The sequence below is a fragment of the Bacillus sp. MYb56 genome (genome assembly GCF_002976445.1).
GTDB classification, from domain to species: domain Bacteria; phylum Bacillota; class Bacilli; order Bacillales; family Bacillaceae_G; genus Bacillus_A; species Bacillus_A mycoides.
On record NZ_PCOH01000018.1, the window covers coordinates 1 to 57671 of the forward strand.

Sequence of the window (57671 nt, forward strand, 5' to 3'; positions counted from 1 at the left end):
TCAAACTCTCCAATAAAGTTAGTTTGTCTAGCATCTAAAAATAAAAATTGACGTTCACGTTGTTTGTTTCGTTCAGTTTTCAAAGAACTTGTCTGCCGCTTCAAAAGCGACTTCATCATATTAACATCTTCATTTTTCGATGTCAACTATGTTTTTAAATTTCTTTTTTGTCGTTTTCTGCGTTTCCGCATCAGCGACGTTTATTAATATACCATCATGGTTTTTAAATAACAAGTATTTTTTATAAAAAAATACAAAAAGTTATCTATCCTACTTTCTTCTATAGAAAGAACCCTTATCCTTTCTACTAAAAACATTCATTTTGATTGTATACAAGTTACTATACACTATCATCAACCAGGCAGTATTTCACAATAACTTCCTAACCTTTAGTCTTCTCCTTTTTTAATTTTATAATTACCATAGTTCTACTTAAGAAGGACAAATAATTATTTAAATGTAGAGTAACAAAAAACGTGGCCACTATACTAGAGCAAAACTTTAATTCCTGATTTTTCTCTCCAATCAGGAATTTTGCTTCCACAAATAACAAACTTCCCCTCGAAATATTAATTTAAGATTATTGTTAGAATTTTTTTTACATTTAATTAATGAAAGATATCCATTTTTTGTTATATAGTAAGAAAGTGCCCACAAAACTATAAATAAACTAATGGAGGAATTATTTTATGGATAGGTTAACAAAATTTTCATTAAAAAACCGAGCCGCTATTATTATCATGGTTTTTCTCATTTCCATACTCGGTGTTTATTCCGGCTCTAAATTACCTATGGAATTTTTACCAAGCATCGATAACCCTGCAATAACTGTTACGACATTATCTCAAGGGCTCGATGCTGAAACGATGACCAAGGACGTAACTGATCCCCTTGAAAAACAATTTCGTAATTTAGAACATATCGATGGCATCACTTCTTCCACACATGAGGGATTATCACGCATCGACATTGCATATACATCCAAGGCAAATATGAAAGACGCGGCACGCGAAGTCGAAAAAACAATTAATACGATTAAATTACCTAAAGATGTAACTAAACCTGTTGTTAGCCAATTAAACACTTCTATGATTCCACTCGCTCAAATTACCATCCAGAAGCAAAACGGATTTTCAAAAGCTGACGAAAAACAAATTGAGAAAGAAATCGTACCACAACTCGAAAGCATTGATGGTGTTGCCAATGTTATGTTTTTCGGAAAATCAACTTCCGAATTATCCATCGTACTTGATCCTAACCAACTAAAAGATAAAAACGTAACATCACAGCAAGTATTAACAGTTTTACAAGGAAAAGAAACTTCCACTCCAGCCGGAGCAATTACCGTTAATAAGGCAGAATACAATCTTCGTGTCATCGGGGATATAAAAAATGTAAATGACATAAAAAACATCACCGTTACACCTCAAGTAAAATTACAAGATGTTGCTCAAATTGAATTAAAACAACATTACGATACAATCTCGCACATAAACGGGGAAGAAGGAACAGGATTAATCATCATGAAAGAGCCGAGTAAAAATGCGGTTGCAATCGGAAAAGAGATTGATAAAAAGATTAAAGATATAAGCAAGCAATATAAAGATCAATTCTCTATTAAACTTTTAGCTTCAACTCATGAGCAAGTTGAAAATGCTGTTACTAGTATGGGAAAAGAAGTAATCCTTGGGGCAATTGCTGCAACTCTCATTATCTTAATCTTTTTACGCAGCTTCCGAACAACACTCATCGCTGTCGTTAGTATTCCATTATCTATTTTATTAACACTATTTTTACTCCATCAATCTAACATCACACTTAACATTCTAACTCTTGGTGGCTTAGCCGTTGCAGTTGGACGTCTCGTCGATGATAGTATCGTTGTCATCGAGAATATTTTCCGTCGTTTACAAAAAGAATCTTTCTCTAAAGATATTATTCTCGATGCAACAAAAGAGGTCGCCGTCGCAATTACCTCTTCTACTTTAACAACAGTCGCCGTTTTTTTACCTATCGGTCTCGTATCGGGAGTAATCGGAAAACTAATGTTACCTATGGTGTTAGCAGTTGTATATTCTATACTTTCTTCCTTAATTGTGGCATTAACAGTCGTTCCACTTATGGCTTTTTTACTGCTCAAAAAAACAAAACGTCGCAATTCACATTCTTCACCGCGATATGTCGCTACATTAAAGTGGGCTCTTTCTCATAAGTTTATCATTCTACTCACTTCTTTTTTATTATTTGCAGGATCAATCGCAGCCTACATACTACTTCCGAAAGCGAACATAAAGTCTGAGGATGATACAATGCTTTCCGTTAACATGACATTTCCAGCTGGTTATGATTCTGAAGCTAAAAAACAAAAAGCATTTGATTTCGAAAAGAAACTCCTCTCTAATTCTGATGTAACAGATGTTATTTTGCGAATGGGATCTAGCGCAGAAGATGCACAATGGGGACAGACAACTCAAAACAATCTTGCAACTATATTTGTAGTCTTTAAAAAAGGATCTGACATCGACCAATATATTAAAGAATTAAAAAAGGATCATACAGCTTTCGAACCAGCTGAACTTGATTATATAAAAACAAGTTACTCTGACTCTGGAGGCGGAAACAACTTACAATTTAATGTAACAGCTACTAACGAAACAAATTTACAAAAGGCTGCTAACATCGTCGAAACAAAACTAAAAAGCATGGATTCTCTTTCCAAAGTAAAAACAAATATAGAAGAATCTAAAAAAGAATGGCAAATTCATATCGATCAAACAAAGGCTGAGCAACTAGGTTTAACACCAGAATTAGCAGCACAACAAGTATCATTCCTTATGAAGAAATCTCCTATTGGGGAAATCTCAATCAATAATGAAAAAACAACTATTATGATAGAACATAAAAAGGCATCCGTTAACAAACAAGAAGATATTTTAAACACAAACATACTATCACCTATTAACGGACCAATTCCTTTAAAAGACATTGCAACTATTTCAGAAAAACAACTTCAAACGGAAATCTTCCATAAAGATGGGAAAGAAACGATTCAAATTACTGCAGAAGCTTCAAGTGAAGATTTAAGTAAAGTAAGCGCAGAAGTAAACAAAGCGATAGCCGACTTAGATTTACCTAACGGGGCAAAAGTAAATATCGCAGGTGCTACTGAATCTATGCAAGAGAACTTCACTGATTTATTTAAAATTATGGGGATTGCAATCGGGATTGTATATTTAATTATGGTTATCACATTCGGGCAGGCGCGCGCTCCTTTTGCAATTTTGTTCTCCTTGCCATTAGCTGCTGTCGGAGGTATTTTAGGATTAATCATTTCCAGAACACCTGTTGATGTAAATTCCTTGATTGGCGCATTAATGTTAATCGGGATTGTCGTTACAAATGCTATTGTATTAATAGAAAGAGTGCAACAAAATCGGGAAAACGGTATGGAAACAAGAGAAGCCTTACTAGAAGCAGGATCTACTAGATTACGCCCAATTATTATGACAGCTATAACAACAATCGTCGCTATGCTACCACTCCTATTCGGTCAATCTCAAGCTGGAAGTATGGTATCCAAAAGTCTGGCCGTCGTTGTAATTGGTGGCTTAGCCGTTTCAACCGTTCTTACATTAGTAGTTGTTCCTGTTATGTATGAACTATTAGATAAAATTGGGAGAAAAAGACGCTCCCGCAGAAAAATAAGTACGTCTACAGAAACACCTGATATTTAAACTAAAAGGCGTTATCTTCATAATTGAAGATAACGCCTTTTAGAATTCCCTACCTATCGATATAATCCAGCACTTTTTTCGTATATCGCTCTAGTGGCTTACCAGAATCTACAAGAAGATATTCATCATTTAAAAGCCTTTTACTGCCATCTAGCCACTTTTTTCAAACGCTACTCCTGATTCTACTGACTTATCTTATGTTCACGTGTTTGTAACCTACGATTAATTTCTTCTATATTATTAAGATAACATTCAATATATTTATATGTAGCCCCATACTTCCGACATAAACCTATTCCTTTTCAAGCATCCCCTCATAGAGACATGGGCTATCTAATATAACACTATGTTCTTGTTCCAATAAAAAACCTATCAGTTTCCACTCAATATCATAGGAGACTCCCCCAACAACTGTCGATTCACTCCCTCTTACCGTTAATGATTTTAATAAATGTCCGTAAAAAAACTCCCTGTTTATAAACAGAGAGTTCTTTTACGGACATTTATGCCGCTTTTACCTTCTTCGTCGTTTTACGACTTTTTTTCGCTCCTGTAAAACGCTTGTGTAATACAGATGCTACGAAACGAGAAATGATATTAAAGAGTAATACCATAATAATTAATACAGCTGCAGATTTTGTTGCAATTAACTTCGCATCTGGGATAATCCCTTCAGAGTTTAATTTCCAAATGTGAACAGCTAACGTTTCAGCTGGTCTAAATGGATTTAAAGGATGCGAGGGGCTCGAGAAGTCCGCTGCTGAATTTAAAATAGGTGATGTTAAACCCGCTGTATAAATTAACGCCGCAGCTTCACCGAATATACGGCCTGCCGCTAAAATAATACCTGTAATGATTTGTGGTAACGAAGACGGGATAATGATGCGGGCAATTGTTTGCCATTTCGTTGCACCTAGTCCAAGACTCGCCTCTTTTACATTATGAGGAACTTCAGAAATCGCATTTTCACAAACACGTGTTAAACCAGGTAAATTCAAAATAGTTAAAGCAAGAGCTCCACCCATTACTGTATATCCCCAGCCTGTCATGGTAACAAATACTAATAAGCCAAATAGTCCAACAACAATAGAAGGTAAAGACGCCATTGTTTCAATACATAAACGAACAAAACTTAAAAAACGACCTTGTTTTGCATACTCCGCTAAATATATTCCAGCCCCTAGTCCAAGAGGAATAGATATAATAAGTGTTATAACAAGCATGTAGAAAGAATTGAATAACTGTGGACCAATTCCCCCACCAGCTCTTGTATTGCTTGGTTCTCCGAATAAGAAACTAGGATCCCAAAATCCCCATCCCTTTTGCAGAATTTCGTACATTAAAAAAGCCAGCAAAGCTACAACTAAAGCTGCAACCCCATAAAAGATACCTGTCCAAACTTTATTTACCGTTCTTGCATTCATTATTATCGCTCACCTCTTTGACCAATCGCTCGAATTACTAAAATAAACAGGAATGAAATAACAAGTAAAATCATTGCTAACGTCCATAGCGCATTGTTCCAAGCTGTTCCGTTCAATGTATTCGTCATATCCATTGTCAGAATACCTGTTAACGTTGCTGTTGGACTATATATTCCTTCCGGTAATTTAATCGTGTTCCCGATTACCATTTGAACCGCTAACGCTTCACCAAAAGCACGCGCTAACCCTAAAACTATACCTGTTAAAATTCCTTGTTTTGCAGCAGGAACAATAACTCGGCTAATCGCTTGCCATTTCGTCGATCCTAGACCGTAAGAAGCTTCCAAGTAATCAAACGGAACAGAGCGTATTGCATCAGAGGCAATACTAGCAATAGTAGGTAAAATCATAATACTCAGGACAATAATACCCGCAATTAAACTAAATCCCACTCCACCGAACGAATCCCGTAATAGAGGAACCAAGATCGTAACCCCTAATAATCCGTATACAACTGATGGAATACCAACTAATAATTCTAAAACAGGCTTTAATACTTTATTCCCAAACTTCGGCGAAATTAAATTCATGAATATAGCAAGAGCTATAGCAATTGGTGCACTAATGACAACAGCACCTAACGACACAAGCGTCGAACCGACAATAAAGATGACAGCACCATACGTACCTTGATCAGCATTTGGATTCCATTTTGTTGAAGTTAACACCTCAGAAAATGAGATACCACTTTGCGTGAAAGATTGAATTCCTTTGCCGCAAATAAACGCAATAATAGCTAATGTAATAAAAACAATAAAGATACCGCAAAACGTAACAAGTGATCTACCTATATATTCACTCTTTACGTAATTAATTTGTTTTTTCCCCTTCATCACAGGACAGACCCCACTTCATAGATTGCATTGAACAGGACTGGCCTTGCAGCCAGCCCCATAAAATTTTATTACTTATCTAATTTAGACATTGGGATGTAACCCATATCTTCTACTTGTTTTTCGAAATCTTTACCTTTTACATAATCAATGTAAGCTTTTGTCGCTTCTTTTGCCTCACCTTTAGTTACCATGTACTCGTAAGACCAGAATGGATATTTACCAGCAGAGATGTTTTCAATTTTCGGTTCAGCACCATCAATTTTCACAGTTTGCAATGCACCTTTTTTATCGCCAACCATGTAAGACATTGCTAAATAGCTGATTGAACCTGGAGTAGAGTTAATCGCTTGCTCTACTGCACCGTTAGAATCTTGTGTTGTACCAGTTCCATCATTAATTTTAGCTTCTTTCATAACTGTTTTTTCAAATGTAGCACGTGTACCAGATGAAGCTGGACGATTAATTACATTGATTTTTTCATCTTTTCCGCCTAACTCTTTCCAGTTCGTCACTTTTCCAGTGAAGATATCTTGCACTTGTTTTGCTGTTAAGTTATCAACTTTTACATCTTTATTTACGACAAGCGCGAATGCAATACCCGCTACCTTGTTATCTACTAATTCTTTTGCTTTTTCAGCATCTTTTATTTTATCTGAAGCCGGAACATCCGAATTACCAATTTGTACTGCACCAGATGCTACTTGGTTAATCCCAGTTCCACTACCGCCACCTTGAACTTGAATAGAAACTTTTGAATTTTTCTCCATGAATTTCTTTCCAGCTTCCTCCGCAAGAGGTTGAAGAGCTGTAGAGCCAGCCGCTGCAATCGTACCTGATAATTCTTGTTTTGCATCGCTACCTTTAGCAGCTTCCTTATTATCCGTACTTTCTGCTTTTCCACATCCAACTAATGCACCTGCAACAACTAAAGCCGCTAAAGAAAATTTAATACCCTTTTTCATAACCATGTCTTGTACCCCCATTTGGATTATCACTTTTCGAATTCATCTTCTTTCGAACACAAATTCATTGTAGGACAACAATATTATGTGAGTGTTAAGCAATTTTTAAGTTTAAGTAAATAGAGATAACATCCCCTAAAAGCTAGACATTCCAACATTTACAGTTGAAAAAGCCAACAAAACCCACACTAAACACGTAGTATTGTAAATTTAATCTTAACAATGTAAATTCAATGTAAATGATTTTCTGTATTTTTCCCTTTAGGTTAAAACTACATTTACAATTCCCCTATATTTTTAAGCTTTTACACTCTTACTTTAAGAAGAATTCCAGTAATATTTTTCGGTACAACTAAATAAATTGGAACAATTCTAAAAATATTTGAATATTTTTAAAGTACTAATTGACAGCATCATTAAATGTAGTCTACTATATTAGTATCAAAAAGTTTACCTAAGGAAACTTTTTGAACTAAAACTAAAAATATAGAGATGAGGTAACTTTTATGGTATCGGCTAATACTAAACCCCTTTCCGAATTCAGAACAGGGGAATTTGTACAAATTGAGAAGATACAATTAGAAGGAACTATGAAACGACGTTTATTAGATTTAGGCTTTTTTCCTGGAGCGACAATTAAAGTATTACAACGCAGCCCACTTGGAGACCCAGTCGCTTATCAAGTAAGCAACACAACTATTGCACTGCGTAGTGAAGAAAGCTCCCTTATTTTCGGGGTATTAATAGGAGATGATTTCAGATGAGTAACCATCGCATTGCGTTAGCTGGTAACCCGAATACCGGGAAAAGTACATTATTTAATACTTTAACAGGCTTAAAACAACATACTGGAAACTGGACGGGGAAAACTGTTTTAAAGGCTGAAGGGGAATATAAGCATGGCGGAAATATATATACAATAATAGATTTACCTGGAACTTACTCACTGTATTCAAATTCGGCAGATGAAGAAGTAGCACGAGATTATATTATATTTGAAAAACCAGAAGTAACTGTAGTTGTTATAGATGCAACTGCAATGGAGAGAAATTTAAATTTAGCACTCCAAGTGATGGAAATGACAAACGATGTGGTCATTTGTATTAACTTAATTGATGAAGCGGAGAAAAAAGGAATCATTATTGACGAAAAGAAATTAGCAAAATCACTCGGTGTACCTGTAGTGAAGATTTCTGCTCGCAACCGAGTAGGCATTGGTCATTTGCTAAATGTCATCGCTAAAGTAGCAAATAAAAAACTAATTCCAACACCAATTAAAATTACTTATAACGATAAAATCGAAAATATGATTCAGGAATTAGAACCACAAATTTATAAAGTATTCGGTGATACGTATCCAGCACGTTGGATTGCATTACGTATATTAGATGGAGATAAGAATTTCTTAACTACACTTCAAAAACACCATAACGAACCACTTGTAAGGGAGGTTATAATCAATGGAATCTCACTCAGCCAGTAAAGCTCTTCCACTGGACTATATTGTTCAACATGCACAAACACTTTCAAAAGAAGATATACGAGATGATATTGTCGGAGATATTTATCGAACCTCCGCAAGTATATGTAAAGAAGCTGTTCAATATACAAATACCGATAAATTGTATCGTTCTGAAAAACTAGATAAAATTTTCACATCTCCAATCTGGGGATTCCCAATTATGCTCGGTATTTTATCTATTATTTTTTATCTTACAATTGCAGGCGCTAACGTACCTTCTGATATGATCGCTAAGTTCTTTGGCTGGGTAGAAGGATATTTAACATCTTGGTTCCAAGCAATGCATGCACCAGAATGGCTACATGGCATTTTAATACTTGGTTTATTCCGCGGTATCGGTGCTGTTATTAGCGTTATGTTACCACCTATGGCAATCTTTTTCCCTATGTTCGCGCTATTAGAAAACTACGGATATTTACCACGTGTCGCATTTAACATGGACCGCTTATTCAAACGATCTGGTGCACATGGCAAGCAATCTTTAACAATGGCAATGGGATTCGGTTGTAATGCAGCTGCCATCATGTCAACACGTATTATTGAATCACCACGTGAACGTATGCTTGCAATCTTAACAAACAACTTCGTTCCTTGTAACGGTCGCTGGCCTATGTTAATTTTAATGGCTTCATTATTTATGGCTGCTGGTTATACAGGTAGTATGCAAACACTTGTTACTGCTGGCGTTGTAGTTGGAATGGTTGTAATTGGTGTCATTATGACATTAACCGTTTCTTGGGTACTATCAAAAACAGCTTTAAAAGGTGTTCCGACTCACTACACACTTGAGTTACCACCGTACCGTAAGCCAAAAGTTTGGAATACAATTGTACGCGCAACACTCGATAAATCAATATATGTTTTAAAACGAGCTGTAGTTGTAGCTGCCCCTGCAGCTGCATTAACTTGGTTACTTGCTAATATTTTCATCGGTGACACAAGCTTACTTATGTATTTTGTAAACTTCCTAGATCCATTTGCTAAAATGTTAGGACTTGACGGATTTATTCTAGCAGCGTTTATTCTTGGACTACCAGCTAATGAAATTGTTATTCCGATTTTATTAATGTCTTACTTATCAACTGGTGCTTTAACTGAAATAGATGATTTTAATCAAATTAAAAATCTATTCTTAGAACACGGTTGGACTTGGTTAACCGCGTTAAACACAATGTTGTTCTCTCTTCTTCATTTCCCATGTGGAACAACACTAGTTAACATATATAAAGAAACAAAAAGTGCAAAATGGACATTCTTATCGTTCGCAATCCCTACTGTTATTGCCATTGTTGTTACATTCCTCTCTACACAATTGGTACATTGGTTAGGACTTGTATAAAAAACAAAGCATACATAGAAGGTATCCCCCTTCACATATGCTTTGCGCAAAAGAAACCTGAAATTATTCAGGTTTCTTTTTTTCTTTCCACGGCTGCGCTCCATACGTTGTAATTTTTTTATGAATGAAGTATATGGCTCCCGGAAGAACCGCCATTAATATCGTGCAACTAATTCCCAATCCAGTAAACAACTTACATCACCTTATTTCACTCTCTTCGGTAAAGCTGAACCTGAATGTGCAATCGTTGGATGAACATGAACAGTAATTTCAGCATTACTAAAGTATTTTTCACCTTGATCCCAATTCTTATCTATCTTCTTCCATTCTTTATAATTATGCCGCTTATATACTTCTCCTAACGCTAATACATCTACCTTATATTTTTTTTGAACAAGCTTAATCGATTTTTGGATACGCTTCTCCATTTCCTCCGCAATGGTTTTCTTTAATCGCTTTTCATTCATAATTTGTTTATGATCACTAAAATGCAACTCTGCTAAGGTCCCTTCCAAAGATAAATGGATATCAAACTTCGGTTTTGTAGCATTTTCCGTAGATACTTTAATCTTTCGGTGCATCTTATGAATTTCGTATGTAACAAGCTGACCTTGTTTACGGATAGTATAGAACCCTCCAATTTTTTTACCTATTACATAATTCATCCCTAATGTTTCTTCTCCATTCAAACTGCCTACACACTTATTATCTTTTCCACGAAACAACGCTGCCCCGTTCATTTGTACCCCCTGCTTTGTTAGTTCGAGAATAGGTAATACGAAACTTTGGTTAGCAATCATTTTTTGCTGTACCTCACCAATTCTTGCAGCTTCAATCATTTGAGCATTTTTCGGAGGATGCTCAGCTAACATATCAATATACTGCGCTGGCAAATTTTCAGGCTTGGCACTCTGCTTTAAAATAGCTTCTGCATTTTTCTTAGAAACGAACAAACGAATATTTCTTCTCATTTCATGATCGCGAATATATACATCTAACGTATTTTGTAAAACATATGGATTCGCTAGTAAATCTTTAGAAAAAATTATCACTTGTATATGCGGAAAGAATAATGAGCGACTAATTTTTTTAGCGATAATTCGTATTTGCTCAAAGACACTATCTGCTTTCGCACTAACATTAATATAATTTTCGCTATCTCCATCCCCTTGTCCACCTTGTTGCGACAATTTACTTGGGAGCACCATCTGATACGTCCCTTTCATAATTGGATTCGATTGTTTTTCCTTCACGATATCGTAAGCCGCCCCTACTACAAATCCCCTTTCTTCTATCTCCTCCAGCTCAGAGCACCCACTAATAGATCCAGCTAAAAACATAATTATTATAATTTTAAGAAGGTGTTTCATTTCCACCATTCCTTCTTTTTATTTTATATACAATAAAAACTAGCAAAGGTGCTGACACAACAAACCCCATATCTATCCAAGCTAAATAAGTCCCATAACTTGATAAATCATTCGAATTGCCAGGTATCATATTCACCATAAAAATAATAGGAGCACTCACAAAAATAAATACGTGTTTCTTCACTTTCGGAAACATAGCACAAAATAATAAAGATGCGACGTCATAATACATTGCTGTAGTGTTATAAATAGTAATAATCCAAGTAGTAAAAAAAATGGCATCAAATCTTTCTAAAAAACCTCCACCAATTTCAATTTCTTTACCCAATTCAATTGTTGGATACGTCAATCCACGGGTTGTCATATACGAAAAAACGCTAATACAAGTTACATAAATTAAAATGTATGACAGCACATTTACCATCACTGCTTTTGCAACTGCCATTGGCGCTTTTTTCGCTGTCTTATCGTTCAACATCACAGCATAAAACAGAGCTACCTCAAATCCGATAAATGTGAAAATAGAATTTTTAACTCCTACAGCATATTGACTTGCGTTCGTTTGAAAAGCTGGTAGTAAATTGTTTATTTCCATTAAATTCACATTCAATAAAGAAAGCAACACTATCGCAATGAACACGATAGGTAAGAATAGAACATTTAACCTTACTAAAGCCGCTCTCGATCCTGCTACTCCATAAATAACAACTAATAAGAAGAAGAAAGAGAGTAGCTGTATTGGTGTATCACTAAATAAATATGTTTGTGAAATAATTGCAATCATTCGCGATTCATATGCGGTCAAAGCAGCAAATGTTAATACTAAAATGCTACTAATTGTGTATGCAACAGGCTTCGTCAAATGTGCACTTGTATATTGAACAAAGTTTTGTTTTGGGAATAAAATAGCTATCCTCGTTACAAACCAACCTAAAATTGCACATATCAATCCACCCAAAAGCAAAATAATCCAACCATCCGAAAATAAAGTTTGGTCAGCAATATCTCGAGGCATAGATAATGCACCTATACCGATAATTGTTGACGATACCGCAAAACCAAGTTCCCGAGATCCAATTTCTTCATCCCCATATTCAAATGGTTTCAATTACTCTCGCTCCTTTGGACGTAGTGTAGAGTCTTTCGTTTGTAAATATTCTGGTCTCTCTTTTAACATTGATTTTGGTAGGCGAACCAATTCTTCTTCCCAATCTTTATAAAAAGCAGGAGCAATAGGTGTTGTATACGGTACCCCAACACTCTTTAAATTTGTAATATGGATCGCCAGTGCAATAAGAGCTAAAATGATTCCGTATAACCCAAAAGCAGTTGCAGCTAACACGAAGACGAAAAGTAAAATTCGAAATGTAATCGTAATGCTATATACAGGAAGTGAAAATGTAGCAATTGCGGTAACCGCAATAATAATTACTAAAAACGGATTTACAATCCCCGCATTTACTGCCGCTTCTCCAATTACAAGACCGCCTACGATGCCAATTGTTTGTCCCATCGGTTTCGGAAGCCTAATCCCGGCTTCTCGTATTAATTCCATCGTTAATGCCATCATTAACGTTTCTATATAAGCAGGAAACGGCACCCCTTCTCTCGCTCCCGCAATGGAATAAGCTAGTTTAGATGGAATAAGCCCTTGATGATACGACACAAGCGCTACGTACATGGCAGGTAATAAAACAGCAGCGATACCTGATCCCATACGTAATATTCTTAATAACGTTCCAATTACCCAACGCTCATAATGATCTTCTACAGATTGAAAAATATCAACAAACACTAGTGGAGCTATAAGAGCAAATGGTGACCCATCTACTAAAATGGCCGCTTTCCCTTTCGCCAATGCAGCCACTATATTATCTGGTCTTTCTGTATTTAAAAACTGCGGAAACGGCGATAAATTATTATCTTGAATTAATTGTTCAATCGTTCCTGTCTCAAAAATGACATCTGTCACTATTGATTGAAGACGCCGATCTAGCTCGTTTACGATGTAAGGGTTAATAATATCCTCTATATATACTAGGGTTACTTCTTTCTGCGATCGCTTCCCCATAATATAAGATTGAAACCGTAACTTCGGATCACGTAAACCACGGCGAATTAACATTTTATTCACATTAATATCTTCATTTAACCCAACCCTCGGTCCACGAATTAAATCTTCTGTCACTGGCGGTTCTAGACTTCTTTTCTCCCAAGCCCTACTGTTAACAACAATAGCCGTTTGAATATTATCAATTAATATGACTGTATCTCCTGCTAAAACCGCATTTATAATATCTGGAAAAGTCGTCTTCATACCGACTTCTGCAATAGAAATAAAACGATCCAATAATATCTGAACCACAGCTGCTTCATTTGGTATTTCTTCATATTGAAGTGTACGAACTACATATTTATAAACATTATCCTTATCTGTCAATCCACATAAGAAAACAACCGCACAACGTGTAAAACTACCAGCAAGAGCAACTTCTCTAATTGTTAAATCATTAGGTGAACCTAACTCATCTCTAATTTCCTTCATAACTTCAAACAAGTTACCTTTTAGCTCTAACAATTTCCCCACCTAACTTCCTTTTCAACAAGTTTTTAGTTAGATTCCGCTAATAGAAGAAAATATATACAAAAAAGAGCTATCTCTTTTCAAAGATAGCTCTAACACGCGAATTACTTTTCTACCATTATATTGTCTTGCTTTATAGATACACTTTTCGTGAATCCACTAACGATATACATCACAATCATATTCATTAACAATGCGACTATACCTACATTTAAATCCTTTATATATTGCGGAAAACTCGGAAACATCGTAGCTATAGTTGAACCAGATAAGGTAATATATGCAACAATTAACAACCCAATCCCCATTCCTGCAATCGCTCCTTGCTTCGTAATAATCTGCCGTGGAAACAAACTACATACAAGTGCAGGGAAAAGTTGCGTAACTATACTGTATCCCATTAAAAGAAGAGCACCTATCGTCTCTCCACCTTTAAAGGTAAATAATACGGCAATAAGCGTCACGACAGGTACAAATAGCTTAGCTGCTTTTGCAACTTGTTTATCAGAGGCGGATGGTACCATCGTTCCATAAATATTTTTTGCTAATAATGTAGAAGCGGCCATAACAAGCATGGAACCGGGAACTAGTGCTGTTAATACCCCCGCACTACCAATAATCCCAATAAACCAAGGATCAAAAGTTTGAAGAGCAAGACGGAATAATGAAAGGTCTACATCCGCTCCCTTTAACCCTGGAACTTGTAAAATAGCAGCAAAACCTGCAAAGAACACAAAAAGCAAAACTAAAGAATAGAGAGGCATAATTGCTGCATTTTTCCTAAATACTTTTTCACTTTTCGCTGAGAAAGCTGAGGCAAATGTATGAGGCCACATATAAAAACCAAGAGCCGTTAATATAATAGTAGAAACAAACCAAGAAATACTCATTCCCTTTTCAGGTAAAGATAAAAAACCTGGTTTTGCAGCTTCTACAGCTTCAAACATCGGTTGAAATCCTCCGTAATAGTGATACGGTAAATATATACCTAAAAACATAACGATAAATAGTATCATAATGTCCTTCAAAGCAGCTGTCCACGCCGATCCATGTATACCTGAAACCATTACATAAATAGTTATAACAATAGCACCAATCCATACCGCAATAACAGGTGTCACTCTTCCATAGGAAGCTTCCGAAACGATAATTCCTAATCCCTTTAATTGCAAAACAAGATACGGGATAATCGAAATAACACCAATAATTGAAACAATTACCCCAAGCGTCTTACTCCTGTATTTCTTCGCAAAGAAATCTGATTGTGAAATGAGGTTATGTTCTTTTGCATACTTCCAAATTGGAGGCAATAAGAAATACGATAAAATATAAGCTAATGCACCATACCCTAAAATATAAAATGTAGGAGCTCCTTTACTATAAGCCCAGCCACTTCCTCCTAAAAATGTGAACGTCGTATAAATTTCCCCTGCCATAAGGAGAAAAACGAAAATAGTTCCAAATCCTCTTCCTCCAACTGACCATTGTTCTAAATTCATATCTTTTCCATGTTGTGCCCGAATTCCTAAAAATAGTGCGAGAAACAAAAATATAATAATGATAAATAATGCAGTCATTTTACGTCCCCCTTATTAGCAGGATCGAATACGTACACAAGACCCATACAAAGAGACGTAATGAGCACTGATAATAGTACCCAAAATAATAAAAATGGCATCCCCCATACGTAAGGAGTGACCGAATTTGCAAATACTGGTCCAACTACTAAACAAAGAACTGGAATAAGTGCTAGCACGTGTATTTTTTTCATCTCATTCTCCTTTACTTATAAAATTCATAATGGATGATACAAAGACTTCCACTCCAATTGGTAATGCGTCTTCGTCAATTGTAAAACGAGGGTGATGATGCGGATATATAATTCCCTTCTCTTCATTTCCTGCCCCTATAAAAAAGAACGTCCCTGGTGCCTTTTGTAAAAATGCTGAAAAATCTTCCCCTGCCATCGTTGGCTGTAAACGAACAACTCTTTCTCTTCCATACAGCTGTAATGCTGTATGTTCAATAAGCTCTGTAACTTCATAATCGTTCACAACTGGGCGATATCCATATTCATAAGAAAATGTATACTTAGCACCGTAGGATTCTGTAATATGTTTTACAATCCTTTCAAGCTTCTTCTTTGTTTCTTCTCTTAATTCATGCCTTAAACTTCTCACTGTCCCTTCAACCTCCGCTTGTTCCGGGATAACATTATGAGTTGTCCCAGAATGAAATTGCGTAACAGATACTACGAGAGAATCTAACGGATTCGTGAGGCGAGATACAATTTGCTGAATTTGCGAAACTACTTGCGCACCAATGGCGATACTATCAACTGTTTCATGCGGAATTCCAGCATGCCCACCTTTTCCCTCTATCGTAATTTTAAAAACGTCCGGCGCCGCCATCGCAGGACCATAAATTACACCTACTTTTCCAACCTCTAATGACGCCCAAAGATGAGCACCAATAATGTAATCCACACCTGTCATCACTCCCGCTGCGACCATTTCCTCTGCACCGCCCGGAAAGTTTTCTTCTGCATGTTGAAATAAAAAGCGAATCTCTCCTTTAACTTTCTCTCTTTCCTCTACCAACTTATGTACTACACCAAGCAATATTGCCATGTGACCATCGTGACCACACGCATGCATCACACCTGGATATATAGAAATAAAATCAAACTTATTTTCTTCATGAATAGGAAGAGCATCCATATCAGCACGAACCGCGATAGTTTTACCAGGCTGCCTACCAATTAACCTTGCCATTAAACTATATTTAGTAGGCCTTGAGACTTCTAAATACGGGATTTTCCGAAGTATGTCGAATACAAATTGAGATGTTTTTTCCTCTTGAAAAGATAACTCTGGATACTTATGAAAATGCCTTCTCCACTCAATCAACTGATTCTTTGATAAAACAAGTTCCTTTGCGACATCCATTTCTCTTCTCCCCTTCTTTACCAAGTTAAATGTTATTATAGCGTGAATCGTTAACTTCTGAAAGAATTTTCAGAATTTTCTATAATGAATATTCAAAAAGAAAAAGCCATCTCAAGATGACTTTTCATTTTATAAAATAGTAATTGCTTGTTTCCCCATTTGCTCCCATGCCTTTTCAAATTCAGCACGAGGAACAGCTTTTCGTGGATTGTTTGCAAGAGGATCATTTACGTATACAAAGTTTTGATCATATCCAATTACTACAACACTATGCTCATAATATGTAATTTTCACTTTACCTGAACTCGTATTCCATGTTTCAAAACTACTTTCGGCTAATGGTTTAAACGTTGTATTAATAATTACCCATACTGGAGAACCAGAACTAATTACTTTATATAGATCTTGCACGTCTCTACCCGTTAAATTAATTACTTTTTCAGGAACATACTTTTCTGCTAAATTAAAAATCGGTTGATTATATACACCGTATCCCGGCTCAGCTTTCGTGTAAATATTTCCAACGAATCCCTCATACGGATTTCCATGCAAACCATCTTGTTTAAATGGAACGCGATGAATTTCACTAGCAAGTTGCATCTTATCTACTTGTACACCTTTATGTTGTAGTAGCATAGTTAAACTTGTCACTTCACAACCTCTAGGTAATTCAGGTAACTGTCTAATAAACGGAACCTCTGTAATCATTGCACTTTCTTTCATCTCAGAGAAAAGGTCTAACCGAAATTCTTGTGCCTTTTTCATAATTTTATCTTTCTCGAAAAAGAACACGACAGCAAATATAATACCGAAAATAAAAATATATTTTAACTTTTTCATCATAAACCAAACTCCATTATATCAATTATTTTAAAGGCACAACTCCTATCATTGTACCTTTCTTCTTACTAGTTTGCTAGAAAGATTCTGTGAATTATTATTCACAAATACCTTTTTAAAATTCCGATTGTTTGAAATAGAAAGAAAAAATTATAATTTTTCAGAATTTTTTACTAAAAAACAAAATTATTAACCTAGTGAAAGAATCACGTTTCCTTCACTAGGTTAATAAACATTCTAAGGTATTTAGTCATAGTTAGTTTTTCCTTTACATACTCAGTTCACAACAAAATAAACCAAGTATGTTTTTCACCCCCACTAATGATTAAAAGCACCGAATAAAATCTAGTTAAAACATACAAAAAAATATGGGGGGAGGGACATATGAATCAACAAGTAGAACAAGCAGAATTAAAATACCGCACACCACTTTATCCAATAGTTCCAATCGTAGCTTTCTCACTCAATTTCCTTACATTTGTTAGTTTAGCTTTCATTCCAGATCAGAGAATTGCTCTTTATTGCTGGGTTCCATTTATGATCATTTGTTACATTTTATACCGAGTTAAAGTTTCGGAAAGTTGTCACATTTGAGCAAAAAAGAAATATAACTTAGGTAACAAACTGAATATATTAAAAATTCAGTATTTTTTTCTTATGATAAGATAATTTTTTTCTATTTATTGGGTATGTTGGTATAACTTTATTTATCTTAAAATTCCCACAATCACGTTTTTATCTGGAAAATAGTTTACAATGTTATCAAGTTACAAATGATATTCACCTTAAAAAGCGTGCATTTGTGTCTATTTTTTAACAATATAACAAAAACTATTGCCATCTATAAATTAATAGGTTTATATTGTTTTATTGGCATAGTTTCAATCCAAGGAGAAAGGAGATTTTCAATCGTGCAACTAAAGAAAGCATTTTGGAAGTTGGCTTCGCTTCTTCCGTTATCATTACTTCTGTTCCTCGGTGGCTGTGATAAAAAACTCGCAGTATTAAATCCGCAAGGACCTGTTGCAAAAGCACAGTATGATTTAATTGTTTGGTCATTCTTGCTTATGTCATTAATTATCGCAATTGTATTCATCTTGTTTACAGTCATCTTGATTCGTTATCGTGAAAAACCAGAGAATATGGACTATGAGCCACCTGATCAACATGGTAACACATTATTAGAAATCATTTGGACAATTATTCCTGTTATTATCGTTATCGCATTATCGATTCCAACAGTTAAAGCAACTTATGCTTCGGAAGAGGTTCCGCAAGAGTCCAAACATATTAAACCAGTTGAAATTTATGTTACATCTGCAAACTGGAAATGGTTATTTAGTTACCCGGAGGAAAAAATTGAAACCGTTAACTATTTAAACATCCCAGCTGGTGTACCAATTCAATTTAAACTGACTTCTGTAGGTCCAATGAATGCTTTCTGGGTACCAGAACTTGGTGGTATGAAGTATACAATGGATGGCATGATCATGGACTTATATTTACAAGCTGACAAACCAGGTTCTTACCTAGGTCGTAGCTCGAACTTCTCTGGTGAAGGATTTACTCACATGGAATTCGAAGTTGAAGCAAAAACTAAAGAGAAATATGATAAGTGGGTAAAAGAAGTACAAGAAACTGCCCCTAAATTATCAGAAAAGAAATATAACGAAATTATTAAACCTGGTGTAGTGGGGCGTATGACGTTCTCTAGTCACCACTTAAGTTATGTAGATCCAAAATCACTTGAATATTGTGATTACAACTACTACAAAAACAAAAAATAATAGCTATTATTCCAACAGATTGGAGTGAACACAGTGAAGCTTGATGAATTTTTTGTCACAGGTGACCCGATTATTTACGGAGCTGACGCTTCTATCGTTCTTGTGACATTAGCGATTCTTTTCGTACTAACAAAGTACAAAAAATGGAGATGGCTTTGGGATGAGTGGTTGACAACTGTTGACCATAAAAAAATAGGGACCATGTATATTATCTCTGCCGTTATAATGTTATTCCGTGGTGGTATGGATGGTTTAATGATTCGTGCCCAGTTAACATTCCCGGAAACAACTTATTTAAACGCTGAACACTATAACGGAATCTTTACAACACATGGTACGGTAATGATTCTTTTCATGGCAATGCCATTCGTTATGGGATTAATGAACCTTGTAGTACCATTACAAATTGGTGCTCGTGACGTTGCATATCCGTTCTTAAATGCTTTAAGTTTCTGGTTATTCTTTGTCGGAGCAATGTTATTCAACATCGCTTTCGTAATCGGTGGTTCTCCAGACGCTGGGTGGACTTCTTACTTCCCAATGGCAGGTACAGAGTTTACTTCTGGTGTAGGAAATAACTACTACGCAATTGCATTACAGATTTCAGGTCTCGGTACGCTGATGACGGGTATTAACTTCCTTGTTACTATCTTAAAAATGCGTACACCTGGTATGAAATTAATGAGAATGCCAATGTTTACTTGGTCAATCTTAATTACAACAATTATCATTATTTTCGCTTTCCCAGTATTAACAGTTGCTCTTGCATTAATGACATTTGACCGTCTATTCGATGCTCACTTCTTTACGATGGCGAGCGGCGGTATGCCAATGTTATGGGCCAACCTATTCTGGGTATGGGGTCACCCTGAAGTATATATTGTTATTTTACCGGCATTCGGTATTTTCTCTGAAATCATTAGTACATTCTCACGTAAACGTCTATTCGGTTACAGTGCGATGGTGTACTCGATGGTTGCAATTTCTTTACTAAGTTTCGTCGTATGGCTTCACCATTTCTTCACTATGGGTGCAGGTCCAGCGGTTAACTCATTCTTCTCGATTTCGACAATGGCGATTTCGATTCCAACCGGTGTTAAGATCTTTAACTGGTTGTTTACACTGTATAAAGGACGTATTCGTTTTACAGTTCCAATGCTTTGGTCATTGGCATTTATTCCAAACTTCGTAGTTGGTGGAGTTACAGGGGTTATGCTTGGAATGGCAGCAGCTGATTATCAATACCATAACAGCTACTTCCTAATTGCTCACTTCCACTACGTATTAATCGCAGGTACAGTATTCGCTATGCTTGCTGGATTCACATACTGGTATCCAAAAATGACAGGTCATATGTTAAATGAACGCCTAGGTAAATGGACATTCTGGATCTTTATGAGCGGATTTAACATCTGTTTCTTCCCAATGTACTTCTTAGGTTTAGACGGTATGACTCGTCGTATGTACACTTACTCTGAAAGTCTTGGATGGGGCTGGCTAAACCAAATCGCATCTGTTGGTGCTGTAATGATGGCTATTGGCTTCCTAATCCTTTGCTATAACGTAATTTGGAGTGCACGTCACGGTGAGCGTGACACAACTGGAGATCCATGGGACGGCCGTACACTTGAATGGGCAACTCAATCTCCTGTACAACATTACAACTTCGCGAAACTTCCTGAAATTAAAGAAGCTGATGCTTTCTGGTTCATGAAAAAACGTGGAGAAACAATTACACCAACAGCAGATGAATTAAAACCAATTCACATGCCAAGTAATTCTGGTGTGCCTATTATTGCGTCTTTATTCTTCGGTCTTGCAGGTTTTGCATTAGTATTTAGCTGGTTCTGGATTGCAGCAATCGGTGGTATTGGTATTTTAGGTTGCTTAATCTATCGTTCATTCGATTATGATGATGGCTACTACGTAAGCGTTGATGAAATTAAAGAAACAGAACATATAGCATGAGAGGTGAAATGACATGGCGGCTTTAGATAAAAGCTTACCTTTGGAATATCAATCCGAGCAAAGCAGATTGAATATCCTAGGATTCTGGATTTTTCTTGGGGCTGAAATTATGCTGTTCGCAACACTTTTCGCCTCTTATCTAGTCCTTGCTGGTCGTACGGCTGATGGCCCAACACCAGCGCAATTGTTTGAAGTTAAAACACTTTTAATTCAAACACTGTTACTTTTAACAAGTAGCTTTACATGTGGGATCGCAATTCACGAAATGCGTAAACACAATCAAAAAGGAATGTTAGCTTGGTTTATCCTGACTTTACTTTTAGGTGCAGGCTTCCTATTCTTTGAAATTGAAGAATTCATTTTGTACGTTGGTGAAGGTGCAACGATTCAAACAAGTGCTTTCTTATCGGCATTCTTCGTTCTTCTTGGAACGCATGGTGCCCACGTAACAGGTGGTATCATCTGGGCAACTTGTGTTATTATCCAAATTTTAAAACGAGGTTTAACACCAGTTACAGCTCGTAAAGTATTTATTATCAGCTTATACTGGCATTTCCTTGATCTTGTTTGGGTCTTTATTTACACACTAGTTTACTTGAACGGGATGGTGGCGTAAATGGGTCAAAATAACAACCAAGCAAACGGGCATGGGCATAGCGGATTCCCATGGTCACACGTTTTCGGATTTATTTTATCGCTTGCACTAACGTTTCTAGCGTTATACGTGGCACTTTACACAAACCTGCCACTTTCAACGATATTAACAACTATCATCATAATGGCAGTTGCGCAAGCGTTATTACAATTAATTATGTTCATGCACTTAAAAGAAGGAGAAGGAAGAATTCAAGTTCTTACAATGATATACAGTTTCTTCGTTGCAACTGCAACAGTTGGACTTACTGTATGGATCTTCTTCTCAATGTAATTTGCATGAAAAGACTGCTGGGATTCCTCAGCAGTCTTTTTTTATCCCCTATTAACGAGCAGTAAGACCCCCACTGATTAAAGTTTCACTTTATCCCCTCCCCCTATTACATCCACATTACGGAATTAACAACAAAATCATGAAAAATATACTTATTATGACAAATGTTAAGAAAACTCTTTCTTTATGAAATCGAAACCATATCCGTTGCTTTTCTTCCTATTATATGGCTAAATAGTTACTATATTTATTTGAAGGGAGAGAACGCAATGGAACATCATTCTTCTGTTCTATCACTTATGGTTGTCGTCGCAATCGCGTTTTTCGTTCCCCTTTTGTTACAGCGCTTTAAATTAAAAGCACTTCCTGTCGTTGTTGCAGAAATTATCGCAGGAATCTTTGTAGGTAAAAGTGGATTTAACATCATTGAGCCCGATATGTGGCTTCAAGTCTTATCAACACTAGGGTTTATCTTCCTAATGTTTTTAAGTGGTTTAGAAATTGACTTTTCGATCTTTAAACAAAAAGGGAAAAAGAATACGACAAACGAACCGAACACATTCCAAGCAGCAAGCATTATCTTCTTGTTTATTTTCATTTTATCTTATGCCCTATCATTACTATTCGTATGGCTAGGATTCGTAGACAATGCAATGTTCATGACTTTAATTATTTCAACTATTTCTTTAGGTGTTGTCGTACCAACATTGAAAGAAAATAACTTAGGAAAAACCGCAATCGGGCAAATCATTTTATTAGTCGCTGTTATTGCAGACTTAGTTACAATGATTTTACTCGCTATATTCGTCGGATTAAATTCCGAAAGTGGCCAAAGCATGTGGCTTCTACTTCTTCTATTCGGTGCTGGTATTGTAATTTACTTTGTCGCAAGACGGTTTAAAAATATTCCATACCTAGAAAGCTTAAAAGCCGGTAGTGTACAAATCGATACACGAGCTGTTTTTGCACTCATCTTAATATTAGTTGGATTATCTGAATCTGTTGGGGCAGAAAATATTTTGGGAGCCTTTTTAGCAGGTGTACTCGTATCTTTATTATCACCAAATGAAGATATGGTTGAAAAACTTGATTCCATCGGATATGGCTTCTTCATTCCTATTTTCTTCGTAATGGTTGGTGTAAATCTAGAAGTATGGTCTATTTTTAACGAGCCTTCTAGTATGCTAATGATCCCAATTCTAATTGTGGGACTCTTTATTTCAAAACTGTTGCCATCACTCGTCTTACGAAAATGGTACCCACGCAATATCGTACTCGGAAGTGCTATTTTGTTAACATCAACACTTTCTTTAGTTATTGCGGCTGCACAAATCGGTGAAAAGCTAGGCATCATTAGCCCAAGTTTATCAGCATCTCTTATTTTAAGTGCAGTTATTACTTGTATTTTTGCACCTATATTATTTAAAAAGATGTTTCCAAAAGTGGAAACACCAAAACCGAAAGTATCTATTATTGGTGCAAGCAGAATTACCCTTCCGTTATCACTTGATTTAAAACGTGAAGATTATGACGTAACACTATATATGATACGTCAAAATAAAATAAATGATGAGGAAGCGAAATCTCATGACTTCCCTATTGTAAAATTAGATGAGATTACTATTCAATCTTTAATGGAGCAACAAGCTTTCGAAGCAGACCGTGTTGTTGTTGCGACAAGTGATGATGAACAAAACTTATTATTAGCAGAACACGCAAAAGAATTAGGTGTTGAACACGTCATCGCAAGTGTAGAAGATCCCCTTCTACAAGAAAAAGCGACTCAAGAACATATCGCTGTATTCTCGACTATTAACTCTACACGTATTTTATTACGTGCACTTATTGATAAACCGAGTCTCGTTCGCTTGATTACAACAGCAAATGAAACGGTGCGTGAGGTTGAACTACGAAGTAATAAATATAACGGCTTAGCACTTCGTCGCCTTCCGTTTCTAGGTGATGTACTTGTCATTCAAATTTACCGTGGTAATAAAGCATTAATACCACATGGTGATACGAAGTTACAGCATGGCGATACTTTACTTGTAACGGGTTCAAAAGAACATATTGATACAATGAAAAACATATTAGAATAGAAAATGCCCCTCACATAAATGAGGGGCATTTTTTCAATTTCATATGGTAAAATGTTACTATCACATATTATGGGGATGAATCACATTATGTCTATTTCAACTTTAGCTCTCTTATTATTAGCAGAAGTACTCGTCGCCATTATTCTCATCGGTATTAGCATTGAAATTTGTAGTTATGGATGGAAAAAATCGAATGGAATTAAGTACTTTTGTCTCTTAATTTCACTCCTTCTCGGAACAGCTAGCATACTAGGACTTCTCGTTGCACCCGCATATTTCTTCTTACAACTTATAGAAAAAGGCTTATAAGAAAGGATGATATTATGATTACAGTGAAACATATTGATGCATCTGAAACATACTTATTACGTCAAAAGGTTTTGCGTCCCAATCAATCATTAGAAGATTGTAAATACGATTCAGATTACGAAACAGACGCCTTTCATTTAGGTGCATTTTTATATGATGAACTTGTTAGTATCGCCTCTTTCTCTAAAGAAATACATCCTGATTTACAAGCTGGTACCCACTATCGTCTACGAGAAATGGCAACATTACCTAATTTCCGAAACCAGCATGCTGGCAGCTCCTTAATCCGTAAAGCTGAACAAGTCCTCCAAGAACGCGAAGCAAATATTCTATGGTGTAATGCGCGAATTACCGTAGCGGATTATTACAAACGATTAGGTTTCCATGAGCATGGTGAAATCTTCGAGATTGATCCAATAGGACTACATAAAGTAATGTATAAAGAAATATAAGAAAAGCTTTCTGCATATTGCAGAAAGCTTTTCTTATATTTCATTTTCACTTTTTATTTTTTTCATATATATGTATATAAACAAACTAGGAATTAAAAAGCAAACAAAGATAATAAGTCCTGTTATACTAATTTCCTTTATCGAAATACCTGGTGTTACAATGATACAAATAGCTAACAGTCCAATAACAATCCCTACTGGAATTAATAATAGTTTCATGAAATAACTACGCGATACTCCACCTGTATGCTCATACACTTCCACCGAATTTTTTAAGTTTAAAAAGTTAATAACTATTATCCCGCCCATAAATACCATTAATAAATCCGAAACACTTTCATACCCTGCCCCTTGCAAGACGTAACGGTAAAAAACAATGCCTAGTATGACGACATTTTGTAAGATGAAAGCCAATCTAATATGTTTTAATCCCTCAATCATTAAACGTTCATCTTTCACGATTTTCACCCTATCACTCCTTTTCCTCCCAAAACAAATCATTCAATGTTTTATCTACTGCATAACAAATTTTCAAACATAAATCTAAAGATGGATTGTATTTCCCCTTCTCAATTAAACTAATTGTTTGCCTTGTGACGCCTACTTTTTCTGCTAATTGTTGTTGTGTTAAATCTAACTGAACACGTGCGACTTTTATTTTACTTACAGCCATTCATGTTCCTCCTCTGCCTTTATTGTAACATATATATTCCATTAAGTAATTTATATTTTACGTAATTGATTTGTTTTTTTCACTTTATTATACACAAAAAAGGAGCCTCTCATAAGAAGCCCCCTTTCCTATCTCTATACTATAAGAATAAATGACATCCAAATAAAATTGTAAATAAATATAGTAACGGATGTACTTCCATCCCTTTCCCCTTCACAATTTTTAATACTGGATACACTAAAAATCCAATTGCAATTCCATTTGCAATACTAGACGTTAACGGAATACCAACGAAAATTAAAAATGCTGGTAATGCATCTTCAAATTCATTCCAATTAATATCACGAATGCTTTGTGCCATTAAACTACCTACAATAATTAATGAAGGAGCTGTAATAGCAGCTACACTTGATAAAGACGCGATAACAGGGCTGAAAAATGCCGTTATAATCGTTAGACCAACAACTACAATACCTGTTAATCCAGTTTTACCACCTGCAGCAATACCAGCTGACGATTCAATCGTTGCTGCTGTTGGGCTTGTTCCGAAGATAGAACCTGTCGTTCCGCCAATCGCATCTGCAATAAACGCTTTGCCAAAACGTTTCTCTGTATTATCTGTAATTAAACCAGCTTGTTTAATTAAACCGAGTAATGCACCTGTCGTATCAAATAAAAGTACAAGTAAAAATGAAAATACAACACCATATAATCCATACTGAATTACATCTGAAAAAGCATTGATTGGATTTGAAACGATAATACCCTCTGGTAAATGAGGCATCGCTACAATTTTATCCTCAAACTTCAGTTGCCCCGTAAAGAAGGCGATAATTCCTGTCACAATCATACTAATAAATAATGCACCACTCACACGTAATACCATTAATACTGCCGCTAAAATTAAACCAATTAAAGTTAAAATAACGGCTGGAGAATGAAAATCACCAATCGTAACTAAGTTAGATGGATGATCCACGATAATTCCAGATAGACGTAATCCAATAAAAGCAATAAATAGTCCAATTCCACCTGCAATTGCATGTTTTAAACTGTCAGGAATTGCGATAATTAGCTTTTGCCTAAATGAAGTGAAAGATAATAAAAGAAAAATGATACCTGTTACAAATACTGCCGAAAACGCAATGACATACGTAATCCCCTCTGCCTGTTGAACGACAGAATAAGCAAAATATGCATTCATCCCCATAGCTGGAGCAATAACAATTGGATAGTTAGCTAAAAACGCCATACATAGCGTCCCAATAACTGTCGCAATAATAGTTGCCGTAAACGCTTGATCAAATGGTACACCTGCATCAGATAATATTTTCGGATTGATGACAAGAATATACGCAAATGTAAAAAAAGTTGTGATGCCCGCTAAAAGCTCTTGCTTCACAGAAGTGTTATATTTTTGTAATTGAAACATGGCTATGTACCCTTCCTACACCTGAATTATTATCACACATTCTTTTCTTACTAGTATGTGAGAAAATATAATACTTAATCTTAACAATCAATAAAAAGAAGAGTCAATATATTCTCTAATAGTGAGAATTTTAAGTTTAAGTCTGACAAGTTCAGATGTAGTACAGTTCATTTTGATTATTTTTGTAGCATAACAGATAGAAATGTTTTATAATTTGAAATAGTTAAATATTTAGGTAGCTCATTCTACAAGGGGGATTCTTCTTATGCAGCACACAAACAAATCTGGAACTTTAAATCGAGGTTTAAAAGAACGACATATTACTTTAATGTCACTCGGTTCGGCTATTGGCGTTGGGCTATTTTTAGGATCTGCTTCTGCTATTAAACTAGCTGGTCCTTCCATCTTACTAGGTTATATGATCGCTGGACTCGTTATTTTTTTCATTATGCGAGCGCTCGGAGAAATGGCAATTGAACAACCGGTTGCCGGTTCTTTTAGTAAATATGCTAATGATTATATCGGCCCAATTGCTGGCTATATTACTGGTTGGAACTACTGGTTCTTATGGGTTGTTACTTGTATGGCTGAAATTACGGCGGCTGGAATTTACATGCAGTACTGGTTCCCAGATATCCCGCGCTGGACTTGGGCACTACTCGCTCTATTATTAATGAGCGCTTTCAACTTCTTATCAGTAAAAGTATTTGGAGAACTTGAGTTTTGGTTTGCTCTCATTAAAATTGTCACAATTATCTGTATGATAGTGATTGGCTTTGGTATTATTCTATTCGGATTTGGAAATGGCGGCGTTGCAACTGGTATTTCAAATCTTTGGGAACATGGGGGCTGGTTCCCAAATGGCTTCTCTGGATTATTGCTTTCCTTACAAATGGTATTATTCGCTTATTTAGGCGTTGAACTAATTGGTGTTACAGCTGGTGAAGCTCAAAACCCGAAGAAAACACTCGCAAAAGCTATCGATAACGTATTTTGGAGAATCCTAATCTTTTACGTCGGGGCATTATTCGTTATGATGGCAATTTATCCATGGAACGAACTTGGTGAGAAAGGAAGTCCATTCGTATTAACATTCCAACAAATCGGCATTGCAAAAGCAGCAGGTATTATTAACTTTGTTGTATTAACAGCTGCACTTTCTTCTTGTAACGGTGGTTTATTTAGTACAGGGCGTATGCTATTTACTTTGGCACAACAAAAGAAAGCTCCTGAAAGATTCGGTCGTTTAAATAAAAACGGTATTCCGAGTCAAGGAATTGTAGCAACGGCTATCGTTTTACTTGTTGGTGTTATATTAAACTACCTTGTGCCTGCAAAAGTATTTACATGGTTAACTAGTATTTCAACTTTCGGGGCAATTTGGACTTGGGGTATTATATTAGTCGCTCAAATTAAATTCCGTAAAGGATTATCAACTGAGAAAAAAGACAAACTCACGTATAAAATGCCTTTACATCCAGTAAGCTCTTACTTCTCACTTGGCTTCCTTGCACTTGTACTATGTATAATGGCGTATTCAGAAGATACACGAATTGCATTAATCGTTGGCCCAATTTGGCTTATTGGCTTAGCTATCGTGTATTACATGAAAGGATTTCATAAGATTGATGAAACACCTAATTCAAAGATTAGTTAAACAAGCTATCCCTTCCTTATTAATTGGAAGGGATTTTTTATTGTCTATATAAATATTTCTCAACAAAATTCACGGTATTTTTACAATTTTTTAATATTTTTTACGTTTTCTGTCTTTATTTTTTCAGAAAAATAAATTACATTATTAAAGCACATATATTTATTATTAGGGGGATTCTTCTATGAAGAATAAAAAATGGATTACATTTTCTTTAGCAACAGCAATTACACTTAGTATGGGGAGTTCGTTCATACCGTCTACTTATGCCGAAAGCTCTGTAGACCCAGCTCCTGAAATTGCTGCAAAGGTTGTAAATCAAAACAATGGGAAGAAAGTATTATTTGATAATACGCACGGTCAAACTGCAGGGACAGCTGACTGGGTTATTGATGGCGGCTTTTCTGATTTCGGAAACGGCATTGCCCAAAACGGATATCATGTAAAAGAACTTCGTAAATCAACACCTATTACATACGACGACTTAAAAAATTACAACGTGTTTATCGTTCCTGAGGCAAATATTCCTTACAAAAAATCTGAACAAGACGCAATGTTACAATACGTGAAAAATGGCGGCAGTATTTTCTTCATTGCCGATCATTATAATGCAGATCGTAATAAAAACCGCTGGGACTCCTCAGAAGTGTTCAATGGATATAGACGCGGGGCATGGGATAATCCAGCAAAGGGAATGTCTAATGAAGAAACAACTTCACAAGCTATGCAAGGAGTAGAAAGCTCTGATTGGCTATCCGATAATTTCGGTATTCGCTTCCGTTACAATGCACTTGGTGATGTTTCAGCTAAAAATATTGTCTCAGCTGCGCAATCATTCGGAATTACAACTGGCGTTTCATCTGTAGCAATGCATGCCGGCTCTACCCTTGCGATTACAAATCCAAAACTAGCGAAAGGCCTTGTATATCTTCCAGAAAATCCATCAAAATGGAATAACGCTGTTGATAGCGGCGTTTATAACGGTGGTGGCGTTGCCGAGGGGCCTTATGCTGCTATTTCGAAAGTTGGTCTTGGAAAAGCTGCCTTTATTGGTGATTCTTCTCCTGTTGAAGATGCTACGCCAAAATATGTTCGCGAAGACTCAGGTCAAACAAAGAAAACTTATGATGGTTATAAAGAAGAAAACGATGCCGTTCTATTAGAAAACATCGTGAATTGGTTAGCGAAACAAGAAACATTTACAAGCTTAGATCAAGTGAGTGGTTTACAGCTTGATGCACCTACAGCTCTACAAACATTTGAACAACCAAGTTTATCAACAGAACCACAACCAGAACCTTGGAGCGCACCAACTCAAGGTTACCAGTGGTTCAATACAAATACTTTCAAATCTGGTTCATACGGCTATAACGGCGCCATGACAACGAGTGATTACGTAATTACGCACCCTAGCATTCTACCAAACAATGAAGTGTTCCAAATGACGATTCAAGTAAATAACTTATTACCAAATACAACGTACAATAATTATTCGTTAGGTATTTTCACAACTGGCGGAACACAAGTAGCAAAAGTTCAAAATACAAATGGTACTTGGCCATCTTCTTTCGGATATAGCAGTACATTCTCTTTCATAACAAATAGCCAAGGATCTGCTGAAAAAATTGTGAACGTACAACTGGATCCAAATACAACTGGACAAGCAACACTTCGCCTAAGACAAAACACAACAGCTAAATATAATGAGGCTGTAACGATTGGTAAAAAGTAAAGTAAAAGAAAAGGCAATCCGTAAAGGGATTGCCTTCTTCTCACTTCTCTTCTTTTGAGAAAAACATTCTTGAAATAACGATACCTATACTACCTACGATTAAGAATAACACCGCCCTAATCATCATCGACACCTCTGGTAAGTCGAGAAGGAATAACTTCCCTACTGTTACTACTAATACGACTAATCCAGCATATAATATTTCGTTCATCTGTCTATAACGGCCAAACCAAACTGCAAATAAAGCATATACCATCCATAATAATGATACAGATACGCTAATTATACTTCCATCTGTAGAAAGAACTTCACCGATCCTAGTAATTGTAATAAATACAATAACCATTAACGAGTAGAGCGCTATAGAATAAACATATTTACCTAAACTCGCTAACACTTCTTTTGCTTGTATCATGCAATAATAGAACGTTCCTATTAAAATAATATGAGCGACAAACCCTGCTGAAATGAACTCATCAAACGGGCTAAAAATCGTCTGTACCATTCCAATCGCATAAATCGTTGCACCTACATACAACTTAATATTTTGCTTTACTTTAATAGCAGTAACCATACCGAGGAAGCCTTGTAACAATAATACGATCGCTGCATTCACCAAACTATACTCGTATAAAATCGCTAAACTAAATGATCCCATTGCAAAGCCAAATATTAGATTTGAAAATACAGAATGTTTATTCTTCCTATATTCAAGTACAAACATAACAGCATGCACGAATGCACTTATAACTAATCCCCACGTTGTAAATTTAGAAATTTGAGAAATGGCTAAAATAAAGAAAACTGCATTCGCACTAAATATCGCCAATCGTGCTTCTTGTATAAAACTTCTCTCCGAAAACATATGCCAAAATAATAGTAAATGAATTGCACCGTATACAACTGTTAACTGTACTTGCACATTCTCTACTAATATTGACATAACAACAAAGAAGACAAATAGGACAATTGCCGCAACAACATAAGAAATCATATACAAGTACTTATAACGGTTTCTCAATGCATACCATAATAGGCTAATTGTTAATATCGTCTCATAACTAAAGAAAATATACGTATTAGGAGTCGTACTATTTAACAAGAAAGGAACAAAAAATGCTCCCACCGCCACGAAAATAGCGAGGTATTCCGATCTATATCTTTTCGCTAAATAAATCCCTAAAATAACCCATACAATATTACAGATAAACGCAATACTTGCAGGAATAAACTCATATAAATAATGTGCGGCAAACGTTGTTAAAACAATTCCCGTAATACTTCCTCCAGCTAATACTAACCCTAACGCTTGCCGCTCTCTTTTAATTTGTATATCTCCTACGTAATACAAACCGACAGATAGTACTATACCAAACACAACCCGTATCGCTGGTGTCAATAATCCGGCATCTACCCCTGCTTTGAATAACCAAATAACGCCAAGTAGCATAATACCGACAAATATGCGTGGTAACCACGTTTGACAAAACTTTATAATATTAAATGGTTCTGGTTTAAATGCAGATATATCTACTTGTTTCACCTCTGGCTCTTGCATGGACTTCCTCGTCTTAACTACATCTTCTTGTAACTTTTCATTACTTACCGCTTCAATATATTCTTTCTTTTCCTTATTAATATTTTGTTGAACTTTATCTACTTCTATTTTTCTTTGTTTCGCTTTCAATTCATAAATTGCCTCTTGCATCGTTTCAATTGCCGTTTCGAGTGCTTCTATTTTCTTATTCAAATCCTCCTTCATATGCTCCCCCCTCATCATTCATGTAAAACCTATATATTACCAATTACCTTTATCATACTCTTAGTCTATTCATTTTCAATACTATTTTTCCAAAAAAAGAAAGGTGTTTTCCCAAATAGGAAAACACCTCTTACTTATTTATTCTTATTTATAGCAATACTAACAATTACACCGAGGCAGACACCTACAAATGCCGGAACAATCCAACCTACACCTTCTGAATAAAACGGAAGCATTTTTAGTAGTGGTGTCCATTTATTCATCAGTACACTTTTGTTTAAAATATCAATCGCACTAAATACCGCTACGAGTCCAATCGTTACCGAATATACGTATACATACTTTCCAATATACTTATGGAATAACCCTAAAATAATAAGCGTTAGTGCAACTGGATAAATAAATCCAAGAATCGGTACCGATACTTTTAAAATTTGCGTTAATCCTAAATTAGCTAAAACCATACTAACAAAACTTAATATAAATGCCCAAACTTTATAAGATACTTTCGGAAATACACTTGTGAAAAATTGACTACAAGACGTAACAAGTCCGATTGAAACACATAGACAAGCAACAGTAAAAATAAGACCTAATAAAACTAACCCACCTTGTCCAAATAATGTAGTCATAACTTGTGCTAACACTTTCGCACCGTTATCAAATGTACCCAATGAACCACTAATTGAACCAACATATCCAAGAATGACATAAATAATAGTTAGTAATAGTCCTGCTCCAATACCAGCAATACTCATATATTTCGCTAAACCTTTATCATCCGCTACACCTTTTGCACGCAGAGCATTTGCAATAACAATCCCAAATATTAAAGCTGCTAACGCATCCATCGTTAAATATCCATCTAAAAATCCTTGGAACATAGGAGCTTGTCCATAATTTCCTGCAGGCTCTTTCACACCGCCTACTGATGTAAACATACTTTTTATAAATATAATAGCAATCATACATAATAATAAAGGCGTTAACACCTTTCCAAACAAGCCCATTAATTTAGACGGTGATAAACTTAACCAGTAAACAATACTAAAAAAATAGCCGTGTACAATAACAAAACTATGCTACCCGCTTCTGGGAACAACTGGCCTGGCCCCATTTCAAAAGCTAAACTTCCTGCACGTGGTATGCCAAGACCTGGTCCAATAAATAAGTACACAATACACGGAAAAATAATTGCAAATGAAGAATGAACCCTGCCCGCTAACGTTTGAAAACTCCCTGCTTTCGCAATAGCGATAACACCTAATATAGAAAGCCCTGTTGCTGATATAATAAAACCTAACAATGCAATCCATACATGTTCTCCTGCTTCATATCCAAGGAAAGGTGGAAATATAAGATTTCCGGCCCCAAAGAACATAGAGAATAACATAAGACTAATAAGCAAAATTTCTTTTTTCTGTAACAATTTCATTTCTTTCTCCTTCTTCAATTTCACCTTACATGAAATCAATTCCACAAATAAAAAAATGCGGTAATCCGCTTCCTTACAAAGAAAACATAGTCCATAGTCTATCACAAAAGAAACACCCATTCTATAGCTATTTCCCTTTTCAAATTTCTTCTGAAAAATCAACCTTTATTGACTTATAATAGTTAATAAGGTAAAATATTAATCATACAATACTATTAACTTTGTTTTTTGCTTGTGTCAGGAGGAAACTATTATGGAATCAGCGATACAACTAGAAAGAGAACAACAAAGAAAAAAGAAACATCCTCCAGGTTTATACTTACTCTTCTTTACAGAAATGTGGGAAAGATTTAGTTACTATGGATTACGAGGATTATTAACATTATATTTAACAACAGCTTTAGTAAGTGGTGGTCTTGGGTTTAGTCCCGCTTGGGCACTCTCTATTTACGGATTTTATACTGGTGCTTGTTATTTCACACCATTGATCGGTGGATACTTAACGGACCGTTTTCTAGGCAAACGAAAAGCCATCACAATTGGTGGTATAACAATGGCAATCGGTAACCTTACACTATTTGCCTTGCAAAACCAAGTCGGTCTATACCTCGGATTAGCGCTTATTATTATCGGTAATGGATTCTTCAAACCGAATATCTCTACACTTGTTGGAGAATTATACGAAGAAAATGATCCAAAACGTGATAGTGCATTTACAATTTTCTATATGGGTATTAACGTCGGTTCATTTTTAGCTCCACTCGTTTGCGGGTTTTTATCAGAAAATTTATTCAAAATAACAGTAGATGGCGTTGTTCATTTCGGATTCCGTTACGGTTTCTTAGCCGCTTCAATCGGAATGATCATTGGACAAATTTTATTTACAACACTATCAAATCGCTTCCTTGGTGATATCGGTAAAAAACCAACTCGCGATTTGCAAACGGATGCTGGACAACAAACAATAGGAAATACACCGTTAACAAAAAAAGAAAAACAACGTACAACAGTTATCATCATTTTAACATGCTTTGTTGTCTTCTTCTGGGCTGGATTTGAACAAGCTGGTAGTTCGTTAACATTATATACAAACAAATTTGTAGACCGCTCTGTGTTCGGATGGGAAGTTCCAACATCTTGGTTCCAATCGGTCAATCCGTTATTTATTATTTTACTTGCACCAGCTATTTCAGCATTATGGGCGAAACTGGCAACTAGAAAAAATGGTGACATGAAAATCCCAACAAAAATGGGACTTGGTATGATCTTACTCGGTATCGGCTATATTGTTCTTGTTATCGCTACATTAAAAACAGGCAGTGACGAACATAACATTACAGAAAAAGCAAACTTACTATTTATCGTCTTTACGTATCTTTTCCATACGTTAGGTGAGCTATTCTTATCACCTGTCGGGCTATCAATGGTTAGTGCTCTCGCTCCAGTAAAACTAGCCTCTTTATTAATGGGCGTATGGTTAGCAAGCTCAGGTATTGCTAATATTTTAGGCGGACAGCTTGCAAGCTTCACAACTTCACTTGGATATGCTGAAGTATTCACAGTTATTGGCGCTGTGGCGATCGTTTTAGGTTGTGTTTTATTATCAATTTCTAAGAAATTAGTGAAATGGATGGATTAAAAAAAGATGAGGAAAATTCCTCATCTTTTTTTACGCTTTCTTTCCCTTTTCTATTGCTTGTTCATACAAGCCTTTATGTTCTTTATATTCACTTGGCACGAAACTCTTATAGAAGAACGAAAGCCAGCTGTCTCCTTTTTTATATCCTTCTTCTCGAATTTCCGCTGCCTTTTTATTTGATTTAAATCCTTCAGTAAACCATTTCTTTAATGTTTCATTCTTTTCATACTTAGCAGGAACTTTTAAGTCGTAGTTTTCAAATGCATATGTATATCCAGCTTTTTCCGCTGCCTTTTTAGCAGCCTTATATCCCTTTTCATACGCGGTTTCATATACTTTCACATATGTATCCTTTTCAGTATTTCCAGGTTTCTTTTCAGCTAATTCTTTACCAGCCTTTTCACCAAGTTCCGCTTGTTCTTTTTCAATCTTTTCGGTTCTCTCTTTATTACCTACTTGGAAACCTTCTGCAAAGTTCACCTTAAACTCAGGAGTAATTTGACTATCGTCCATTGCTTCTTGTGTTAACCCTTGCTCTTTACCTTTTTCAAAATGTGCTTTTTTCTGTTCTTCTAAAGACCACGTCGCAGCATACGCAGTTGTGAATGCTTGTTTATATGCGTCTGACTTTCCAGCTACATGTCCTTCTGCATTATTCTTTCCTGCTTTAAAATCTGTCTCTCCACTTTTTTGACCTTCAGCTTGTCCCTTTTCAGCCTCAGCTTTACGCTGCGCTTCCTCTGCCTTACGTGCTTCTTCTGCTTTGCGTTGTTCTTCTGCTTTGCGTTGTTCTTCTGCAGCACGCTGTCTCTCTTCCTCTACTTTGCGCTGTTCTTCTGCAGCACGTTGTCTCTCTTCTTCTGCTTTACGTTGTTCTTCTGCAGCTCTTTGTTTCTCTGCCTCAGCCTTACGCTGTGCTTCTGCTTGTTTCTCTGCTTCTACAGCACCATTATTATTTTGACTAGGCGCAGGACTCGTTGTACCACTATTAGAAGCTGGTTTATTGTGATAATGATATTCCCCGTACTGCAATCCCCATTTTTCACAATTTGTACGACACGTATGTCCACCATTAGCATCTGTACGTCCTGGATGTGCATAAGCAGAAATTGGCGCTACCAATAACGCTACACTTGTTGTTAAAAGAAGTTTTTTTACTTGCTGTTTCACTTTTGTTCCTCCCAAAATCTAGAATCATTACTTTATTATATAAAAATAGAAAAATATTTAAATACCAACTAAAATATTCTTTTATTTCTCAACATTGGATAAAAAAAGAAGGTTCACTCTTTAAAGAGTGAACCTTCTTTTTTCTTTATTTCTTAGCCTTTGTTCCTACTAAATCACCCGTAATAACAAAACGCTTAGAATTATCCTTAACAGATACACATGTAATAAGTGTTATCTCATCTTTCCCATGATCCTCTACAACTTCCCATTTATCAGGAGTCACTTCAGATACACCGGTAACAGTATACTCATACTCATTTGCATTGTCATACAAATAAATTTTATCGTTCTTCTTTAAAGTTGATACATCACTAAATAAAACACCTTTTTTTGACATATTATGCCCTGCAAGTGCATAATTCCCTTGTCCCATTACTTGATTTTCTCTTACAGTTGCCGCACCTGATAATAAATTCTTTTCAGTCGACGCTTTTAAAACAGGAAGTTCTAATGAGATGCTCGGAATTGAAATACGACCGATTACTTGTTTTTTATCTAACGATGCACTCGCTACTTCTGCCAAGTCTGGTTGATTAATTTTTGAAGCATCTACAAATTCTGTATCATGCTTTTCATATTCCATCTTTTGAACAGCTTGTACATTCGCTGTCTGCTTCTTCTCTGCATTATATCCATCATAAAATGGCTTTCCGATTAATACACCACCTACAACAAATAGAAGGATTGCTACTATACTATAAATTCTTTGCTTATTCATATACAATTCCTTTCCGTTACAAAATCTTACTCTATATAAAATGATAAGATAATATTGCTGTATGTACAAGTGTAAGCTGAAAAGAAACCTTCTTGCTTATGCAAGAAGGTTTCTTTTAAACTAACTTATTTCTGTATAGGGATACGTGAAAGACCGTCATTTGAATAAAGAAAATAGAGAATATAATATACAGTGGGTACCCAGGAAGATAGTCATTAATAATAGGCGAAAAAGTTAAAAACCCGACTGCACAAGGTAACACATACCATAACGAAACAAAAGTTGTTCGACAGGCTTTATCCGTAATCGCTTTTTCACGTTCATCTTCTAGTGGAAATAATAATGGATACATCCAAAAAGATAAATTCTTGTATTTTTTCTTTTGAATTCTATAAAAAATTGTAACTATAATAGCTCCAATAAATAATAAAATGAATGGTGCTCCATTAAACCATACTTCAAATGGGAACTTCTCGTTTTTAATTATATCTGCTAACTCTGTAATAACACTATAAAATTCAACAAATGTCCAGCAGGCTAGCGCAGTATAAAGCACGTTTACGATATAAGAAACCCCAATTCTATTCATCCTCTTCCCCCTCCTTATTTAAAACAAATACATCTTCCATCTTTAACTCGAATACATCACAAATCGTCAATGCTAGTAATAATGAAGGAACGTAATCCCCTTTTTCAATTGCTGCAATTGTTTGTCTCGTCACTCCGACTTTTTCCGCTAATACACTTTGTGTAAAATTAAAACGAGCTCTTAATTCCTTCACTCTATTTAAAATGGTCAAATTTACCACCTCTCACTATTATTGTATGATATCCTTAACAAAATGTAAACTCAACTTAACATTATTTTTATAAAAAAATCCAACTTTACGTTTTGTAAAGTTGGATTACGTTTTAGTTTAAAATTGTAACTTTAACACTTCTTCTGCCCCAATTATTAGCTGTAGCTGAATCTGGCATTAATAAATCAATTATATGACCTTTAATCGCACTACCAGTATCTCCAGCAATCGCCGTACCATAATTTTCCACATATACAGTAGAACCTAATGGAATCACAGCTGGATCTACAGCAATTAGTTTCATGTTTGGATTTGCAGTCAAATTATGTCCTAACTTAGACTTTACAATTTCACCCGGTTTATAGCCATTTTCAGATGGATCAGCTGTATAAGCAGTTGCTGTTACATAAAATTCTTTTCCACCTTGAGCTGGTTTTGGATCCGGCTTAGTTGGTGTTGTATCTTTAGCTACAGGCTCTGCCGGCTTAGCTGCCTGTTCTTCTTTTTGCTTAGCTGCTGCTGCCTTCGCTTTTGCCAACTCTTCTTGCTCAGCCTTTGCAGCTGCTTCAGCTTTTGCGCGCTCTTCTGCTGCAATTCTTGCTGCTTCTTGTTCACGAGCAATTGTTTCTTGTACTGCTTTCATATTTGCTTCAACTTTTGCTTTCTCTTCCGCTGCTAAATTAAGTTGGCTTGCAATCTGATTATATTTAGCTTGAACTGTTTGTAAGTTATCTTGACGTTTTTTCAAGTTATCTTGCAAATCCGCTTGTGCTTTTGCTAATTTTTGCTTATCTACTACTAAAGATGCTTCTTTTTCGTCAATTGCTTTTTTATCTTCTTCAATTTGACGAAGATCTTGTTCTTGTAGACGTAAAATTTCTTTATCTGCTTCTAGAATAGTAGTAACTGCGTTCATACGTTGTATGAAATCTGCAAAGTTTTTTGATTCTACAACAACTTCTACTACTAAACTCGTATTTGAGCTATTTTGAACAGAAACCATACGTTTTTTCATAATATCCTTACGAGCAAGGACTTTATCTTCTAAAACGATAATATCTGCTTTTTTTTGTTCAATCTGCTTATGTGTTTCATCGATTTTATGTTGAATAGCAGCTTGATCCTCTTTATTTTTTGCAATTGTATTATTTAAATTATGTAGTTCATTTTCGATACCTTGAATTTCTTTACTAACAGCTTGCTTCTCTTGCTCTTTCTTCTGCATATCTGCATCGTTTTGCTGCAATTGCTGTTGCATGTTGTTAAGTTTCTCGTCGTTTGACTCTGCTTTTACAGCGACTGTACTAGAAAGAACAATCATTCCTGCTAATACTAGACTACTGATTCGCTTAAAATAGTTCATAATCCGACTCCCTTCTTATACAGTTATACATGATTTATTTTACAGTTTGTTTACAGGACCATTAAATACAGTTTATTTTTCATGACAAAAAAAGGGAATTACGAATAAAATGTAATAGATTCTTAAACATTTAACAATTCCTATATTTAAAAATTATAAAAGATGCTAAAATCCAAATATAGAGAAAATATAACTTCTAAAGGCGGTTGAGATAAATACATGTTTACTCAAAAGAAAGCACTCCAACATAAAATTGATCAATTAGAAAATCGTATACAAGAGCTAGAAACAGAATTAAAACAAAAAGATATTGAAAGCCAAGAGACTATTTCTTCTATCCACGACCGTGTACAAAGCGTTGTTCAAGAGCATCAACTTGTAAATAACCAGCACCATACACTCCAAAATTTAATTCAACATTTAAACTCATGTTTTGAAAATGTTTCAACACGTACGACACATTCCAATGAATTAAATAGTGAAATGTTACAAAAAGAACAAAGCTTAATTCAGTCTATTGAAGAAATTATCGATTGCTCTAATGAAGGAAAAGAATCTGTTCACCGTTTACTTATTGTAATTAATAAATTAGGTGAACAATCTCAGCGCACGTCTAATAGTATGAATCATTTAAGTGAACGCTCAAAAGAAATCGAGCAAATCGTAGAAGTAATTCAAAACATTGCTGCGCAAACAAATTTATTAGCGTTAAATGCAAGTATTGAAGCTGCACGTGCTGGAGAGCATGGAAAAGGATTCGCTGTTGTTGCCAATGAAGTAAGAAAACTAGCAGAAAGCACAGCGGAGAGTACAAAAAACATTGGCAATTTAACGAAAAAAATCCAAGAGGAAATTGAAAAAGCGTACGAAAATACAAAAGATAATTTACATTTAGTTGATGAAGGTGTAGAAATGAGCGCCGATACTAACGCTAGAATTGAAAATATTTTAATAATGATTCAAACATTACAAAGTGGCGCTACAAATGTTATTAAAGCTATCGAAAACCAAAAATCTTGTAATGATGATATATTACGAGAATTTGCAAATACACAGCAAATGTTCCAAAAATTAAATACTACTATTATGAATCATATTCATGATGCTGAAAAAGTCGATGTTCAATTATCAAAAAGTCTTCAAGAAACAGTAGCTTCTCATTAATAATAAAAATCCCTTATACCGGTATAAGGGATTTTTATTATATTTCGAATATTTATTTCTTCTCAATATTCATCCTCTCTTTTGCTATAATGGAAAAGTTGTTTCTTTCGACTAATAAACAAGGAGGTTATTATGGAACAATTTTACTACATTTTAAAATATTTAATTCTTGGTCTGTTCCAAGGGCTAACAGAGCCAATTCCGATTTCTTCAAGCGGTCACCTCGTTTTAGCACAGCATTTGCTAGGACTAAAAATAGAAGGGTTTAGCTTTGAGCTACTTGTTAATTCAGCTTCATTATTAGCTGTATTACTTATTTATAGAAATGATTTAATTCGTCTAACAAAGAATGGTCTATCTTATATATTCACAAGAGCAGAAGATGCAAAATCAGATTTCTTCTTTATTATTTACCTTGTTATTGCAACCATTCCAGCAGGTGTAATTGGAGTTTTATTTAAAGATTATATCGACCACTATTTAAAAGGTGTTAAAATGGTTGGGATTTCCCTTCTTATTACTGCTATCGGCCTTTGGATTATTCGAAACTTACGTGGACGTAAAAATGATGGCGACCTTTCTATGAAAGATGCAATCATTATTGGTCTAGCACAAGCTTGCGCACTAATTCCTGGTATAAGCAGATCAGGTGCTACAATCGTGGCAGCAATGTTACTTGGTATGAAGCAAGAAACAGCTCTTCGCTTCTCATTCTTACTATACATTCCTGTTAGCTTAGGTGGTTTATTGTTAAGTATTACAGACATTGCAAACGATCCAAATTTAGATACATTATTTGTACCTTATATTGTTGCTTTCATCGCAACATTTGTCATGACATATATTTCATTAAAATGGTTTATGAACATTATGGCAAAAGGAAATTTAAAATACTTCTCTTTCTACTGTATTATCGTAGGTGTGCTAACTATCATTTTCTTATAAAATGAAACTTTAATCAGTGGGGGTTTTGTTCATCCCTCCTGATTATTATCCCTCACCAATCGGGCTTTTACCGGCAGCAGGGCTCCCACCTAACTTCTTTGCTCCACCTGAATTTTGAGGTGGGAGTTTTACTGCCCACAAATAGCGGGATAAAAAACCACTTACTGCCCTCATACAGTAAGTGGTTTTTCCTTATGCATAAACTTTCTTTTCCTGACAATACAAGCGAATAGCATGTGAATTTTTTTGAAATAAATCATGTGTTAAGCGAATAATAATAAAATTTCGTTTTGTATTATCATCATGAACAAAAATCTGTTCCCCCTCTTGAAAACGCCATGTGCTTTCAAAAGTTGTAATATGATCCCCGCTTACCGAAAAAAGCTCATATTGCATATCATGTACCCTCTTTCAACTTGTATAATCATAATATCTTTATATTGAACTTATTATAACTTAATCTATTTTAAATTTGTAATTTTTTCTATTTCGAGCTATTTCAACTTTGTTTTACATTCTTTTAAGCGCTATAATGATAAACGAAATTTCATTGAAAGGAGCTTCATTTTGACTGCATATTTATTTCCAGTAAAAACAGCTTTTATTTTATTTCCTATTTTAGCAATGTTTCTCTTAATTCCTTTTTTAATATTTAATTATCGAAAATACGGTTATTTAAATAAATGGCGCTCATTTATTTTATACTCATTATTACTCTACTTATTAAATGCCTATTTTCTTGTTATTTTGCCATTACCACAAACGTATGATACTTGTAGCCTACAACCGGCTAATACACAGCACATGCAACTCTCACCATTTTATTTCATACAAGAGATTAGTAATCATACATCGGCAATTTTAACGAAACCTACTACTTATTTCTTGTTATTAAAAGAATCTGCATTTTTACAAGTTGCTTTTAACGTTCTATTAACCGTTCCATTCGGTATTTACTTACGTTATTATTTCCGACGTAGTTTCTTACAGACTATTTGTATTTCTTTTTGTCTTTCACTATTTTTCGAGCTAACACAAGTGACTGGACTATATGGTATTTATAATTGTGCATATCGCTTATTTGATATCGATGATTTGTTTTTAAATACACTAGGTGGCGTAATTGGTTTTATCATTGCACCAATATTTACGTACTTCCTTCCGAAAGCAAACGAGTTAGATAGTCGTATTGATTTGGAAACGAAACCAGTCGGATTCGTTCGTCGCCTTATCGCGATGCAAATTGATTGGATTTTCTTATCTATCGTTGTACCTGTCATTAAAAACAAAGGAAATTCTTTCTTCATTTCTAATATCCAATCTTACACAAATGTATACGAACTCCTTTTCATTACATGTTCAATCTTAATTTACTTTATTATCATCCCATATTTTACAAATGGAAGAACAATAGGGAAAGCGTTGCTTCGTATTTACATTAAAGGACAAGCAGAGCGTATTACACTAAAAGAATTATTCATTCGTTACGGTATATTCTATTTCATTTTAGGTGGAATCAATTACATTCTTTCTAGTAGCTCTATTTTAAATCATACAGAGCCTTTAGTATTACTAGTTATACTGTTATTCCAATTTGTAATTAACGGGCTATTTATTATTCATGTTTTATTACATGTATTTAGCAGTGATAAATTACTATTTTACGAGCGTATTAGTCATACAAGAAATGCAATTACACTTAAAAAAGCTGACAAATACTAATTTGTCAGCTTTTTTTCATAATCGTAAATAACTTTTCTGTATAAGGGCTTAAAAATATTCCTGTTTCATCTAGTGACTTCCTCACTTTTAGAAACGAATGCAATTCTGGATATATATTTTGCAATTTTTCGTACGTTAACGTATGCATTTTCCCCCAATGTGGGCGCCCTTCATACTTTAAAAAAATTTTCTCCACTTCACCAAAATAAGCGGCATACTTCATACCTTTATACATATGAACAGCTATATACGCTGAATCTCTTCCATATGCTGGACTGAGCCATATATCATCACCTCTCACGTAGCGGCATTCAATCGGGAAGTGCACCTTATACTTTTTCTTTTCAATAAGATTTGAAATTTCTTCTACAACAGCCCTCATATACTTTGAAGGGACACTGTACTCCATTTCATAAAATGGAACTGTACGTGATGTAGCGAACACTTCATAGCTTGGTCCAATTATTTTCGTGTTCGGTACAGCCTTAGCTGATAATCGGCTTACTCCTTTACTTATAGAAGGAAACCATTTACACCCTTTAGATAATAAAGAGAACATCCTATTTTCAAGTAACTCCACCTTTAGTTTATGCCATTTCAAATCACTTTCTTTACTCGTTGTTTCGTTTGTAAATTTCACTTGTACTTCATCTGAATAAGGAAAAACGAAAAATTCAAAATGACGATTCTTCTTATATTCTTCTAGTTTGTTCATTACAGTAGACAATGATTGTTTTTCACTTTCATAAACAAGCGAATACGCTGGGATAACCTTCAATTTTATCTTTACAATGATACCTAGCATTCCAAGCGACAACTGAAATGCTTTCCAATATTCGGCGTTCTCGGTTTCTGAACAAACTATACTCTCACCTGTTGATAAAACTGCCGTGATCTCTATAACTTGTGTTGATAAACTCCCAAATGTAACACCCGTCCCATGAGTTCCCGTACTAATCGCTCCTGCAATAGATTGTGAATCAATATCTCCTAAATTTTCTTGCGCATAACCTTTTTCCTGAAGTAACTTCCCTAAATCATGTAGCTTTGTTCCCGCCCATACTTCGGCAACCTTCTTCTCTGCATCAATATTCACAATGCCCTTCAATTCATCTAAAGAAACTAAAATTTCTTCCGTTTGCACAAGAGGTGTAAACGAATGACCTGAACCGACAACACGAATTTTCTTTCCTTTTTTTCGTGCAAGCCCCACAACTTCTACTACATCTTGTATACTTTTTGGATACATCGTATAATGCGGCGTTCCTTCTACATTCCCTGTCCAATTTCTCCATTTTTGTCCCTTTATAGAAAGCATTGTCCATCCCCCCGATATGTTGAATACTCTCCAACAATTTCCCCTTGTTTAATGCGATACAAAATAGGAAAACGCTCGCATAACTCCCCAGCTTTACTATGGCGAAACAAGATAGAATCTCCTATATCCACTCGTTCCTCGCCGTTATAAAAAATTGGCGTTTGCACTTCACCAGCACCTTCTAAAGCTAATAGTTTTGCACCATGCGGCATCCAAACCTCAGGCTCTTTATCTTTACCAACTGCACCTGAGGCAATATATCCGCCACCTAGGCAAGTATAAATAAAAGGATCCGGTTTACGTACAACTGGTAAAGCAAATCCGGCAGCTGGCTGAAATTTTACTTCTTTATAATAATCAAACAGTTTAGGAGAGTAAAAGGCGGATCCTACAGTCATCTCCGTAACTGCGTTATCTTGCTCAGTTGTTTTTATACTTCCCGTTCCTCCCCCATTTACAAATCTTAGTTCACTACCAAGGCTTTGTATTTCTTTTACGATACGTCCTCTTCTTTCTTTAACCTCTAACACTGATTTCTTCTTTAAATACGAAACAGCTTTACTTTTCATCCATTGATTCGGTATATGATCCCCCACCCCGGCAATTTGGGCTTCATATCCCATTACACCATCTAGTATTAAATATGATGAGCCCTTCACCTTTTCTACTATTTTCAAAGCGCTCTGCACATCTTTTACCGGGGATCTTTTTACACCAAAATGAAATTTCAAAAAACGACTACTCATATCAATATCCAAACAAACGCGAAAACACCCTTTAGACTTCTCAGCAATTTTTTCTAAATAAGTAATATGGTCTTCACAATCCACCATACAAGTTATAATGTGCCCTTGCTTTGTCAGCAAACTAATTTCATGTAAAGCTCTTTCATCATAAACAGGATATCCGAGCAATAAATCATTAAATCCTTGTTCAATTAAAAACAAAGCTTCTCTAGGAGAAAAACACATAATACCTTGAAAGCGATTATTTGCAGCCAAAATCTTTTTCATAATTGGAACAGAGCGTAATGATTTACTCGCTATACGAATCTTCTTATCTCCACTTAACTCTATAATCGATTGAATGTTCCTCTCTAAAGCCACTTCATCTAAAAATGCACACGGTAATGGAACTTCCTTAAAAATTCCTCTATCCACAGTTTTCTCTCCTCTTCTATATATGTCTTATACATATTGGAAAGAAAGAATGATTTTCCTGTTTTCAAATAAAAAAAGTTTCTTCTTTACGAAGAAACTTTTTCAAGGCTACTCTACTTCATAGAAATAGTCGCCTCTACTGGATAATGATCCGAGTAATCATTATATGTATATTCTTTGAGCCATGACGTAACAGTCCATTGTGGCGATTTCGACTGTAACACCTTATTCTCTATATACGATGGATTAGCATGGTCCTTACTTGTAATAATATAATCTAAATACTCGGCAGGGCTATCGGGGAAGTTATATTTCGCAATACTGTTTGTCGTCGCATCCCAAGTTGCAGTATGTCCAGTATAAGATGGAATAGAAGCGTGCAATGTTTTGAACATGGATGCGTACTCTGAGTCACTATTATTCTCAGCATTTATTTTATTCACATTCATATCACCACCAATTAACACATACTCGTTATTTGGTATATTTTTATTTTTAATAAACTCTTGAATTTCTTGTAGCTGTTTTGTACGTACAGATGCTGGCGAAGTTTGTCCACACATATTATCTTCAGCTTGTAAATGTGTCCCAATTACATGAACGAAACGATCATTTTTCTTAACTTTTGTGTATACAAATCCTTTATTTGATAAGTTATCTGGCCCACATCCTTTTTCAAATACATATTGAATCTTTTCAATGATTGGCCATTTACTTACAATAGCTACACCGCCATCTTCAGGGGTCGAAGATGAATAGTTACCTAATGTTTTATCCCATTCGTTTCCGTCACTACGACCTAATACTGCCGTTTGATTTGGATATTCTTTCTTCAAATTTCCTAATAAGCGATTTGAAGCGTTATTATCAAATACTTCATTCAATATAACAACATCTTGATTTTTCATATAATCCGCTGCCCCAATTAAATCAGCACGCTCATTTTGTCCCCAGTTCGGATATAAGTTCGTTGATAGCATGTACACATTATGCGTCATCACTTTTAATGTATTATTTTGATTTATAGACATTTCTGCTTGAGCTGAAGATCCACTATATAAAGCTCCTAAACCAATACCAAAGCTAAGTACACCTTTTAGCAATTTACCTTTCACGTTTCATACCTCCATGTACTGTGTAGTGATAAAAAGGCCAAATACTCTATTCTGAGATTTGACCTTTTTCAAATATTTAACGATTTCCGTACGTATCAAACCAAAGCTGGATGTATCCAGCAGTAACACGTTGTGCATCCATTAATCGCGTACCTGTCATTGGTGTAACTTCAGCGCGCCATTTATCTGCATATTCTTGTGATACAGCTGCTTTCACGAACCAATCTTTCGTATTATCATTTACAATGCCAGAGTAATCTTGTTTCGCAGCTACTGCCGCTCCATGAATCCAATCTTCTGGATTTGTACCTTTCCAGTTCCAATATCCATTTCCATCCGTTACTTTATAATTATCTTTTATCGTATCTACAAAGTTTTCATATTTAGAATGGAACCCTTGTGGATACGAAAGATTTGTAAAGTTTGCCGCATGCATCGGTTGATTTACATCCCCTAAGTAATGAAGAGATAACCCCAAATAGAAGAATGCTTGTTTCATATCTTTATTTTTGTATGACTCACCTGCTAATTTGAAATATTTAGCTCCAGTTTCCTTTGCCTGCTTTGCAAATGGAATATAAGTTTTTCCATTGTCAGGGTCATAGAAGTGTGAAGCAAATGTGCTATTATCATAATAAGGATTTTCATAGTCAGCAGCATAAATACCGTTCTCTAACTCCGTACGCCATTCATTTAATAGTGCAACTTGATCTTGTTTTACAAGTGTTGTATTACGAGACATAATATCCATTGCACGGTTTACAATCCATAAATGAGAGTTTACGCCTTCTTTATGCTTATCTTCAGCAGACCAGCGGTGAACTATATTTATTCTACTTCCCCCATCATTTTCATGAGCAAATGCAACACTTTGTAACGGAGCTACTAATGTAATAGCTGCTGCTAAAGCAAGAACTTTCTTTTTCATCTGAAATCCTCCATTTTATAATTGAATTATTTTTCATATTTTGTTAGGATCCTACGATGTCTTCCGGTTAACCTATGACTAGAATATCCCACCTTTCACAAATTTCTATCAATAAATTAAAATATGCAAATGTTAATATCATTATAACTTTATACATAGTGAATATAATGAATGAATACACTTACATTGTAATAAAATATTGTTAAGCTACTGCAAATACTTGTCTAAACTAATGTAAAAAAAGAGTAAAGCGATTAACCGCTTTACTCTTTTTTTCTTTTCGATAATATACTTGGCAGTTGCACATTAACTGCCAATTTATGAATAAATCCAAACACTAATCCAATCCCGATAAATATGTATAAAATCGTAAATACCTTTCCGAAATCAGTTTGCGGACTAAAATTCCCATCACCGACAGTCGTCAACGTAACCACACTAAAATATAGAGCGTCAAGAGGACGTAATCCTTCAACTGTACTATAAAAAATCGTACCAGATGTTAATGTTAAAAATGTTAATACGAATAATACTTGAAATTCTTTATCTTTCCACGCTCGTAAACAAGCTTTTAGCATCCGTTTCAATGTCAACATAAATGAAAGCATTAGACTTCCCCTTCCAAACAAAATACCTGTAGTTAAAGGAAAGTCTATCACCTTTCTGTATAGAAAAAAAGTAGCCCTCTTCTATTTCTAGAAAAGGGCTACTTTTTACTATTCTCTATTATTTAGGTGAAACAAGAATTTTCACTTGTGTTTTATCTTTTACAAGTGCTTCAAATCCTTCTTCAACAACTTGATCTACTGTGATTTTTTTCGTAATTAATTTCTCTGCTTGAATTTGGCCAGAGCTAATTAATTTAATAACAGCTGGGAAGATATGACGGTATCCAAGAATACCGATAACTTCTTTTTCTTTTAGTACAAGATTGTTTGGCGTAATTGTCGCATCTTTTTCCCACACACTAACAATTACAGTTTGTCCTTCAAAGCTTGTACTTTCAATCGCTTGACGAAGTACTACTTCGACACCTGTTACTTCAAAGCTCACATTTACACCTAAACCATTTGTTAAGTTACGAATTTCTGCTAGTACATCTTGAGTAGCTGGATTTAATACATAATCCGCACCTGCTAATTTTGCTAACTCTTGACGTTCTTTAGAAAGTTCTACTGCAATAACAGGAGTTGCTCCTGCTGCTTTAGCTGCTTGAATGACAAGAAGTCCAATTGGACCACAACCAAATACTGCTACAGCTTCCCCTTCTTTTAATTTACTTTGACGTACTGCATGAACTGCTACCGCTGCAGGTTCTACAAGTGCACCTTGTTCATACGTCATTTCATCAGGAATATGGTGGACCATATCTTCTGGTACTACTGTATATTCAGAGAAACCGCCGCCTTCTCCGCCAAGACCGTGGAAAACAAGTTGTTCACAAACATTGTAATGTCCATGTTTACAAGCTTCACATTTACCACAAGAATAAATTGGTTCTACAACGACGCGATCTCCCACTTTATGAGAAGTAACGCCTTCACCGATTTCAACTACCTCACCACTAAACTCATGACCTAAAATAACCGGTGCTTTTACGTGTGTTAATGGGTGCTCTTCTGTTGGAATAAAAATAGGTCCTGCTAAATATTCATGCAAGTCTGTTCCGCAGATACCACACCATTTCACTTTAATCTTAACTGCTCCTGGTCTTACAGTTGGTTCTGGTACTTCTTCTACTCGTACATCGCGTTGATTATGCCAAAGTAATGCTTTCATTTTATACATCCCTCTCTACGTATATACTTAACCTGGTGAAGTTTACCAATCTATTATAATACTTCTATCCATATATTTCAAAAAAACAATCTCAATTCCACTAAATTTTAACAAATAACGTTCAATATTTTGTCACTTTGTACTTTTTTCCACATCTGTTAATGCTAATTTCATTGCGGTTGAAATTAGCATTATGCCATAATAGCATAGGAGAGGTGAATATCGCTTGAAATATTTTATTTACTTTATTGTTATCGTAGCGTTTCTAGATACATTTTCACAATTACCTATTATGAGTACGTTCGCTCAAAGTCTTGGAGGATCTCCTCTTATTATTGGGCTAGTTGTCGGTATGTACTCATTCGCTAATATGATCGGTAATATTATTGCTGGCGCTGCTGTCGATAAATTTGGTGCAAAAAAAATACTTTATATAAGCATGGGACTTACGAGTTTCATAGTCTTGTTATACACCGTTGTTCAAAGTGGTGAACAACTATTAGTTGTGCGCTTTATGCACGGCTTTAGTGACGGATTTTTAATTCCTGCTGCCTTTACGTTTTTATCAAAACAAACAAATTCAGCAAGACAAGGTAAGGCAATGGCTCTATCTGGTGCTGCTGTTGGAACAGCGGCAATTGTAGGACCGGCTTTCAGTGGAATTATGAAAGCAACTGCTGGTATAGAGTGGGTGTTCATCACCATTTCTATTTTAATGGTCCTTGGTACAATCGTATCTCTATTCTTCTTACCAAATAACGTATCAAGAAAAGATACCTCAAGAACACAAATGATGAACAAAGAAGATATGATTGAACTATTGAAATCAGAACCGTTATTGCAAGCATATATTGGTGCTTTCACACTAATGTTCTCACAAGGAATTGTCACTTATATGCTACCAGTGAAAGTTGAGGCATTAGCGCTTAAAGCATCTACAACAGGCATGATGTTAAGTGTATTCGGAATTACCGCTATCCTCTTCTTCTTGCTACCAACAAACCGTATTTACGATCGATTTAATCGTTCAAAACTCATGCTAATTGGGATTGCAGTAATGGCATTCGCGTTATCTTTACTTGGATTATTCGCAACAAAAGGTATGCTCTTTATCGTTATGATGATTTATGGCATTGGATTCGCTATCCTTTTCCCATCGATAAATGCATTACTTGTTGAAAATACGACAGATGATAAGCGCGGAAAAGCATTCGGATTGTTTTATGCTTTCTTCTCATTAGGAGTTGTTGCTGGCTCCTTTACAGTCGGAGCAATCGGGGCATCGCCTAGCGTCAGCTTCGTTATCGGAACTGCATTCTTGTTAACATTTGCTGGAATGATTTTTGTAAGAAGCAAAGTAAAAAAGACAATGATGGGTTAATTCCATCATTGTCTTTTTTTAAAATGCATATTGATATAATCCGTAATATAATGGCAGCGTTGGGATAATACCAATTAATTTGAATATAAAAGGTAGCGGGTCATCCTTCTCTTCATATAAACGTAAAACAAAAACGGCACTCAAAGTCCAAATAACACTAAACAGGAAGATGCATTTCCAAACGAGTGGGGTTACTATCTCTACATCAAAGACAAAACCAAATAGCCCAATCCACGTGATTATAGTCACCACAAAATCAAACTTTTGAATTAGTGTTTGAAACATGCCTCTTACTAGCGAAGTTATAGTTAATATCGCTATAATTACTAAATAAACTTTCCACAACATAATGATAAGCTCCTATTCAACTTTTGACTTTCAACAAGCCGTATTTAATAAACAATATGGCATTATATTTTTCATAAAGATAATACAACGGATAACAAAATAAGAAGAAAATAAGTACAGTTGGTACATCATCTATAATAGAAAAATATTTTACTAGTAATTCCTTAATACTCTCTCCAATCATAATAAACAGTGGAATTATACAAATTGCCGCTAATATTAAACATGGTGTGATCCTCATTTCTTTTAATTTCACCTTACAGTGTGGACACCTGAATGAAAAAGGATGCGGGAGATCAATAATATGTTGTGCAGTAATATTCCCTTCACACTGTGGACATTCAATTATTTCTTTCATTTAGTTCACTCCTTTCTATCCATAAAAAAGAGCCCTATCGAATAGAGCTCTTTGATTGCCGAATATATCACTTTTGTGTATAGCCAAATAACAATGTAAATAAATTAAACTGTAAAGGCAATACTACATTTCTTCTTCTACAAAGAAAGTGTATAAATACCGACGATACTTCGACAATTTCCTCGGAAATATTTCCTTTACCCACATAATTTGATACACTACATATGAACAGACAATTGTATTACATAAGCTAAAATAATAACTTAATGTACAAATTAAAAAGCACACTCTTCATATGAAGAATGTGCTTTTATGTTATTAACGTTTAATCCAAACAGCGCCTGCCGATTTATCCTCTGCCTGTCCAACAACTTGGAATTTAAGTCCAAGGTTTGGAACTTTTCTTCCCGCGTCTGCAATTTGTTTGTTACTATATACTTTTGAATCATCAAAAGTTGTAACACCTTGTAATCCAGAATAGTTAAACTGTCCACGTGTTAATGAATTTGCACTCCATGCGGGTGTTTGATCAAATGAAAAGGCAGCGTCTGCAATTTGCATGCCTGTATTACCATACGCTGGTTTCCCGTTTAAATTACCAACAAACGCTTCTGGATGAGAGTCTACAACACCAAGGAAGCCTTCACCTGGATGTACCCCAACCCAGTTATCTTTGAAACTATCATCTGCATACCAAACGACAAGACCAGTATTATACACCGGACCTTTTCCTGCTTTTAATCCATTATCTGATCCAGCATAGTTTCTCCACTCTAAATAATAATAATGTTGTTTCTTCTCTGTCCCATCAGAAACAACGAATCCATTTAACTGCATTTTAGATGTTCCTTCTGCATCATCAGAAAATACTACTTGTCCATCAACTGTTACATTTACATTATCCATCGCGAAACCTTTATATGTTAAAGCTGGATCTGTAATATAGTCGAATTGTAGTTTCACTTTCTTCCCTTTAAATTGACTTAAATCGTATGATTTATCAATCCATTTTCCATCTGTCGTGTCTTTATCTCCTTGTACTACTTTTTCTCCAACTCTATCAATTAACGTCTTCGTTCCATCTTCTGTTACAGCATGTACTTCGATGAAATCACACTCTGCTTCTAACTCATAATTTGCTTTATAATCGAATTTTGCATTTGTTCCTTTTGTTAAATCAAAGAATGGTGTTTCTAATGTTGTATGCATATCATCTCCTCTTGTACTATAATATGCATGCTTTCCAAACTCCGGTTTAATTGTTTCAACACTTTTACCTGGTAAGTTAACACGTACAACGCCTGGACGATTGGATTTCGTAACACTTTGATCAATATATGTAGGAACTCCTACACCACGCTTAATTTTATCGTAATCTACTTCTAAAATTTTTGCCCAGTTACCACCCATATTTTTTTGTAAGAAATCTTTATTTTGTGGTGAGAAACTAGTTGGCTCTGTTCCTGCGATTTTTCCTGTCCAGCTACCTCCACTCATTAATGACCACGCTTCAACAGGTGAACCAGTTCCAGTATATTTCGTGTCATATTCATCCGGTAAACCAAGGTCATGTCCAAATTCATGCGCAAATACACCTACTGCTCCATCTTCTGGTTCAATTGTGTAATCATGCGCTGCTACTTTTCCACCAAAGTAATCTACATTTGATTTTGTACCTTCAATCGCTACTGGATCTATCGCTAATTTTGAACGATGTGACCAAATTGCATCATCACCTAATTTACCGCCACCAGCTTCTTGACCAACACCAGCATGGATTACCATTAAATGATCAATTACACCATCAGGTTCATTTGGATTTCCATCACCATTTGTATCATATCTATCAAATTGATCAAATTGAGATAAATCTAACCCTTTCTCAGCAGCTGCATGTAAAGCTTCTTTCACTAAATCACGTGCGCCTTTTGGTCCTTTATTATCGTGACCACTACTACCATCAGCACCGTAGTCAGACGCTTTCCCTGGCACAGTTAGCCATTCGGTTACATATCCATCCGTCGTATAACTACCGCCAGACTGCTCTTCATAATATTGTTTAAACGTTTTTACTTTCGAACCATCAAATAGCTTGTACGGCTCATTACCAAATAACATTTTTTGATAATGCTCTCTACTAAAGTCTTTCGAATACATATACCCTGGCGTTTGATCAATATTATTATGTTTATAATCACTAAATTCAACGAGTAATACTAATACTTTATCATTTCGAACCGGTCCATTATATGGCGCTTGCTTTGCTTTAGAAGTTGGAACTTGCCCATTCAATTGATTTTTATTTGGTTCCGGTTTTTGCTCAGGGCTAACATTTTTTTCAGGTTTCTTTACTTTCTCCTTTTCTTCCATTTTTTTCTCTTTTACTTTTTTCACAAAATCAGATGCCTCTTTAGCAGTATCCGCTGGAAGAATTTCTTTATTTGCCTGATCCCCTTGTTTCTTTTCAATATATTTCTCTACAGCCTTTTTCGTCTCTTCTTTAGAAGATGCTGGATTAATTGTTCCTCTTTCCTTCAGTGCTTCCGCTAAACGATCTTCTTGAATTAAATTGTAATCAATTGGTGTTGTAGACACACTTTCTTTTGCTGGCGTTTCTGCGTATGCTAACGGAGCACTCATTACAGCTGAGCATCCGATGATTGTCGCGATCGTTAACGATGACAACACTTTAAATGGAGCTTTTTTTCTCATTTTACTCATCCCCTTGTATCAATCTTAAACTTCAGATAAAAATACGTAATCTATCCTCCCTTGTATAATAAAAGACATGATTCTATAAGCAATAAGCTTTCTGTTATAGAATCATGTCCTCCAGTTTTCTGGTCAGACCCTCTATCTTTTTATGTCGAAATGTGAAAAATAAAGAGTGATTTGTATATATTAAATAGCTTATATTAAAAATTTAAAAGACAATATGCACAATTGCATGAAAATTCTTTCAAACAAAAAAAAGAACCCAAGTTAATTAAACTTGGGTTCTCCATTTCGTATTATTTCTCTTGTGTTTTTTCCCAATCAGCTAAGAATTTCTCAATTCCTTGATCTGTTAATGGGTGCTTCACTAATGAAGCGATTACGTTTGCTGGGATTGTTGCAATATGTGAACCGTTTAATGCTGCTTCTGTTACGTGAACACTATGACGGACAGATGCTGCAATGATTTCTGTTTCAATGCCGTGAATTGCAAAGATTTCTGCGATTTGGCGAATTAAGTCCATACCGTTATGACCGATATCATCTAGGCGACCTAAGAACGGTGAAACGTATGTCGCACCAGCGCGAGCTGCAAGTAATGCCTGCACCGCTGAGAATACTAATGTAACGTTCGTACGAATTCCTAAATCTGAGAATGCTTTTACTGCTTTTAAGCCTTCTGTTGTCATTGGAACTTTTACAACAACGTTTGGAGCGATTTTTGCTAACTCTTTTCCTTCTTCAATCATTTTATCAGCTTCTAAGCTAATTACTTCTGCGCTTACAGGTCCTTCAATAAAGCTGCAAATTTCACGAATACGCTCATGGAAATCTACGCCTTCTTTTGCTACAAGTGATGGATTTGTCGTTACTCCAGCTACTACACCTAATGCATTTGCCTCTTTAATTTCGTTAATGTTTGCTGTATCAATAAAAAATTTCATTTGTTATTCTTCCTTCCTAATTTTCATTTTATATTTATTTATTTTTTCTTAATAAGCTCTAATTCAATCGGAATAAATTTGTCCACTTTTTTACCTTGTGTTATCTCTTTCGCTGTTTCCATCGCCTTCTCTCCGATTAATTCTGGTTTTTGAGCGACTGTTGCTGCCATACGCCCATCTTTAACCGCTTTTACAGCATCATCTGTTGCATCAAATCCAACAACAACCACATCTGTTTTACCAGCAGATTTCAATGCCTCAATTGCGCCTAATGCCATTTCATCGTTATGAGCAAACACTGCTTTTATATCGCTATTTGCTTGCAAAATATTTTCCATAACGGATAATCCTTTTGCACGATCGAAATCAGCTGCTTGTTTTGCTACTACTTTTAAAGACTTATCAGCTACGTTATGGAATCCTTTCCCACGCTCACGAGCAGCAGACGATCCAGGGATTCCTTCTAACTCAGCAACATTTGTTCCTTCACCAACTAACTCCCGAATGTAATCACTAGCCATTTGACCACCTTCTATATTGTTGGAAGCAATATGAGAAACAACTTTACCTGAATTCGCAACCCGGTCTACTGTAATAACAGGAACATTGGCTGCATTAGCTGCACTTACCGCTGAAGCAACAGCATCTGAATCGGTTGGATTAATAACAATTACATCGACACCTTTTTGAATTAAATCTTCAACATCATTTGTTTGCTTCGCCGCATCATTTTGTGCATCAACAGCAATTAATTCAATGCCGCTATCTTTTGCCTTCTTTTCTGCACCTTTTTTCAACGTGACGAAAAATGGATTATTTAAAGTTGAAACAGAAAATCCAACTTTAATAGTTTTATTTCGACCTTTATCGCTAGAATCCTTTGCCCATTCTGGTGGTTCCATTGAACAACCAGCAGTAACTACCATGATGCATGCAACGAGTATCAGTAACCATTTTTTCATGAATTGCCCCTCCATTACGCTTCTTTTCGACGATCAATTAGTACAGCTAGTAAGATTACAAGTCCTTTTACAACTTGTTGGAAGAAAGAAGATACACCTAATAAATTTAAACCGTTATTTAGTACACCAATAATAAGCACACCGATGAATGTACCAACAATCCATCCTCTTCCACCTGAAAGACTCGTTCCTCCTAACACAACTGCAGCAATTGCATCCAATTCGTAAGAAGTACCAGCAGTCGGCTGTGCAGAATCTAACCTTGATGTTAAGACAATACCTGCAAGCGCTGCCAAAATTCCGGAAAGACCGTAAATCATTACTTTAATTCTCGTAACATTAATACCTGATAAAGCTGCCGCTTCTTCATTTCCACCAATCGCAAACGTACGGCGACCAAACGTTGTTTTCTTTAAAATAAAGTACAATACTGCAAAAGCAATCATCATTGTAACGGCTGGCACAGGAATACCAAGGAAATAACCACGGCCAAACATTTGGAACATTAAATGATCACCAAGACCAGTGATCGGACGTCCGTCCATATAAACAAGCGTCAACCCGCGAAAAATAGTCATTGTTGCTAAAGTTGCAATAAACGGAGCTACTTTTCCCTTCGCAATAATGATACCGTTTACAATCCCCATTGCAAGACCTGCTAACAATCCAACTACCATTGCAAGGAACGGATCCATGCCACTTGCCATCATTCCGGCAACAAGTGCACTTGATAATGCTAAAATAGAACCTACCGATAAGTCAATACCCCCTGTTAAAATAACGAAGGTCATTCCAAATGCAATGAGTGCATTAATCGATACTTGGCGCAGTATATTAAATAAATTTGGAATTTCAATAAATGCTGGATTTAAAGCTGTAATTACTACGATAATTAATACTAATCCAATTAAAGAACCAAGTTGTTGTAATACATTCCCCTTCTTAGCCATATCTTACTCTCCCCCTGTAGCTAGTGCCATAATAGACTCTTGCGATGCCTGATCTTTCTCTAAAATACCACCGATTTTCCCTTCATGAATGACGAGAACTCGATCACTCATTCCTAAAACTTCTGGAAGCTCAGACGATACCATAATAACGGCATCTCCTTGCTCGGTAAGCTTATTCATAATAGAGTAAATTTCTTTTTTAGCCCCAACATCTACACCTCTCGTTGGTTCATCTAAAATGAGTAACTGCGGATGAATACCTAACCATTTTGCAATTACAAT

Annotated in this window: 51 protein-coding genes and 4 pseudogenes (1 of these 55 running past the window's edge); 19 read left to right on the plus strand and 36 right to left on the minus strand. The window is 35.6% G+C overall.

Going from position 1 to position 57671, the window contains the following annotated elements; genetic code table 11:
- Positions 1–689 precede the first annotated feature (689 nt).
- On the plus strand, positions 690–3734 hold the full coding sequence (locus tag CQ058_RS19740; RefSeq protein WP_002188349.1) for an efflux RND transporter permease subunit: 3045 nt from the start codon (positions 690–692) through the stop codon (positions 3732–3734).
- 49 nt (positions 3735–3783) lie between these two features.
- On the opposite strand, the pseudogene CQ058_RS32340 reads toward CQ058_RS19740, so the two are convergent.
- The 4 genes and pseudogenes from CQ058_RS32340 to CQ058_RS19760 form a co-directional block, all read right to left on the minus strand.
- Positions 3784–4188, minus strand: a pseudogene (locus CQ058_RS32340) (P-loop nucleotide/nucleoside kinase family protein); the annotation flags it as partial.
- A gap of 49 nt (positions 4189–4237) precedes the next feature.
- Positions 4238–5158: a phosphate ABC transporter permease PstA gene (pstA, locus tag CQ058_RS19750; protein ID WP_002010630.1), complete on the minus strand. Its 921-nt coding sequence runs from the start codon at positions 5156–5158 to the stop codon at positions 4238–4240.
- Positions 5159–5160: 2 nt separating this feature from the next.
- Entirely contained in the window at positions 5161–6051 is an 891-nt protein-coding gene (gene pstC / locus CQ058_RS19755; protein WP_002090872.1) for a phosphate ABC transporter permease subunit PstC, read from the minus strand.
- A gap of 71 nt (positions 6052–6122) precedes the next feature.
- Positions 6123–7022: a phosphate ABC transporter substrate-binding protein PstS family protein gene (locus CQ058_RS19760; RefSeq protein WP_002188347.1), complete on the minus strand. Its 900-nt coding sequence runs from the start codon at positions 7020–7022 to the stop codon at positions 6123–6125.
- A gap of 500 nt (positions 7023–7522) precedes the next feature.
- On the opposite strand from CQ058_RS19760, the gene CQ058_RS19765 reads away from it, so the two are divergent.
- From CQ058_RS19765 to CQ058_RS19775, 3 genes are read left to right on the plus strand one after another with little or no spacing between them, the layout of a single operon-like run.
- Complete coding sequence (locus tag CQ058_RS19765; RefSeq protein WP_002090873.1) at positions 7523–7780, plus strand: FeoA family protein; 258 nt, start codon at positions 7523–7525, stop codon at positions 7778–7780.
- Complete coding sequence (locus tag CQ058_RS19770) at positions 7777–8499, plus strand: FeoB small GTPase domain-containing protein (protein WP_002010621.1); 723 nt, start codon at positions 7777–7779, stop codon at positions 8497–8499. The genes CQ058_RS19765 and CQ058_RS19770 overlap by 4 nt, the downstream gene beginning before the upstream one ends.
- On the plus strand, positions 8477–9877 hold the full coding sequence (locus CQ058_RS19775; RefSeq protein ID WP_002125307.1) for a nucleoside recognition domain-containing protein: 1401 nt from the start codon (positions 8477–8479) through the stop codon (positions 9875–9877). The genes CQ058_RS19770 and CQ058_RS19775 overlap by 23 nt, the downstream gene beginning before the upstream one ends.
- A 63-nt stretch (positions 9878–9940) precedes the next feature.
- On the opposite strand, the gene CQ058_RS32345 is transcribed toward CQ058_RS19775, so the two are convergent.
- From CQ058_RS32345 to CQ058_RS19815, 8 genes are all read right to left on the minus strand, one after another.
- Positions 9941–10069 carry a hypothetical protein gene (locus tag CQ058_RS32345; RefSeq protein ID WP_002029830.1) on the minus strand — a complete coding sequence of 43 codons (129 nt, stop codon included), beginning with the start codon at positions 10067–10069 and terminating at the stop codon, positions 9941–9943.
- A gap of 11 nt (positions 10070–10080) precedes the next feature.
- A complete protein-coding gene (locus CQ058_RS19785) occupies positions 10081–11247 on the minus strand; it encodes a Ger(x)C family spore germination protein (RefSeq protein ID WP_002125306.1) in 1167 nt (388 codons plus the stop codon).
- Positions 11231–12355: an endospore germination permease gene (locus CQ058_RS19790; protein WP_002029832.1), complete on the minus strand. Its 1125-nt coding sequence runs from the start codon at positions 12353–12355 to the stop codon at positions 11231–11233. The genes CQ058_RS19785 and CQ058_RS19790 overlap by 17 nt, the downstream gene beginning before the upstream one ends.
- Entirely contained in the window at positions 12356–13834 is a 1479-nt protein-coding gene (gerLA, locus tag CQ058_RS19795) for a spore germination protein GerLA (RefSeq protein WP_080019353.1), read from the minus strand.
- A 101-nt stretch (positions 13835–13935) separates the two neighbouring features.
- Positions 13936–15408 carry a sodium:solute symporter family protein gene (locus CQ058_RS19800; RefSeq protein WP_002140417.1) on the minus strand — a complete coding sequence of 491 codons (1473 nt, stop codon included), beginning with the start codon at positions 15406–15408 and terminating at the stop codon, positions 13936–13938.
- The gene (locus tag CQ058_RS19805) at positions 15405–15602 is read right to left on the minus strand and encodes a DUF3311 domain-containing protein (RefSeq protein ID WP_002029838.1); all 198 of its coding nucleotides are present in this window, start codon (positions 15600–15602) and stop codon (positions 15405–15407) included. Before CQ058_RS19805 ends, CQ058_RS19800 begins: the two co-directional genes overlap by 4 nt.
- Before the next feature lies 1 nt (position 15603).
- Positions 15604–16779, minus strand: a complete 1176-nt coding sequence (locus tag CQ058_RS19810; RefSeq protein ID WP_105589940.1) for an amidohydrolase — start codon at positions 16777–16779, stop codon at positions 15604–15606.
- Between the two features lie 129 nt (positions 16780–16908).
- Entirely contained in the window at positions 16909–17619 is a 711-nt protein-coding gene (locus tag CQ058_RS19815; RefSeq protein ID WP_033708232.1) for a C39 family peptidase, read from the minus strand.
- 408 nt (positions 17620–18027) lie between these two features.
- On the opposite strand from CQ058_RS19815, the pseudogene CQ058_RS19820 reads away from it, so the two are divergent.
- From CQ058_RS19820 to CQ058_RS19860, 8 genes and pseudogenes are all read left to right on the plus strand, one after another.
- A pseudogene (locus tag CQ058_RS19820) lies at positions 18028–18235 on the plus strand (amino acid permease); the annotation flags it as partial.
- 295 nt (positions 18236–18530) lie between these two features.
- On the plus strand, positions 18531–19406 hold the full coding sequence (locus CQ058_RS19825; RefSeq protein ID WP_002010605.1) for a cytochrome aa3 quinol oxidase subunit II: 876 nt from the start codon (positions 18531–18533) through the stop codon (positions 19404–19406).
- A gap of 33 nt (positions 19407–19439) precedes the next feature.
- Positions 19440–21374: a cytochrome aa3 quinol oxidase subunit I gene (gene qoxB / locus CQ058_RS19830; protein ID WP_002063826.1), complete on the plus strand. Its 1935-nt coding sequence runs from the start codon at positions 19440–19442 to the stop codon at positions 21372–21374.
- A gap of 13 nt (positions 21375–21387) precedes the next feature.
- On the plus strand, positions 21388–21990 hold the full coding sequence (gene qoxC, locus CQ058_RS19835) for a cytochrome aa3 quinol oxidase subunit III (protein WP_002029841.1): 603 nt from the start codon (positions 21388–21390) through the stop codon (positions 21988–21990).
- The gene (gene qoxD, locus CQ058_RS19840; RefSeq protein ID WP_002029843.1) at positions 21991–22302 is read left to right on the plus strand and encodes a cytochrome aa3 quinol oxidase subunit IV; all 312 of its coding nucleotides are present in this window, start codon (positions 21991–21993) and stop codon (positions 22300–22302) included.
- Between the two features lie 269 nt (positions 22303–22571).
- Positions 22572–24401 carry a monovalent cation:proton antiporter family protein gene (locus CQ058_RS19850; RefSeq protein WP_002188336.1) on the plus strand — a complete coding sequence of 610 codons (1830 nt, stop codon included), beginning with the start codon at positions 22572–22574 and terminating at the stop codon, positions 24399–24401.
- Positions 24402–24419: 18 nt separating this feature from the next.
- A complete protein-coding gene (locus CQ058_RS19855; protein ID WP_002090894.1) occupies positions 24420–24710 on the plus strand; it encodes a DUF4022 family protein in 291 nt (96 codons plus the stop codon).
- 14 nt (positions 24711–24724) lie between these two features.
- Positions 24725–25162 (plus strand): GNAT family N-acetyltransferase, encoded by a 438-nt coding sequence (locus CQ058_RS19860; protein ID WP_002125295.1) that lies wholly within the window; start codon positions 24725–24727, stop codon positions 25160–25162.
- Positions 25163–25195: 33 nt separating this feature from the next.
- Here the strand turns inward: CQ058_RS19860 and CQ058_RS19865 are convergent, their stop codons facing one another.
- The 3 genes from CQ058_RS19865 to CQ058_RS19875 all read right to left on the minus strand — a co-directional run bounded on the left by CQ058_RS19865 (position 25196) and on the right by CQ058_RS19875 (position 27267).
- Complete coding sequence (locus CQ058_RS19865) at positions 25196–25630, minus strand: hypothetical protein (RefSeq protein ID WP_002125294.1); 435 nt, start codon at positions 25628–25630, stop codon at positions 25196–25198.
- 4 nt (positions 25631–25634) lie between these two features.
- Positions 25635–25835: a helix-turn-helix transcriptional regulator gene (locus CQ058_RS19870; protein ID WP_000301182.1), complete on the minus strand. Its 201-nt coding sequence runs from the start codon at positions 25833–25835 to the stop codon at positions 25635–25637.
- Positions 25836–25974: 139 nt separating this feature from the next.
- On the minus strand, positions 25975–27267 hold the full coding sequence (locus CQ058_RS19875) for an NCS2 family permease (RefSeq protein ID WP_002029772.1): 1293 nt from the start codon (positions 27265–27267) through the stop codon (positions 25975–25977).
- 265 nt (positions 27268–27532) lie between these two features.
- Here CQ058_RS19875 and CQ058_RS19880 point away from each other — a divergent pair, with 265 nt between their 5' ends.
- Complete coding sequence (locus CQ058_RS19880; protein WP_002188333.1) at positions 27533–28924, plus strand: amino acid permease; 1392 nt, start codon at positions 27533–27535, stop codon at positions 28922–28924.
- Between the two features lie 181 nt (positions 28925–29105).
- Positions 29106–30653, plus strand: coding sequence for a DNA-binding protein (locus CQ058_RS19885; RefSeq protein WP_105589941.1), 1548 nt, complete (start codon positions 29106–29108; stop codon positions 30651–30653).
- A gap of 40 nt (positions 30654–30693) precedes the next feature.
- On the opposite strand, the gene CQ058_RS19890 is transcribed toward CQ058_RS19885, so the two are convergent.
- Both CQ058_RS19890 and brnQ1 read right to left on the minus strand, forming a co-directional pair.
- A complete protein-coding gene (locus tag CQ058_RS19890) occupies positions 30694–32415 on the minus strand; it encodes a DUF2339 domain-containing protein (protein ID WP_002188331.1) in 1722 nt (573 codons plus the stop codon).
- Between the two features lie 134 nt (positions 32416–32549).
- A pseudogene (brnQ1, locus tag CQ058_RS19895) lies at positions 32550–33850 on the minus strand (branched-chain amino acid transport system II carrier protein BrnQ1).
- Between the two features lie 253 nt (positions 33851–34103).
- On the opposite strand from brnQ1, the gene CQ058_RS19900 reads away from it, so the two are divergent.
- On the plus strand, positions 34104–35489 hold the full coding sequence (locus CQ058_RS19900) for a peptide MFS transporter (RefSeq protein WP_105589942.1): 1386 nt from the start codon (positions 34104–34106) through the stop codon (positions 35487–35489).
- A gap of 30 nt (positions 35490–35519) precedes the next feature.
- Here CQ058_RS19900 and CQ058_RS19905 read toward each other — a convergent pair whose 3' ends face one another.
- From CQ058_RS19905 to CQ058_RS19925, 5 genes are all read right to left on the minus strand, one after another.
- Positions 35520–36659: a YHYH domain-containing protein gene (locus CQ058_RS19905; protein WP_002188326.1), complete on the minus strand. Its 1140-nt coding sequence runs from the start codon at positions 36657–36659 to the stop codon at positions 35520–35522.
- Between the two features lie 145 nt (positions 36660–36804).
- Positions 36805–37437: a class A sortase gene (locus tag CQ058_RS19910; RefSeq protein WP_002186970.1), complete on the minus strand. Its 633-nt coding sequence runs from the start codon at positions 37435–37437 to the stop codon at positions 36805–36807.
- 115 nt (positions 37438–37552) lie between these two features.
- Positions 37553–38026, minus strand: coding sequence for a DUF2178 domain-containing protein (locus CQ058_RS19915; RefSeq protein ID WP_002090909.1), 474 nt, complete (start codon positions 38024–38026; stop codon positions 37553–37555).
- The gene (locus tag CQ058_RS19920; protein ID WP_002167109.1) at positions 38019–38237 is read right to left on the minus strand and encodes a helix-turn-helix transcriptional regulator; all 219 of its coding nucleotides are present in this window, start codon (positions 38235–38237) and stop codon (positions 38019–38021) included. Before CQ058_RS19920 ends, CQ058_RS19915 begins: the two co-directional genes overlap by 8 nt.
- Before the next feature lie 112 nt (positions 38238–38349).
- A complete protein-coding gene (locus tag CQ058_RS19925) occupies positions 38350–39600 on the minus strand; it encodes a 3D domain-containing protein (RefSeq protein WP_002188325.1) in 1251 nt (416 codons plus the stop codon).
- Between the two features lie 645 nt (positions 39601–40245).
- Here CQ058_RS19925 and CQ058_RS32885 point away from each other — a divergent pair.
- Together CQ058_RS32885 and CQ058_RS19935 are read left to right on the plus strand one after the other, a co-directional pair.
- A pseudogene (locus CQ058_RS32885) lies at positions 40246–40764 on the plus strand (methyl-accepting chemotaxis protein); the annotation flags it as partial.
- A 132-nt stretch (positions 40765–40896) separates the two neighbouring features.
- Positions 40897–41709, plus strand: coding sequence for an undecaprenyl-diphosphate phosphatase (locus CQ058_RS19935; RefSeq protein WP_002010553.1), 813 nt, complete (start codon positions 40897–40899; stop codon positions 41707–41709).
- Between the two features lie 192 nt (positions 41710–41901).
- Here CQ058_RS19935 and CQ058_RS19940 read toward each other — a convergent pair whose 3' ends face one another.
- The gene (locus CQ058_RS19940; protein ID WP_002125270.1) at positions 41902–42105 is read right to left on the minus strand and encodes a hypothetical protein; all 204 of its coding nucleotides are present in this window, start codon (positions 42103–42105) and stop codon (positions 41902–41904) included.
- 171 nt (positions 42106–42276) lie between these two features.
- Here CQ058_RS19940 and CQ058_RS19945 point away from each other — a divergent pair, with 171 nt between their 5' ends.
- Positions 42277–43431, plus strand: a complete 1155-nt coding sequence (locus CQ058_RS19945; RefSeq protein WP_002188324.1) for a VanZ family protein — start codon at positions 42277–42279, stop codon at positions 43429–43431.
- A 4-nt stretch (positions 43432–43435) separates the two neighbouring features.
- On the opposite strand, the gene CQ058_RS19950 is transcribed toward CQ058_RS19945, so the two are convergent.
- The 6 genes from CQ058_RS19950 to bdhA form a co-directional block, all read right to left on the minus strand.
- Positions 43436–44749 carry a D-arabinono-1,4-lactone oxidase gene (locus CQ058_RS19950; RefSeq protein ID WP_002188323.1) on the minus strand — a complete coding sequence of 438 codons (1314 nt, stop codon included), beginning with the start codon at positions 44747–44749 and terminating at the stop codon, positions 43436–43438.
- Positions 44737–45909 carry an amino acid deaminase/aldolase gene (locus CQ058_RS19955; RefSeq protein WP_002188322.1) on the minus strand — a complete coding sequence of 391 codons (1173 nt, stop codon included), beginning with the start codon at positions 45907–45909 and terminating at the stop codon, positions 44737–44739. The genes CQ058_RS19950 and CQ058_RS19955 overlap by 13 nt, the downstream gene beginning before the upstream one ends.
- Before the next feature lie 113 nt (positions 45910–46022).
- Positions 46023–47024, minus strand: a complete 1002-nt coding sequence (gene sph, locus CQ058_RS19960; protein WP_002188321.1) for a sphingomyelin phosphodiesterase — start codon at positions 47022–47024, stop codon at positions 46023–46025.
- Positions 47025–47100: 76 nt separating this feature from the next.
- Positions 47101–47952, minus strand: a complete 852-nt coding sequence (gene cerA / locus CQ058_RS19965) for a phospholipase CerA (RefSeq protein ID WP_002029789.1) — start codon at positions 47950–47952, stop codon at positions 47101–47103.
- Between the two features lie 263 nt (positions 47953–48215).
- The gene (locus CQ058_RS19970; protein ID WP_000948238.1) at positions 48216–48560 is read right to left on the minus strand and encodes a potassium channel family protein; all 345 of its coding nucleotides are present in this window, start codon (positions 48558–48560) and stop codon (positions 48216–48218) included.
- Positions 48561–48678: 118 nt separating this feature from the next.
- The gene (gene bdhA / locus CQ058_RS19975; RefSeq protein ID WP_000645834.1) at positions 48679–49731 is read right to left on the minus strand and encodes a (R,R)-butanediol dehydrogenase; all 1053 of its coding nucleotides are present in this window, start codon (positions 49729–49731) and stop codon (positions 48679–48681) included.
- Between the two features lie 226 nt (positions 49732–49957).
- Here bdhA and CQ058_RS19980 point away from each other — a divergent pair, with 226 nt between their 5' ends.
- Positions 49958–51112, plus strand: a complete 1155-nt coding sequence (locus CQ058_RS19980; RefSeq protein WP_002125260.1) for an MFS transporter — start codon at positions 49958–49960, stop codon at positions 51110–51112.
- Between the two features lie 18 nt (positions 51113–51130).
- Here CQ058_RS19980 and CQ058_RS19985 read toward each other — a convergent pair whose 3' ends face one another.
- The 7 genes from CQ058_RS19985 to rbsA form a co-directional block, all read right to left on the minus strand.
- Entirely contained in the window at positions 51131–51460 is a 330-nt protein-coding gene (locus CQ058_RS19985; RefSeq protein ID WP_002125259.1) for a hypothetical protein, read from the minus strand.
- A 16-nt stretch (positions 51461–51476) separates the two neighbouring features.
- Positions 51477–51818 (minus strand): hypothetical protein, encoded by a 342-nt coding sequence (locus CQ058_RS19990; RefSeq protein ID WP_002125258.1) that lies wholly within the window; start codon positions 51816–51818, stop codon positions 51477–51479.
- A gap of 318 nt (positions 51819–52136) precedes the next feature.
- Positions 52137–54530 carry a M6 family metalloprotease immune inhibitor InhA2 gene (inhA2, locus tag CQ058_RS19995; protein ID WP_002125257.1) on the minus strand — a complete coding sequence of 798 codons (2394 nt, stop codon included), beginning with the start codon at positions 54528–54530 and terminating at the stop codon, positions 52137–52139.
- A 299-nt stretch (positions 54531–54829) separates the two neighbouring features.
- On the minus strand, positions 54830–55477 hold the full coding sequence (gene fsa, locus CQ058_RS20000) for a fructose-6-phosphate aldolase (protein ID WP_000667669.1): 648 nt from the start codon (positions 55475–55477) through the stop codon (positions 54830–54832).
- A gap of 38 nt (positions 55478–55515) precedes the next feature.
- Positions 55516–56439 (minus strand): ribose ABC transporter substrate-binding protein RbsB, encoded by a 924-nt coding sequence (gene rbsB, locus CQ058_RS20005; RefSeq protein WP_002125255.1) that lies wholly within the window; start codon positions 56437–56439, stop codon positions 55516–55518.
- Between the two features lie 14 nt (positions 56440–56453).
- A complete protein-coding gene (locus CQ058_RS20010) occupies positions 56454–57389 on the minus strand; it encodes an ABC transporter permease subunit (protein WP_002029798.1) in 936 nt (311 codons plus the stop codon).
- A 3-nt stretch (positions 57390–57392) separates the two neighbouring features.
- Positions 57393–57671, minus strand: the 3' end of a protein-coding gene (gene rbsA / locus CQ058_RS20015) for a ribose ABC transporter ATP-binding protein RbsA (protein WP_002125250.1). Its footprint extends 1206 nt past the window's final position; only the last 279 of its 1485 coding nucleotides appear in the window; the start codon falls outside the window, past its right edge; the stop codon is at positions 57393–57395.

Bases quoted from the DNA above. Each gene is read 5' to 3' on its own strand.
- CQ058_RS19740 (WP_002188349.1), top strand. From the start codon at position 690: ATGGATAGGTTAACAAAATTTTCATTAAAAAACCGAGCCGCTATTATT.
- pstA (WP_002010630.1), bottom strand. From the start codon at position 5,158: ATGAATGCAAGAACGGTAAATAAAGTTTGGACAGGTATCTTTTATGGG.
- pstC (WP_002090872.1), bottom strand. From the start codon at position 6,051: ATGAAGGGGAAAAAACAAATTAATTACGTAAAGAGTGAATATATAGGT.
- CQ058_RS19760 (WP_002188347.1), bottom strand. From the start codon at position 7,022: ATGGTTATGAAAAAGGGTATTAAATTTTCTTTAGCGGCTTTAGTTGTT.
- CQ058_RS19765 (WP_002090873.1), top strand. From the start codon at position 7,523: ATGGTATCGGCTAATACTAAACCCCTTTCCGAATTCAGAACAGGGGAA.
- CQ058_RS19770 (WP_002010621.1), top strand. From the start codon at position 7,777: ATGAGTAACCATCGCATTGCGTTAGCTGGTAACCCGAATACCGGGAAA.
- CQ058_RS19775 (WP_002125307.1), top strand. From the start codon at position 8,477: ATGGAATCTCACTCAGCCAGTAAAGCTCTTCCACTGGACTATATTGTT.
- CQ058_RS19785 (WP_002125306.1), bottom strand. From the start codon at position 11,247: ATGAAACACCTTCTTAAAATTATAATAATTATGTTTTTAGCTGGATCT.
- CQ058_RS19800 (WP_002140417.1), bottom strand. From the start codon at position 15,408: ATGACTGCATTATTTATCATTATTATATTTTTGTTTCTCGCACTATTT.
- CQ058_RS19805 (WP_002029838.1), bottom strand. From the start codon at position 15,602: ATGAAAAAAATACACGTGCTAGCACTTATTCCAGTTCTTTGTTTAGTA.
- CQ058_RS19810 (WP_105589940.1), bottom strand. From the start codon at position 16,779: ATGGATGTCGCAAAGGAACTTGTTTTATCAAAGAATCAGTTGATTGAG.
- CQ058_RS19815 (WP_033708232.1), bottom strand. From the start codon at position 17,619: ATGAAAAAGTTAAAATATATTTTTATTTTCGGTATTATATTTGCTGTC.
- qoxC (WP_002029841.1), top strand. From the start codon at position 21,388: ATGGCGGCTTTAGATAAAAGCTTACCTTTGGAATATCAATCCGAGCAA.
- qoxD (WP_002029843.1), top strand. From the start codon at position 21,991: ATGGGTCAAAATAACAACCAAGCAAACGGGCATGGGCATAGCGGATTC.
- CQ058_RS19850 (WP_002188336.1), top strand. From the start codon at position 22,572: ATGGAACATCATTCTTCTGTTCTATCACTTATGGTTGTCGTCGCAATC.
- CQ058_RS19855 (WP_002090894.1), top strand. From the start codon at position 24,420: ATGAGGGGCATTTTTTCAATTTCATATGGTAAAATGTTACTATCACAT.
- CQ058_RS19860 (WP_002125295.1), top strand. From the start codon at position 24,725: ATGATTACAGTGAAACATATTGATGCATCTGAAACATACTTATTACGT.
- CQ058_RS19870 (WP_000301182.1), bottom strand. From the start codon at position 25,835: ATGGCTGTAAGTAAAATAAAAGTCGCACGTGTTCAGTTAGATTTAACA.
- CQ058_RS19875 (WP_002029772.1), bottom strand. From the start codon at position 27,267: ATGTTTCAATTACAAAAATATAACACTTCTGTGAAGCAAGAGCTTTTA.
- CQ058_RS19880 (WP_002188333.1), top strand. From the start codon at position 27,533: ATGCAGCACACAAACAAATCTGGAACTTTAAATCGAGGTTTAAAAGAA.
- CQ058_RS19885 (WP_105589941.1), top strand. From the start codon at position 29,106: ATGAAGAATAAAAAATGGATTACATTTTCTTTAGCAACAGCAATTACA.
- CQ058_RS19890 (WP_002188331.1), bottom strand. From the start codon at position 32,415: ATGAAGGAGGATTTGAATAAGAAAATAGAAGCACTCGAAACGGCAATT.
- CQ058_RS19900 (WP_105589942.1), top strand. From the start codon at position 34,104: ATGGAATCAGCGATACAACTAGAAAGAGAACAACAAAGAAAAAAGAAA.
- CQ058_RS19910 (WP_002186970.1), bottom strand. From the start codon at position 37,437: ATGAATAAGCAAAGAATTTATAGTATAGTAGCAATCCTTCTATTTGTT.
- CQ058_RS19915 (WP_002090909.1), bottom strand. From the start codon at position 38,026: ATGAATAGAATTGGGGTTTCTTATATCGTAAACGTGCTTTATACTGCG.
- CQ058_RS19925 (WP_002188325.1), bottom strand. From the start codon at position 39,600: ATGAACTATTTTAAGCGAATCAGTAGTCTAGTATTAGCAGGAATGATT.
- CQ058_RS19935 (WP_002010553.1), top strand. From the start codon at position 40,897: ATGGAACAATTTTACTACATTTTAAAATATTTAATTCTTGGTCTGTTC.
- CQ058_RS19940 (WP_002125270.1), bottom strand. From the start codon at position 42,105: ATGCAATATGAGCTTTTTTCGGTAAGCGGGGATCATATTACAACTTTT.
- CQ058_RS19950 (WP_002188323.1), bottom strand. From the start codon at position 44,749: ATGCTTTCTATAAAGGGACAAAAATGGAGAAATTGGACAGGGAATGTA.
- cerA (WP_002029789.1), bottom strand. From the start codon at position 47,952: ATGAAAAAGAAAGTTCTTGCTTTAGCAGCAGCTATTACATTAGTAGCT.
- CQ058_RS19970 (WP_000948238.1), bottom strand. From the start codon at position 48,560: ATGCTTTCATTTATGTTGACATTGAAACGGATGCTAAAAGCTTGTTTA.
- bdhA (WP_000645834.1), bottom strand. From the start codon at position 49,731: ATGAAAGCATTACTTTGGCATAATCAACGCGATGTACGAGTAGAAGAA.
- CQ058_RS19985 (WP_002125259.1), bottom strand. From the start codon at position 51,460: ATGTTGTGGAAAGTTTATTTAGTAATTATAGCGATATTAACTATAACT.
- CQ058_RS19990 (WP_002125258.1), bottom strand. From the start codon at position 51,818: ATGAAAGAAATAATTGAATGTCCACAGTGTGAAGGGAATATTACTGCA.
- inhA2 (WP_002125257.1), bottom strand. From the start codon at position 54,530: ATGAGAAAAAAAGCTCCATTTAAAGTGTTGTCATCGTTAACGATCGCG.
- fsa (WP_000667669.1), bottom strand. From the start codon at position 55,477: ATGAAATTTTTTATTGATACAGCAAACATTAACGAAATTAAAGAGGCA.
- rbsB (WP_002125255.1), bottom strand. From the start codon at position 56,439: ATGAAAAAATGGTTACTGATACTCGTTGCATGCATCATGGTAGTTACT.
- CQ058_RS20010 (WP_002029798.1), bottom strand. From the start codon at position 57,389: ATGGCTAAGAAGGGGAATGTATTACAACAACTTGGTTCTTTAATTGGA.